Genomic DNA, 42,658 nt, shown 5'->3' on the forward strand with positions numbered 1-42,658 from the left:
AGGTGCCGTTAGAAGAAAACCGGTACGTATCTTTAGGCCGGGTATCCCGATAGGCAATGGAATCATCCAGTGTTTTACAAATATCGCGGACTTTGCGCCTGATTTGACTACGTGTAGGAAAAGCCTGATTCGGCTTAGAAGGGGTAAAAAAGTCAGCCAGGAGGGTGTCGATAGAATCTAGGGTTTCATCAGTCAAGGCTGTCAGTGCTGACATGGGTTGATCGATAGCAATGAGGGATTCAATGTCGAGCAGGCAGTGGGTGTCTTGTATGGCTTTGACTTTCGGCAGACTTTCTAGCCGGTGGATAGCACGCAGGCCGGATTTGATGTGGCCTTCCGGCAGTGACCAGGCCGCCACTAGGGATAGTGCGGTGGTGTTGATATCGGCGTGCAGGCTGGGCATGGCCCCGACCCAGGTTTTATAGGTGGCCCGGCGGGCTTTGGAGCGGGCTATGGCGTGTGGGTTATTAGGGTTGGTGGTGGAAAAGAAAAAGGTAGGCGGGCGTGTAGCGGTGGTGGTCATGGGTATCTCCCCCGAGATAAACCTGTGTTAGAAGAAGTGTTCTAAACATAATCCTAGCGGCCACCGCCACACATGGCTATAGCCAGTGGTAAATTCCCGTCAAGTCGTTACTATAAACGGGGGTAGCCACCATGCGTTAGCCAGGACATTCGACGCCAACCAACGAAAAATCCCACCAACGTGGAATCTATTCGTAGCGCACGTCACCACGTGCAACGTCCTTGCGCCCATGAACAATGAAGTAGACCACAGAAGCAACCAGCATCAAAGCCGCCAGCATCCAGTACATGGCGGAGTATCCCGTCGCGGAGATAACCTGCCCCAGCAGAATCGGACCGAAGCCGATGCCTAGGTCCAGCAGCAAGAAGAAGGTCGAGATGCCCGCACCCATCTCGTGCATCGGCACCAGGCGCACAGCGATAGCCTGACCCGCCGGCAGGATCGAGCCATATCCGATGCCCACCAAGGCGCCCGCCGCAACAATCTGCCAATCAGCACCAGCCGAAGCCAGAACAGCCAGACCAGCAATAAAGAAGACGAGCGAGGAGTAGATGATGATGTTGTCACCGCGACGATCCTGCAGCTTGCCCAGCACGAAACGCAGGATGAGGCTCACCACCGCATAGGCCAAGAAGAAATAGCTAGCCCCCTTCTCCAGACCGGCGTGAGAGGAGTAACCATTCAGGAAGGTAATGATGCCCGTATAAGCAACACCGACCAAAAGGATGAAAACTCCAAATGGCGCCACCGACGGGTGCACAATATTCCCCAAGGAGAAGGAGACGCTTCGACGCTCCTGCGCCGGCGCCTTGACGACGATCCCCAGTCCCAAGGCCACCACCGTCAGCGTCAACGCCACTAGAAACACGGAGTTATAGCCGGCGTTGTGGACAATCGCCAGGCCTGCCGCAGGACCAAAAGCGGTGGCCAGCGTCGTCCCCAAGGCGAAGTATCCCGTTCCCTCTGCACGACGATGGTCCGGGATAACCGATTGAGCCACAGCCATCACAGCCGTCGACGCCACCGCATAGCCGAAGCCGTGCAAGATACGGACAGCAAACAGCAGTGGCAGAGACTGAGCTGGGAAATACAGCGCCATCGCCACAGCCACCACGATGAGGGAGATGACCAGCGAACGTTTCCGCCCAGCAGCATCCACAATGTAGCCCGAAAAGAGGCGAGCAATCGTCGCCCCCACCACGAAGGCGCTTGAGGCAAACCCGCCCGCCGTATCCGAAGCTTGAAACTGCTCGACGGCATAGAGCGCCATGATGGTCACAAGCAGATAGAAGACCGTAAATTGGGCAAAATTGACCAACCACGCAAACACAAATGTCGGCGTAATGAGGGACTGGGATTCAGAGGACGTTTGAGACACCTTCTTTGACAGCGTTATGGAATTAGGACTTCCACACGCTACCAAAGATCAGAGATACATTCGAATCCCACCTTGCGGCTGTGCAGCGCTTGACGACACCCCTATCCGAACAGTTTCCGCAGGTAGGACGAACCGAATTTCCACTCCGGATCCATCTTTTCACGCAGCTCACAGAACTCCTCAAATCTTGTATAAAGTTGAGAAAAGTCGTTTCGGGACAGGGAGTTCATCTTGCCCCAGTGCGGGCGCCCACCCGCTGCGCGGAAGATCGGCTCCAGCTTGGGCATATAGTCCTGCGGGTTGAGCGCACGTGGAATGTGGAAGGCAATGTACATCGATTCGCAGCCCGATGCCGTTGACAGTGCAACGTCATCCGCGGCCGTCGTGCGCAGCTCCATCGGAAACCCGATGCGCCAATCCTGCTCGTCGATGAAGCGGCGGATCTCGCGGACGGTGGCGGGGCCGTCGGCAAGCGGCACCGCATACTCCATCTCGTGGAAGCGAACCCGCCGCGGGCTGACGAACACGTCGTGAGCAGCTGAACGGTAGCGGTTATGAGAGATAACCGAGGTGGCGAACTTGTTGAGCGTCGGAATCGTCCCCGGAATAAGACGCCCTAGAGCCAGGGCTGCGGCGAAGGCGCCATTGCCGATGAGCTCATCGTCGATAAGCGCCTTAAGGCGTGAGCGGCGCTCCCCGTTCGGTTCGAGGCGCGTGTTGGCCTTGACCATCGCGCGGTCAGTGTGCGGGAACCAGTAGGACTCGAAGTGGTCGACGCCCCGAGAGAGCTCCTCCCAGTTATCCATCAACTCATCGAAGGCAATGCCAGATTCTTCCGCCAGCAGGTCGAAGGCATCCACGCACTGCATTTCGACTTCGACAACCACGCCGAGCGCACCGACGCTGACGACCACGAGGCGAAGGAGTTCTGGGTCTTCGTCGATGGAATAGGTGCGGGTGTTGCCGTCGGCGTCGATAAGCGTCAGCCCAGTGACCGTGCCTGCAAAGCCCGTGTAATTGATGCCGGTGCCGTGGGTCGAGGTGGAAATCGCGCCCGCTAGCGATTGCGGGTCCACATCCCCCTGATTGGCCAGGGCAAGACCAAAGGGGCGCAGGAGCTTAGGCACGTCCCGCAAGCGAGTGCCCGCCAGGAATCGGACGCGTTTGCGCTGCTTATCGACGCTCACCAGTCCACTCACGTGATCGAGATTGAGCATGGTCTCCTCCCCCGCTGCGATGGGAGTGAAGGAGTGGCCGGCGCCCACCGCACGCACGCTGCGGGAGCGGCTAATGATTCCGGGGATCTCGTCTATGCGGGATGGCTGTACAAACTCCTGCGGTTTCGTGGTGACCGATCCTGCCCAGTTGCTAAAAGTTGTTGTCATCGGAGTGTCCATCCTTGTCCTCTATAGGTGTCCCATACATCAACGCCGTCATTTCCAACAGCCAAAAGGCGGTCGACGTTTTCTGTCATTTCGCCGGCCTTGGCGTGGCGGAACCACACCAGATCCTCGACGTTCATATCCACGCCTCGGAGAGGCGTCTGTACTTCACCGGCGCCCTCAGTACTGGAGTAGCTAAGGCCCGCCGGCCACACCGGTACGGGGACGCGATCCTTCGCGGGAGGGCCGGAGGCGATCCAGCCTCCGGAGTTGACCGTGGCCCAGCCCGGCGCGGGCACACGGGATACTTGGCAGACGAAGAACGCGGCCGCCTTGTGGTTGATACCGGTGAAATCATCGAAAATCGCTGGCGTGTAGAAACCGGAGCCAGCGGCGAGCTCGGTCAAGGTTCCCTCGGCCGCGGATTCCTGGAGGCTGCCCGTGCCGCCGCCGTTGACGAATTCGATGTCCGCCACCTCCCGCGCGGCCTCCACGCAGGCTCGGCGTCGCGGGGCCAAGTCCGCCATGGACTTGGTGCGCAGCCAGCGCTTGACCGCTCCCACCGGACCCGGCAGGCCATCCGCGACGGATGCCACTTGACCCTCATAGGCCATAAGTCCGACAAGCCGGTGCCCGCGCCGAAGAATCTCGCGCGCCAATACTGACACCTGTTCCGGCGTGCGCACAGGTGAGCGCCGCGGGCCGATGACCGCCCCCGGCACGTGGAGGGTGCAGTCAATATCGATGGCCACGCGCAGGGAACCCTCAAGCAGGCCTAAGAGTTCGACACTATCCACCATGACGGTGATGGACTCGCGCGCGGTGTCAGACGCTGCGAGCTCACGCAGGGCCTTACGGTTGACGCTCGGATAAGCCACCACGATGTCGCGGAAGCCCTCTCCCACCAGATGGAGCGCTTCTGGAACGGAATAGGCGAGGATGCCACGGTAGCCCCCGTGCTCGAGGGCACGACGAAGTGCTGCCACGCTGCGGATCGACTTCGAGGCCACGCGGATGGGTAGTCCCCCGGCACGAGTCGGCATCTGTGCAGCGTTGTAGTCGAACGCGGCGAGGTCAATAACGCCTACGGGCGCTGGGCTTTCTCCAGATCTGACGAGCGGCTCAACGGCCGCGCGGACCTGGGCCTGTGGAGTGGTCGCGAGGATTGGCATAGCGTCATCCTAACCACGATTAATTTAGTTTGTGAGACAAATCTCGAAAAATCTATAGCGGCCTCGCATATTTTTGGGACAATAGACCGCATGAAGACCTTCACTCAGACCCGTCTGCCCCAGCGAGTGCTCAATTTCTTAGACACGGACCCCGCCCGCGATGTTCGCGGCACGGGTGAGCAGCACCAGGCTCACGCGCCTTTTAGCGGTGAGGATCTCTTTAGCTTCCCTGTCGCCACCGCCGGGGACGTCGAGAAAGCCGTCAACTATGCGCGCGCAGGCGTTGGCCAAGGTGACCGCGCCGCCATCCTGCTGCGCCTGCACGACCTCGTTCACGAGAATGAGGAGCTCATCCTCGATCTCATCCAGGCAGAAAACGGCAAGTCCCGCTCCCATGCCTATGACGAGCTGATGGATCTGTATAACTGCGCGCGCTTCTACGCGGTCAATATCCGCAAAGCTTTCGGCGCTGACCGCCACCCCGGCGCGCTTCCCGTGCTGACTAAGACCCGCACCCAGCATTACCCGCTGGGCGTGGTGGGGCTTATCTCTCCGTGGAACTATCCCCTGTCCCTCGGTGTAGGCGATGTTCTGGCAGCCCTCTCGGCTGGTAATGCCGTGGTGCACAAACCGGATTCTCAGACCACGCTGACGGCGATTCTGCTGCGACGCCTAGCCATCGAGGCGGGCCTGCCGGAGGCGGCCTGGCAGCTGGTTCCCGGCCGCGGTGCGGAGGTGGGCGATGCCCTCGTGCCGCTGGTGGATGGCCTTTCCTTTACCGGTTCCACCAAGGCCGGCAAGTCCATCGCCGAGCAGGCAGCCGGACGCCTCATCCCCACCATGCTGGAGCTGGGTGGAAAGAACCCGATGCTGGTGCTTGACGACGCCCCCCTTAAGCCCACCGCCCAAGGTGCGGTGCGCACTGCATTTTCTTCCTCCGGCCAGCTGTGCATGTCCGCCGAGCGCGCCTATGTGCACGAGAGCGTCTTTGAGGAGTTCCTCGTCGAACTCGCGAACGCCCTAGACCAGCAGGTTTTGGGCGCGGCTTTCTCCGATGCCGCCACCATCGGCTCGCTGACCTCGCAACGCCAGCTCGATGCCGTTAAAGCCCACGTGGAGGATGCCGTGTCCAAGGGCGCCACCGTGGTCTACGGCGGAAAGGCCCGGCCGGACCTTGGGCCCTACTTCTATGAACCCACCGTGTTGACTGGTGTGACCCCAGAGATGGATCTCTATGCCACCGAAACCTTCGGCCCAGTGCTCGCTGTCTATCCGGTCAGCTCTGATGCGGAAGCCATCCAGCGCGCCAACGACACCTCCTACGGCCTATCCGCATCGGTGTGGTCCGGGAATTCCCGCCGCGCATGGAAGGTGGCCTCCCAGCTGGAAGCCGGCATGGTCAACATCAACGAAGGCTTCGCCGCCGCGTATGGTTCCATCGCCGCACCCGGTGGCGGCGTCAAGGAGTCTGGCCTCAATCACCGCCACGGCATTACCGGCATGCGCCTGTGGGCCAATGAGCGCACCGTGGCCGAGCAACGCCTACACCCGCTTGCGCCCTCGGAGTACATCTCCCCGGAGCGCTTCCGTCAGCTGGTGTCCACCGGCATGCAGCTGATGAAGACCTTCCGACTCTAACCTAAACAGCAATGAAGGAACTTACCCGCGATGAGCTTCTCGCTCGTCGGCTCATTGCTCAAGGCCTTGCACCATCGGCGGCGCGGCCGACTCTGGCGTCGGCCCTCGATGTTGCCGAGCATCTGCTCGCCCTCCAGGGCCAGACCTACGATGCCGGTATCAGAGCACTTGCTCTTCGCGCCGGCTGCGATGAGCAAAAGGTACTCGAAGACGTAGCACGCTTTCGCGTGGTGCGCTGTTGGCCGCAGCGCGGCACGCTGCACTTCATGCCGGCTGCCGACGTCCGCTGGATGTCCCGCCTCCTCTATCCACGAATGGCTTCCAGCCAGAAATCTCGGCGGCCGAGTTTGGGGCTGAGCGAAGACATGGTGGCAGCTGCCTCGGAAGCGCTTCACAGCGCTGCGACCGAACCCCTGAGCCGCACGGAAGTCTACGAGATTTTCGCTGAAGCTGGCGTTGATCCCACTGAAGGCCGAGGCTCCCACCTACTCCGCGCTTTCGGCGGTGCCGGCGACCTCGTGCAGGGCCCGAAAGCTGGCAACCAAGAGACTTTCCTCCACGTCGACGCGCTGCCTACCGTCCAGCGCGAACCGGAGGAGCCGCTTGCTGAGCTGGCCCAGCGCTATGTCGAAGGACATGGCCCAGTGTCCGCAGCCGACCTCCAAGCATGGTCCAAGCTCAGTAAATCCCAGGCCACCAAGGCCTTGACATCGACGGTTGCTCAACCTGTGTGTCACGATGGTCAGGACTTCTGGATGGCCCCCTGGCAGGAGGATGTCACGGCTAGCGAGATCGATGAGGCCCTAAAAATCCGCCTCGAGCTCCCCGCCTTTGATGAATACCTTCTGGGCTATGCGCACAAGGAATGGATCGTACCCGATGAGATCCGCGATGATGTCCTTACCAAGAACGGCCTCAGCTGGCCGTGGGTCATGGAGGGCGGACGCGGGGTCGCAAGCCTGCGGTACGCGGGCTAACCTACAGCATCCGCAGGATGCGGCGGTGCACCGTGCCGGCTGGTTCAACGTGGATGAACACCTCGGCGCCGGGGAAAAGATCGTCGATGGCATCCTCGATACGGTCGGCGATGGTGTGCGAGTGCAACACCGTCCACTCACCAGGCACGTCCATCGTCAGGTAGACAAGGCGCTGACGACCCGCTGCCACTGTGCGGCGCGAGGTAAAGGAGACCTGGTGGTGGTCTTCCAGCTCATTGAGAAGCGCGTCCAGCTGGGCATGCTCTTCCTTGGGCAAGGATTCCGACAGAAGGGAGCTCAGGGATTCCTTGAGCAGCTTGTACCCGGTCCACAAGATGTTGATACCGACTGCCAGCGCGATGACGGGGTCCAACCACAGCCAGCCTGTCAACGCCACTGCCCCGATGCCGACGATGACGCCGACGGAGGTCCAGACGTCGGTAAGCAGGTGCTGACCATCCGCCTGCAGGGCAGAAGAGCGGTACTGCTTTCCGGCGCGGACAAGCAGCAGACCGACCACCAAGTTAATGAGAGCCGCTACTAGCGACAGCAGCAAACCAACGCTTGGCTGTTCAAGCGGCAGCGGATGCAAGAAGCGGCGAATGGCCGTGTATATGATCATCGCGGCCGCGACGAAAATCATCGCGCCTTCCACCAGCGCGGAAACATATTCAGCCTTGCCATGACCAAATTGGTGGTTCGCATCCGCGGGCTTAGCGGCAATTTTGATGGCGATGAATCCCACCACTGCGGCGACCAGGTTGACACCGGACTCGAGAGCATCCGAAAGGAAGCCCACCGACCCCGTCACCGCGGCAGCAATCACTTTGAGAACAATGGTGACGACGGCGGCGGCAATGGAAAGCTTCATGAAGCGTTCGAGCAACCGCTGCTCATTCGGATGAGACATGCGTGTCCTTCTATGAATCCTGCGGTAAGGAAACGGATTGTTACCGCGTGTAGGTTACCAAAGACGAGAGTGCACGTACTGTTCACGCAATGTTTACCGCGTGCGGTCGCAAAGTACATAAACCACCGTTAGTTTGTACTTCATGTCCAAAGACATATCTCCCCCGGTTCTCCTCTTCGATTTTGACGGGACCGTCAGCCTGGGTCACGGGCCTGTACTGGCTTATGCCCGCCATATCGCGGAGGCGACCGGACACCACTCCATTTATCACACCGCCGAGCAGATGCTCTCAACCAACGATGCCGCCCTAGCGAAGTACCGCGATGGCTACGATCTCGTCCGCAGTCTCGCCGCCGATTGCGATGTTCCGGAGGACTCCTGCCAACAGGCCTATATGGCTTCCCGGGAGAACCTTGCGAACACCGGAATCACGGCTCCCGAAGGCCTCGCCGAGTTGTTGAGTACCTACCCAGGCCGCGCGATCCTCGCTACCAACTCTCCCGAAACTGGCCTCGCCGAAGCTCTAAAGGTTTTAGGGCTAAGCAGTTCCTTCGACGTCATTTACACGAGGTTGGGCAAGCCCAAAGGCTTGACCCGAATCCTCGATGCCGATTTCTCTGACAAAGCCGCCAACACTGTCATCGGTTTTGGCGATATCTGGGATTTCGATCTCGCTCCCGTGGACGCCTTTGGCGGGCGCACCGTTTTGTTAGAAACACCTTTCGCCACCCCCGCAGACGCCGACCCCACGTGGCGCGTGCAGCGCGTCACCGACATCTTTTCCGAACTATCTTCCGCCCACTAAATCTCCGACCCTCGACACAGAAAGACATTCTCATGCGCCGCTTCACTGCCCTTGCCGCCTCCGCCCTTGCACTGTCGCTCTCCCTGACTGCCTGCTCCTCTGACTCCGATTCCTCTTCGGCCAATGGCTCGGACTCCCCCGACAAGCTCACCCTCGCGCTGATCCCGAACGAGAAGGTCAACGATCTCGTCACCACCGCGAAGCCGCTGACTGATTACCTCTCTGAGGAGCTCGGCGTCGAAGTCGAGGGCGTCGTGACCAAGGATTACCAGGCCGCCGTCGAGGCAATCGGCTCCGGTCAAGCAGATATCGCGATCGCCTCCGCCGCGCAGCTGGCCTCCGCCGAAGACATGTACGGCGCACACGCCGTGCTGCAGGATGAGCGCTTCGGCGCGGATTCCTACGCCGGCCAGTTCGTCACCAACAACCCCGACAAGTACTGCGAGGACGAGCCAGTGGCCTCCACTTATGCTGCCAGCGGCGCCGACTACCTGTACTGCAACGGCACCGCCACCCCGGAAGAGAACAAGGGCCAGGGCCCGAAGGGCTTGGAAGCGCTGAAGAAGATCGACGGGGATACCACCGTCGCCATGCTGGGCGCGACCTCCCCCGCCGGCTACCAGCTGCCGGTCATGGCCATGGAATCCCGGGGCATCGACGTCGACAGCCTCAAGAAGGTACCAGTGACCTCCAACGATGCCTCCATCATGGCGGTCTACAACGGCGATGCCGAGGTGGGCTTCAGCTTCTGGGATGCGCGCTCCACCATCGATGCCGCGGAAGCTCCGGATCTGGCTGAGAAGCTCGTGGTCTTCGGCTACACCGACATGTACCCCAACGGTGGCGTCGTGATTTCTGATGAGGTCCCGGAGGATCTGCGCGACCAGATCACCGACCTCATGGACGGCTTTTCCGAGGTTGACCCGGACACCATGTCCGCCATCTTCGACATCACCGACTGGGTTCCGGCCAAGGAGGAATCCATCGACATGGCACGCAAGGTCAACGAGCGCTTCGCCCAGTAGCCTCCCACCCCCTACCCAGAAAGGCTCCCACATGACGGAGGAGAAGGCGTGGGGAATCCGCTTCGAGAATGTCTCGGTGCGCTACCCCAACGGAACGCTGGCGCTTGACGACGTCTCCGTAGACATCGCCCCCGGCGAATTCGTCGCCATCGTCGGCTTATCCGGCTCCGGAAAATCCACGTTTATCCGCAGCATCAACGGCCTTGTGCAGCCAACGTCCGGAAAGATCTTCGTGGGCGACCACGAGATATCCGCAGCGAAAGGATCACAGCTGCGTACGCTTCGCGGCCACATCGGCATGATCTTCCAGGAGTTCAATCTGGCGGACCGCGCGAGTGTCTTCTCCAATGTCCTCGTCGGACGCTTCTCCCACAACCCCAGCTGGCGCACACTGTTAGGTATCTCTACTGCTGAGGACAAAGCAATCGTCGCCGGGGCTCTCGACTCCGTGGGCATCCTGGACAAGGCATGGACCAAGGCCGGCGCCTTATCGGGCGGCCAAAAGCAGCGCGTGGCCATCGCCCGCGCGTTGTCCCAGAAGCCGGCAATCATGCTGGCCGATGAACCCGTCGCCTCCCTCGATCCTCCCACCGCCCACTCCGTGATGAAGGATCTGCGCCGCATCAACACCGAGCGTAACCTGACAACTCTGGTGAACCTGCACCTGGTGGATCTGGCACAGGACTACGCCACGCGCATCATCGGTATTCGCCACGGCAAGATCGTCTTCGACGGGCCCGCAGCAGGCTCCACTGTGGCAGACTTCGAGGCCATCTACGGACGGCGCATCCGCGAAGAAGACCAGCTGGGCGGTCAGGAGACCACGGCATGACGGCGGTCCTTCCCCCACGGCAGCGCAACTGGCCCGGAATTCTTGGCGGGCTGGCTGCTTTTCTCGCGCTCACCATCGCCACCTGCATCCCCGCCTGGGGCGGAATCGAGATCGACTTTGGGCAGATTGCTCGCAACTGGCGCAACGGCGCCGACCGCTTGGCCCTGATGTTCAGCCCCGACTGGTCCATCCTCCCGCGCACGTGGGAGCCGATGCTTGAAACCCTCGCCATGGCCGTAGTCGGTGCCGCCATCTCCGCGGTCATCGCTCTGCCCCTATCCCTGTGGGCGGCGCGGCCCACCAACCCATCGACACCGTGGCGCTCGCTAGTGCGCGGCATCGTCAACGTTGTCCGCGCGGTGCCCGACTTGGTCTACGCCACCATCCTCGTGGCCATGCTCGGCGTCGGTGCCCTGCCCGGCATCATCACGCTGGTGCTTTTCGACGTCGGCATCGTGGTCAAGCTCGTCTCCGAAGCCATCGACTCCGCGGATGATTCTTACATGGAGGCCGGCCGCGCCGCCGGCGGCACGCAAACCCAGATCAACCGGGTTACTGCCCTGCCGCAGACCTGGCCGGTCTTTGCCAGCCAGGTGATCTACTCCCTCGAGCTCAACGTCCGCATCTCCGCGGTCCTCGGTCTCGTGGGCGCTGGTGGCATTGGCCTGCTGATCGACGAAGTCCGTGGTTTCTACCGCTATGACGCGCTCTCCGCCATCGTGCTCGAGCTACTCATCGTGGTCATCGCCTTGGAAATCGTGTCCGTCACTCTGCGAAAGAGGCTGCGATGAGCACTACACACATGAGCTCGGCACGCACACTGCCCTCCCGATCTCGCAGCTGGGGGACCTATGCTGCTTGGGCCGCCATCCTCCTTGTCCTGGCTCTGTCGTTTGGCTACATTCGGGTCGATCTGACAGCCTTGCAGGACCTGCCCGCCAACATCTGGCACTACCTCGTTCTCATGTTCTCCAACCCGGACTGGTCCAAACTGGGTGAGGCCCTCCTGCAGACCTGGCGCTCTGTGGCCATGGCCTGGATCGGCGCGTTGCTCGGAGTATTCCTTTCCACCATCCTCGGCGTCCTGGCTGCCAATACAGTCTCCCCGGGGTGGGTATGCCTACCGCTGCGAGCGCTCTTTGCCATCATCCGCGCGGTACCGGAGATCATCATCGCCATCATTATCCTCACCGTCACCGGTCTGACCCCGTTTACGGGTGCGCTGGCGCTGGCCATCGGTGGCATCGGCACGCACGCCAAGTGGACTTATGAAGCCATCGAAACTGCGCCCACCGGGCCAGCCGAAGCCGTCAAGGCCGCCGGCGGCAACCTAGCAGAAATGGTGCGCTGGGGAACCTGGCCCATCGTTCAGCCGGAACTAGCCTCACTCGCGCTCTACCGTTTTGAGATCAACGTGCGCACCTCCGCGGTCCTCGGCCTCATCGGCGTGGGAGGCATCGGTGACATGCTCACCGGCTATACGCAGTACCGCCAGTGGGACGTCGTCGGCGTCCTGCTCATCGTGGTCATCGTCATCACCATGTCCATCGACGCCATCTCCGGCGCTATCCGCCGCCGCATCGTGGCTGCCAAATTCACCTGATAGTTAGCCCTATGACTGATTCCGCCCCACTCTCCGCGCACATCACCACGCGCATGCCGAGCCTGCAGCCCATCGAACAACGCGTGGCCCAGGCAATCCTCGAGGACATGGACTTTGTCCTACACGCCACCGCGGACCAGCTGGCGGCCAAGGTGGGAACGTCACGCACCTCCGTCATCCGCACCGCGAAAGCGCTGGGCTATGACGGATACCAGCAACTGCGTGTAGCACTCACGCAGGAAATCGCGCAGCGCCCGAAGCCGCTTCCCGATTCCGACTCCACCCACGTTGGCCGCATGTCCGCTGAGATTGCGTCCTTTAGCAACTACCTACATGGGCTCACTGCCCTGCTCAACGAGGACGAGCTAACCGCAACGGTGAAGGTATTGGCACAGGCCAACCGCGTTCTCGTCGTAGGCAACGGCCTCTCCGCTCCCCTAGCTCAAACCATGGCGCTGCGGCTGACAAGCATCGGGCGCCCAGCCGAGTTCGTGGCGGAGGCCATGGGGCAGCACATCGCCGCGACGCAACTAGATAAAGACTGCGTGTGCCTCGTGGTCTCAGGTTCTGGGTCAACCACGCTCACGCTCAGGGCCGCCACCGCTGCCTTCGAAGCGGGCGCAAAGCTCATCGCGCTGACCTCGTTTACGTCCTCGCCACTGGCGGAGCTCGCTTCCTACACCCTGGTCATCCCTTCCCCCGATGGGACGTTTCGCGCGGAGCTGCAGGATGCCTCCCGCGTAGCCTTCCTGCTGGTTTTGGAAGCGCTCGTCACGCTGGTGGATTCCCACCTCGATAACTCCGCTGCACGGCGCACAGTACTCTCCGTGCTGCAATCGGCGATGGAAGATTAATTTTCCAGGTAGGCGTAGGCCGCGGCGATGAGAGCCTGCGTCGCCGTGGTAAGAGTCGGCTGCAGCTCCGGAGCAAAGCGCGGGTTGTGGTTGGGGATTGACGCACCGTCGGTACGCCCGCCGAAGCCCCAGAAACAATAGGGAGCGCCGAAGGCATCGGGGATACGAGAGAAATCCTCCGAGGCGGTCCACGGCTCCATGTCGAGGACGTTGTCGCTACCTAGGACGTCGATAAGCTGCGCGCGCACCTTGTCGGTCACGTCGTCATCGTTGACGGTGAGGGGGTAATTATCACTCTGCACAAACTCCGGCTCGCGCGGGGACATCGCTGCCCAGCACTCCGCCTTAACAATGCGGTGAATCGCCTCGACGATCTGAGCCCGGACGTCTTCGTCATAGGCACGGATGTTGATGCGTAAGGTCGCCGAATCCGGAATGATATTGGCCTTCGAACCCGCCTGCAGTGCGCCAACGGTCAATACGGCGAAGTGGTGCGGATCGACTTCACGGGAGACAACTGTTTGCAGCCGCAGAACGATGGAGCTAGCGAGCACCACCGGATCAACGCTGAGGTGCGGCATCGAGCCATGAGAACCGTGACCATAGACGGTGACGGTGAGTGAGGTCGCCGTGGACAAGACCGGGCCGGGTGCGATGAGTACGCTGCCAGCGGGGGCATCCTTATCAATGAAGATGTGCTGGCCAAAGGCCACATCAGGCGTGGGGACTTTTTCGGTGAGTCCCGCGTCCACCATGGACTGCGCGCCCTCGGCGGTTTCCTCACCCGGCTGGAAAAGGGCGATGAAGGTACCGGACCACGCGTCAGTGGCCTTCGCCAGTGCCTCAGTGGCGCCGAGCAAGGCGGTCACGTGGGCATCGTGCCCACAGGCGTGCATTGCCTCACCCGTAGCGGAGTAGTCCAGGCCGGTGTCCTCGGTGATGGGCAGGCCGTCGAAATCTGCGCGCTCCAAGACGGTCGAGCCTTCGCCGTTGCGGAGGATGCCGACGACTCCCCCGCCGAATTCCAGCACCTCAACTCCTGGAAAATCCTGGAGCTTATCCGCGATAACACCGCGGGTGCGCTCCTCCTCCATGCTGAGCTCAGGATGCTGGTGCAGATCCTTGTAAAGGGCTTCTTGCCACTGCGTGGCCTCTGCTGCACGTTCGAGGATGTGGGCGATACTCATGCCCACAGCCTACGCGCTATGAGCGCACGAGTTAGCCGCCGATCTTGAAATCGCAGACGTCGCCGTCCTGCATGATGTACTCCTTGCCCTCCTGGCGCACCTTGCCAGCATTGCGGGCTTCCGCCATGGAGCCAGCGGCGTCCAGGTCATCGAAGGAGACGATCTCGGCCTTGATGAACTTCTTCTCAAAGTCGGTGTGAATTACACCCGCGGCCTGCGGTGCTGCGGAGCCCTGCTTGATGGTCCACGCGCGAGCTTCCTTCGGGCCTGCGGTCAGGTACGTCTGCAGGCCGAGGGTGGCGAAGCCGGCCTTGGCCAACGTCGCCAAGCCAGGCTCCTCCTGCCCCACCGACTCGAGCAATTCGAGTGCCTCCGCCTCATCGAGCTCAAGGAGGTCGGTTTCGGTCTGGGCATCGAGGAAGACGCATTCCGCAGGGGCGACGAGCTGGCGCAGCTCCTCCTTCTTGGCGTCATCGGTAAGCACGGCCTCATCCGAGTTGAAGACATAAAGGAAGGGCTTCGCGGTCATGAGGTGCAGCTCGCGCAGGAGGGTTAGGTCGATCTCGTTGCTCTTGGAAGCGGCGAAGAGGGTGCGGTCATCTTCCAAGATGGCCTGGGCCTTCTTGGTCTCCTCCACGGTCTCTGCCAGGTCCTTGTTTTTGCGGGCTTCCTTTTCCAAACGAGGCAGGGCCTTCTCAATGGTTTGGAGGTCCGCGAGGATGAGCTCGGTATTAATAACGGAGATGTCGTGCGCCGGGTTGACCTCACCGTCAACGTGGATCACGTTCTCATCGGCGAAGGCTCGCACCACCTGACAGATGGCGTCAGCTTCACGGATGTTGGCGAGGAAGGCGTTGCCCATGCCTTCACCCTTGGAAGCGCCTTCGACAATGCCGGCGATGTCCACGAAGGACACGGTGGCCGGGAGGATGCGCTCGGAGCTGAAGATTTCCGCTAGGCGGTTCAGGCGGGAATCGGGGAGCTCAACGAGGCCGACATTCGGCTCAATGGTGGCAAACGGGTAGTTCGCCGCCAAGATGTCGGAACGGGTCAGGGCATTAAACAAAGTGGACTTGCCCACGTTGGGCAGGCCGACGATTCCAAGTGTAAGACTCACGGGGCCAATCCTAACGCACCCCGGATCTTTTAAGGCAAGATGGTGGGGTGAGTTCTGATCAGCCATCCCCCAATGCATCCTCGCCTGAGCTTGCCGCAGCAGAGGCAGCACTTGGCGGGCGCTTCGATGACTCCGTCGATGCTGCCTCGCTGAACGCTGTCTCCGCACACCCGCCAGGCAACCAAGTGGATCGCTCCGTGGTGGTCGGCGAGGTCATCAAGTCCGCATCACTGTGGGCACTGCGCCTGACCATCATTGGCGTCTTCCTTTATGCCTCCTTCCGCATGCTGGGCAACTTCTGGCGCGGCATCCTGCCCGTCCTCATCGCGCTCATTATTTGCACCGTGCTTGCCCCCATTGCGAGCGCCATGCGGCGCAAGGGACTGCCGTCAGCCCTCGCTGCCGCAGTGACCATTCTGGTGTCTTTTACTGCGGTGGGCGCCCTCTTCATGTTCATTGCGCCGGACTTCGCTCGTCAGTCCCAAACTCTGTATCTGCAGACTGTGGAGGGAATTCAACGCTTGCAGCTCTGGGCACAGGGCCCACCGCTCAACCTCGACGCGAATGAAATCGGCGGTTACATCGATGAAATCGCCCTGTGGCTGCAACGCCAGGCGGGTTCCATTGCGGGCTCCGTGTTTACTGGAATCGGCACGGCCACCTCCATCGTGGTCACGCTTTTCATCATCGTGGTGCTGACCTTCTTCTTCCTCAAGGACGGCCACAACTTCCTGCCGTGGCTGCGCCAAGCGACGGGCCGCCGCACCGGCTGGCACTTGACTGAGCTGCTGACCCGTGTGTGGACCACGCTGGGCGGCTTCGTGCGGGCACAAGCGATAGTCTCGCTTGTCGACGCCGTCTTTATCGGCCTCGGCCTCGCACTCATCGGTGTTCCCTTGGCCATGGCCTTGGCCATCATCACATTCATCGCCGGCTTCATCCCCTTTGTCGGCGCAATTGTGGCCGGCGCATTGTCCGTGACCATCGCGCTGGTGTCCTTGGGCTTCACCAAGGCGCTTCTGGTGCTTGGCTTGGTTCTGCTGGTCCAGCAGCTCGAGGGCAACGTGCTCTCCCCGTGGCTGCAGTCGAAGGCGATGAACCTGCACCCGGTTATCGTGCTGATTTCTGTGACCGTCGGCTCCGCGCTCTTTGGCCTCATTGGCGGTTTCCTCGCCGTGCCGGTTGCCGCCACCATCGCCGTGGTCTACCGCTACTTCCAAGACATGGTGATGCTCCAATCCGGCGAAAGGACCGCCGAGGAGCTGGAGTTTTCTACCGTGGCAGGCTTCCTCATCGGCCGCTATACCCAACAGCAGGGTGACCACAAACGCGAGCAATGGCTGTCCGTCCCGGACCACGCTGCCCCGGAAGGCGCAGCGGAAGACGTCGCCAGCGATGGCACGAGCCCGCTGGACCGCAAGGTCGATGTCGACGCGGAACTCAGCGAACGCGATAGCGGCGCCCGCGCGGGAATTAAGCGCGCCATCGGCGCTCTCGAACAGATGTTGCAGTCGAAGGACAAAAACTAGCGGGGCGTGTCCGGGACGCATGTCATGATGACAGGCATGACGTCTACCCTTCCCGTGTTGCTCCTCTTCCTCGGCCTCATCATTGGCGCCGCCCTCGGTTGGCTGGCTCGCGCTTATTCCGCGCAGTCTTCCCAGCCCTCCGAGGAGCATCGCGCGCTGCAAGAATCCCAACGCCGCCAAGCAGAGCTTGCCCCGCTGGAAAAGGCCATGGACCGCTTGGGCCTGCAACTGCAGGAAATTGAGGAGGATCGCGCGACATCGCTCGCCGCACTCAGCAGCCAAGTTCAAGCGGTAACGCGGACCTCGACGCGGCTCTCCGATCGCACCGATAAGTTGGTCGGTGCGCTCCGCTCGCCGAACGTCCGCGGGCGCTGGGGCGAAGTACAGCTGGAGCGCGTGGTCGAACTCGGTGGCATGCGCAAACATGTGGATTTCGACTCCCAGGTCAGCGCTCGCGTCAACGGTTCGGTAGTCCGCCCTGACCTCGTCGTTCACCTGGCAGGTGGGCGCAGCATTGTGGTCGACGCCAAGGTTCCACTCAGCGCCTACCTCGACGCCATGGAGACTGAGGATCCAGAAGAAAGGGCAGGGTTTCTGCGCCGCCACGCGCACCTGATGCGCTCACATGTCCAAGCACTGGCTTCTAAGGACTATATCGAGGCCTTCTCCCCCACGCCGCAGTTTGTAGTCCTCTTCGTTCCCGCAGATACCTTCGTCGACGCCGCACTCTCCATCGATGCCGAGCTGCTGGAGTTCGCATTCGAGCGCAACATCGTCATCTCCACGCCGAGCACCCTCTTCGCCCTTCTGCGCACCGTGGCGGTGAGCTGGCAGCACGAAGAGATCTCCGACAAAGCCCGCGAGGTACAGCGCCTAGGGCGTGAGCTTTACACGCGCCTCAATACCCTCAACGAGCACTATGACAAGGTCGGCCGCGGCCTCGAGCGCGCGGTTGAGGCATATAACGCGAGTTTGGCCAGCTTGGACTCCCGCGTCGGGGTCACCGCGCGGCGGCTCAAAGAGCTAGATGTGCCCGCCCGCGTGGACCGCCTGCCGGTGGAGCCGCGCAGTGTCGGTTCTTGGCCGCGGCGCGCCCACGATGAATAACGTTTTGGTCAACAATCCCGGTAAGCTCTCTGGGCGTGTCTGTTGCCAAAAATCGTCGCCGCCCTCCCCGCCGTGGGATGCCGCTTACCCGAGCGCTCCTCGTCGCGCTCGTCGTGACGCTTGTGGCCTTGGCAGTTTCAGGTGTGCTCGGCAAGGTTGCCCTGCCGTTCGCCCTAATTTTTGGACTCGGCTCGCTCGCTCTCACCTGGTTGGTGGAGATCCGCGGGCTCTACTTGTTAGTGATTACCCTGCCGCTGCTCTACGCGCTAGGAACTGTAGGCGGCGGGTTCATTAACTCGACTGCTGCCTTGCCGGAGGGCGCCTCTCCGTTTTCCAAGACCGCGCTTCTTACCACGGCCTTCCCCCTGGTGCAGCACTTCCCGGTGCTCATCGTCACAGTTTTGACGTGCGCGCTGCTCGCGGTCATGCGCATATGGAGCAGCAACAACCACGCGAAGAGCCGAGAAGCGGAAGCACAAAAGAAGCGCCGCGCCGACGCTGCCTCCGACCGCCGCAACCGCTCTGAGCGGCTCTCCGTGGCAGAGCTCATTGCTCGGGAGAACACGAGCTCTGGGCGGGTCCGGGAGCGCAACCGCGAGGAACGCCGTCGCCTGCAGGCCAAAGAGCGCGCCCAGCTCCGCCAAGCTTCCCCCGAGACCGACGTGCAGGAGGATTTCCGCCGCGCCGCCGCTGAAGCAGCGGAGAATGCGCAGCGCGTGCAGCGGTCCCCCCAGCCGCTCGAGGAAAACCTCTACGACGAGGACTAGCGCGCAGTACGTGCCGGGCGCAGATCGCGCGGTAGAGAGAACGTGATGGTCTCCGTGGAGGTCGTCACCTGCTCAACATCGCTGTAGCCGCGCTCGTCTAGGTATTCAAGCACTTCACGCACCAGCAACTCAGGCACGGAGGCACCACACGTGACGCCAACGGTGTTCACGCCCTCAAGCCAGGCCTCATCGATCTCTGAGGCGAAATCCACCAGATACGAGGTCTTCGATCCTGCTTCCAAGGCAACTTCGACGAGGCGCTTGGAATTGGAGGAGTTCTGGGAGCCGACGACGATCATGAGATCGCACTTCGGCGCAATGGCCTTTACCGACTCCTGGCGGTTCTGTGTGGCGTAGCAAATATCGTCTGACGGCGGGTTTTCCAGGTGCGGGAAGCGCTCGCGCAGCTTGCTGACGATCTGGATGGTCTCATCCACCGACAACGTGGTCTGGGACAGCCAGATGAGCTTTTCCTCGTGTAGGAAGTCCGGCAGCTTGTCGACGCCCTCCAAGCCATCCACCAGGTGGGTGACGTCCGGGGCCTCGCCCGCAGTACCTTCGACCTCTTCGTGACCTTCGTGGCCGATCAGCAGAATCTGGTAGCCGTCGCGCTCAAAGCGCTGGGCTTCCTTGTGCACCTTGGTCACCAGCGGGCACGTGGCGTCCAGCGTTAGCTGCTTGCGTTCTTCGGCCTCTTTGCGCACGCTCGGCGCGATGCCGTGCGCGGAAAATACCAGGTGAGCACCTTCGGGGGCCTCGGAGGCCTCTTCCACAAAGATGACGCCACGCTTGGCCAGGGATTCAACGACGAAGCGGTTGTGCACGATTTGCTTGCGCACGTAGATGGGAGCGCCGTACTTTTCCAGTGCCTTTTCCACTGTCTCAACAGCGCGATCCACGCCGGCGCAGTAGCCGCGGGGAGCCGCGAGGAGCACCTTCTTTGCAGTTTCAGTCATGCCAACCAGAGTATCTAAAGTTGCCCACATACTGTAGTTCTCGCCCATTCTCGCCCGCCGCAGGTGACCGGTGACACCCGATGTCCGGCGCGCCCCATACACTAGACGGAACACGCCCCGAAGCACAGACCACTCAAGAGAAAGGACTGCGCGTGAACCAACCGGCCAATTCCGCGGAGACACCGTGGCCCGTCGGCAAGGTCAATGACCAAGTCAAAGGCTGGATCGAGCGCCTCGGCTTCCTCTGGGTGGAGGGTCAGATCACCCAGCTGAACATGAAGCCGACGTGGAAACTGTCCTATATCACCTTGCGTGACGTAGAACAGGAAAAATCCGTCCAGCTGACCTGCAATACGTCGCTCATCCGGAATGCTCCCTCGCCGCTCAAAGACGGCGACCGCGTCGTGGTCTACGGCAAGCCAGCCTTCTACGCTGGGCGCGGTAGCTTCTCCCTGTGGGTTACTGAGATTCGTCACGTCGGCATCGGTGATCTCCTCGCCCGAGTAGAGATGCTGCGCCAGCGCCTACGCCAGGAGGGCCTGTGCGATCCTGCCCGCAAACTGCCGCTTCCCTACCTGCCGAAGAAGATCGGCCTCATCACCGGCCGTGGCTCACACGCTGAGCGCGATGTCCTCTCCGTGGCGCAAGACCGCTGGCCGGCGGTCCAATTCGAGGTCATCAACACCGCGGTGCAGGGAGCCACGGCAGTCACCCAGGTCATCGACGCGCTGCAGACCCTTGACGCAGACCCGGAGGTCGATGTCATTATCATCGCCCGCGGCGGCGGGTCGGTGGAAGATCTGCTCCCCTTCTCCGAGGAGGCTCTCCAGCGCGCAGTAGCCGCCGCCCGCACCCCGGTTGTCTCCGCCATCGGCCACGAGCCGGACCACCCGGTGCTTGACGACGTCGCCGATCTCCGCGCCGCCACCCCCACCGATGCGGCCAAGCGCGTCGTGCCCTCCGCTGCCGAGGAATACGCAGTGATTTCCGAAGCACGTTCCCGCATGGCGGCGGCGCTGCGCGGCTGGGTGGAACGAGAGCGCCGCGGGCTCGAGAGCATCCGCTCCCGCCCCGTCCTCGCAGACCCCATGGTGCCGATCACCGCGCGCCGCGAGGAACTCGAACGCCACGTTGCGTCGATCCGGCGAGTCATTACCCATCAGCTGGACCGCGAAAGCAACCAGGTAGCCTCGTTGCGTGCGCGGGTCTCCGCCTTGGGTCCCTCGGCCACTCTCGAGCGCGGTTATGCCATTGTGCAGGTCCTTCCGCGCGATGGCAGCGGGCCGGAAGTCGTCACGAGCTACACGCAATCGCCCCCGGGTTCGCAACTGCGCATCCGTGTGGGTGATGGCTCGATCACCGCCGCCGCCATGGCCTCCCAGGCTGCGGATTAAACAGAACGCTTTATACAGAACCAGTAAGAAAGAAGCATTATCCCTCATGACTGACACGATTGGCGCCGGCCAGCCCGGCCAAGACGCTTTCCCGCCCGTCGAGGAGCTGAGCTATGAGCAGGCACGCGACGAACTTATCGAAACCGTGAAGATCCTCGAGCTCGGGCAGATGGGCTTGGACGAGTCCCTGAAATATTGGGAGCGCGGCGAGGCATTAGCCAAGGCCTGCGAGGCACACCTCGACGGCGCTTCCAAGCGCGTAGAGGAAGCCCTCCGCAAGAATGCGGACAGCCCGGACAACGCAGAAGCACAAACGGAAACAGGAGAGGTTTAGATGAAGATTTACGGCTACCCGGGAGATCGCGTCGACTTCGTCTCCAAGTCAGGCGGAGCAGGGGCCATGGTCTTTGGTGATCCGCGCCAGCTCGCCGAGGAATTCTTCGGCACCCCGCACACCGACAACGGCGAAGAAATCAGCTACTTTTCCGGCTCCATTGTCTTGCGCTTCACCGAAGGGAAACTCAGCGAGGTCTCTTTATTCCCAGGCAAGTCCAAGCACGAAAAGGTGGATATCTACCTTGGCAAGACCCGCCTGAGCGGCCTGGACCCCGAGACCCTGCGCAGCGCTGCTGGCGACGCGGTCGAGGTGGAATGGGACGGCGCGCTGCAGAGCGTGACGTTTCGCTGACTAGTTACTCGCTGATGACGCTGCCGTCCTCAGCGATCTGGAGCGGCTTGGCCTCGACAAATGCGGTCAAAGCCGCCTCATAATCCGCGTCGGAGGCAGAGCCGGTAAGGATAAGGCGGGCATCGCCCAAGTCCGTGATCCACAGGGGGCGAACGTCCTTGTCGTCGCTGCTCAGGATTTCCACGTCCTGACCCGCTACCTCACGCCGCTCGGAGTTGGCTCGATAGTTGGAATCGTAAGCGGTGGGGACATCCTCAAGCGCTAGCTGGGTCTGTGCCGACTCAACGTATCCTTCATTCGCGGTCAGCCAGCTCACAACGGCACCGGACTCGCTGCCCACTTGCTTGCGCCGCGCGGCCGTCGGCTGCCAGCCCTCCGGCATGACAGGTTCGCGAATGACCGCCCCGCTACCGCGCGCTTCCATCTCCAGGAAGGTAGCGGCATCCACATTCTGCACAGGCCCGGACTTTTCCGGATTTATCGAGCACAGTCCCGTTGCCCCGACGGCCAGGAACATCATGATGAGGATGATGCCCACCGTCAGGGTGATATCACGCGCGTCCTCAAAAATCTTTGGTTTATCTTCAGATGCCACCCGCCCAGTATGGCACGACGCCTCCGACACACGCGACAGCGCCCTCTCACCTGCCTTTTCGGTAGGTGGTGCACCCCCGCCCCTCTTCTGGGGGAGGCATTCGGGCTTGAGTGGGCAGGAAAAGTGGAAGAATAGAATTTGTATTCCGGGTTGTCCCCCACCCCGGGCCGAGCCACCTGAAAAGAAAGGGACTAATCACACATGTCTGATAACACGTCTTATATCCCCGACCGCAACCTAGCCATGGAGCTGGTGCGCGTCACCGAGGCAGCAGCGCTCGCCTCGGGTCGCTGGGTTGGCCGTGGGCAGAAGAATGAAGGTGACGGCGCCGCGGTGGATGCTATGCGCAAGCTCATCAACTCCGTCGAGATGAACGGCGTCGTCGTCATCGGCGAGGGCGAGAAGGATGAGGCCCCGATGCTCTTCAACGGCGAGAAGGTCGGCACCGGCCAGGGCGCCGAGATGGACATCGCCGTCGACCCGGTTGACGGCACCCGCCTCATGGCTGAGGGCCGCCCGAACGCTATTTCCGTCATTGCTGCTGCCGAGCGCGGAACCATGTACGATCCGTCCGCTGTTTTCTACATGAAGAAGATTGCTGTTGGCCCCGAGGCGGTCGGCGCCATCGACCTCAATGAGTCGGTGGCATGGAACGTGAAGTCCGTGGCCAAGGCCAAGGGCATCAAGCCGGCTGACCTGACCGTCGTCGTGCTCGACCGCCCCCGCCACGATGACCTCATCCGCGAGATCCGTGAAGCCGGCGCCAAGGTTCGCCTCATCATGGACGGTGACGTTGCCGGCGCCATCGCCACCTGCCAGGACAGCAACTCCATCGACCTCATGATGGGCATTGGCGGCACCCCGGAGGGCATCATTACCGCCTGCGCCATGAAGTGCATGGGCGGTGAAATCCAGGGCAAGCTGTGGCCCAAGGATGAGGAGGAAGCAGAGAAGGCCCGCAAGGCCGGCCACGACCTCGACCGCGTCCTCACCACCAACGACCTGGTTTCCTCCGAAAACTGCTACTTCGCCGCTACCGGCGTGACCAATGGCGATATGCTCCGTGGTGTCTCCTACCGCCCGAACGGCGCCACCACCCGCTCTCTGGTCATGCGCTCCAAGTCCGGCACCATCCGCTACGTCGACTCCATCCATAAGCTGGCTAAGCTGCAGGAATACTCCGTGGTGGACTACACCAACCCCCACGATCAGGAAAGCTAGTCCACTTTCCCAGGAAGAGTGCTACGGTGGCCATGAATGCCGTGCCACGGCACACATAAAGAACCCAACAAAACTTATTTCACAGAAAAGGTGAATTCATGACTGAATACCGCATTGAACACGACACCATGGGCGAGGTAAAGGTTCCGGTCGACGCCCTGTGGCGTGCCCAGACCCAGCGCGCCGTGGAGAACTTCCCGATCTCCGGCCGCGGCCTCGAAGATGCTCAGATCCGCGCACTCGGCCTCCTCAAGGCTGCCTGCGCCCAGGTAAACAAGGACTCCGGCAAGCTGGATGCGGAGAAGGCTGACGCCATCATCGCCGCTGCCACCGAGATCGCAGAGGGCAAGCACAACGATGCCTTCCCGATCGATGTCTTCCAGACCGGCTCTGGTACCTCTTCCAACATGAACACCAACGAGGTCATCGCCTCCATCGCCCACAACAATGGCGTGGAGATCCACCCGAATGACCACGTGAACATGGGCCAGTCCTCCAACGACACCTTCCCCACCGCAACCCACGTTGCGGCAACTGAGGCTGCCGTCAATGACCTCATCCCGGGCCTCAAGGTGCTCCACGACTCTCTTCTGGCCAAGGCCAAGGAATTCGCTGACGTGGTCAAGTCCGGCCGTACCCACCTGATGGACGCCACCCCGATCACCCTGGGCCAGGAGTTCGGCGGCTACGCTCGCCAGATCGAGCTCGGCATCGAGCGCGTTGAGGCCACCCTGCCACGCTTGGGTGAACTGGCTATCGGCGGCACCGCTACCGGTACCGGCCTGAACACCGACGCTGAGTTTGGCGGCAAGGTCACCGAGGAGCTCAAGAAGCTCACCGGCATTGACCAGCTCTCCGAGGCCAAGAACCACTTCGAGGCCCAGGCTGCCCGCGATGCCCTCGTCGAGTTCTCCGGCGCCATGCGCACCGTGGCTATCTCCCTCAACAAGATTGCCAACGACATTCGTATGATGGGCTCCGGCCCGCTGACCGGTCTGGCAGAAATCCACCTCCCGGACCTGCAGCCGGGTTCCTCCATCATGCCGGGCAAGGTCAACCCGGTCCTGAGCGAGGCCGCCACCATGGTGGTCAGCCAGGTCATCGGTAACGACGCCGCTGTTGCTTTCGGCGGCTCCAACGGCCACTTCGAGCTCAACGTCTACATCCCGATGATGGCCCGCAACGTCCTCGAGTCCTCCCGCCTGCTGGCAAATGTCTCCCGCGTCTTCGCCGAGAAGTGCATCGACGGCATCGAGGCCAACGAGGAGCGCATGAAGAAGTTTGCGGAGTCCTCCACCTCCATCGTCACCCCGCTGAACTCCAAGATCGGCTACGAGAACGCCGCCAAGGCAGCTAAGCACGCGCTGAACGAGAAGATCACCGTCCGCGAGGCAGTCATCGACCTCGGCTTCGTCGACGGCGAGAACCTCACCGAGGAAGAGCTCGATGAGCGCCTCAACGTTCTCACCATGACCAACCGCGACCGCGACAACTTCTAAGCTCGCTTTCGCCCACGCCGCCGCTCTCCTTCGGGAGGGCGGCTTCGCCGTTTTCCCATCCACCCCGCTGGGCCAACAACAGGGTCGGGGTAGCCAAACTGCCCGATCTGCCAAAGTTATAGCCTCTGATTCAAGATCTGGCAATAACTTCGTCAACTAGGGCAGTTTTAGGCTTGAGAGTTTCTTTCCTAGCCATCACTTCGCGCCCTTCGCGCTCACGGCGAGCCTTAACCAGCCACAGCCCACGCTGCCGGTGGACGCGAAGGATGGGGTTGCTGTTCTTATCTCCTTTCCTGTGCGCTGCGCCATAAAGATCGTCCCGTCATCATGAGAATCACCAGCATTGCACTTGGTGCAAACTTGCACCGAGTGTAGGATTGCACTCTGTGCAAGAAGAATTGTCATTACGCGAGCAAAAACGCCTAAAAACTCGCCTACGTATAGAGGATGCTGCCACCCTCTTGGTAGACGAGCACGGCTTTGCTGCAGTCACGGTGGAGGAGATTTGTGAGAAGGCCGGTATTTCCCGGCGTACTTTCTTTAATTATTTCGATTCCAAGGACTCAGCTGTTCTGGGCAACCCCAGCCAAGAATTTTCCCAGGAGCAGAAGAGCTATTTGCTCGAAACCCCCACGGAGAACCTCTTCAAGCTGGCCGTAGACCTCATCAAGGAACACCTCATTGGACAGCACGCCAACAGGGAGATTGCTGAGCGACGCCGCCGTATCTCCCGCGATGCGGACGCAGCGGCGGCGTCCTTAAGTAGAAAGCGTGCCAAGTCCAACGAAGTCCTTGAGCTACTCACCCAGCGGCTGGAGAAGGAGCCAGCGTTAAAGACCATGCCGGATGTCTCCCCGCACACGGAGGCACTCCTCATTGCTGTCACCATCCGTGAGGCTTTCTGGTTGGCCACCACCTCCCCAGACTTCAGCTGCGACATCCCCTTTGAGCAGCGCTTTGATTCCGCACTCATGCTCATCAACAACTATTCGAAAGGACTTTCATGGTAGCTACCGCGAAACCGTCGGCGTCCCACGCTGACAACGGCAAGCCGGAAAACAACCTTGCCCTCGTCTTCTCTGCCCTCGTGCTCACCATGTTGATGAGCTCCCTGGGGCAGATGATCTTCGCTTCCGCCCTGCCCACCATCGTCGGCGAGCTCGGCGGCGTCGACCACATGAGCTGGGTTATCTCCGCCTTCCTGGTCACCATGACCATCGCTATGCCCATCTCCGGCAAGCTCGGTGACATGATGGGCCGCAAGTGGCTCTACATCGGCGGCATTGCCACCTTCGTCATCGGTTCCGCCGTGGGCGGCTTCGCCAACTCTATGAACCTGCTCATCATCGGCCGCGCGATTCAGGGCTTCGGCGCTGGATTCATGATGATTTCCTCCCAGTCCATCATTGCTGAGGTCACCACAGCTCGTGAGCGCGGCAAGTTCATGGGCATCATGGGCGGCGTTTTCGGCTTGTCCTCCGTCCTCGGCCCAGTCCTCGGTGGCTGGTTCACTGATGGTCCCGGCTGGCGCTGGGGCCTGTGGATGAATATCCCCCTCGGTCTTCTCGCCATGACCGTTTGTGTGCTCGTTCTGCACCTGCGCGTTGGTGATACTGACTTGCGCAAGTTTGATGCCTTGGGCGCCACGTTCATTGCCATCACGACCGCCTCGCTCATCCTCATGACCACCTGGGGCGGCACCCAGTATGAGTGGTCGGATCCCGTCATTCTCACCTTGGCCGTCATCGTTGTGATCGGTGCTGTCATCACGGTCTTCGTCGAGAAGCGGGCCAAGGAGCCTCTGATCCCAGTTCTGCTGTTTAAGAACCGCAACATGGTGCTCACGACGGCCGCCGGCATGGTGCTGGGGCTGGCTATGTTCGGCGTGCTGGGCTACATGCCGACCTACCTGCAGATGGTGCATACACTGACGCCGACCAAGGCGGGCCTCATGATGATCCCGATGATGCTCGGCATGATCGGCACATCTACCACAGTGGGATTCATCATCGCCCGAACTGGCCACTACAAGCGCTACCCCATCATCGGTCTCGCCATTACGGCAGGCGCGCTGTTCTGGATGTCGAAGCTGACTGTGGATACCTCCCTGACTCAACTTGGCGCTGAGTTCCTCGTCTTCGGCATCGGCCTCGGCTTCGTCATGCAGGTGCTCGTTCTCATCGTTCAGAACTCCTTCCCCGTGGCACTGGTGGGCACCGCAACGGCGGCCAACAACTTCTTCCGCCAGATCGGTTCCGCCATGGGTGCCTCCTTGGTGGGTTCGCTGTTCATCCACAACATGAAGGATGAGTTGGCAGCCAACATGCCTGCCGCCATTGCTTCCATGGGCAAGGCTGGCGCGCCCTTTGCAGAAAAGTTCAGCGCTGAGGGCGGCGGTTCCTCTAGCCTGACCCCGTCGATGGTGGCACAGCTTCCGGACCCCATCCGCGACGTCATCCTCAACGCCTACAACGACGGCCTCACCCCGGTCATCCTGCTCATGGTCCCGATGGCTATCATCGCTCTCCTGCTCATCCTGCCGGTGCGGGAGGAGCACCTCAAGGAGACCATCGACTAGGACGTCGGTCCCCGCTCAACAACAAGAAATCCTCGCTACGAACAATGACGTAGCGAGGATTTTTCATACCAGAGTATTTAACGCAGAATTCCCAACTGGCGAGCCACCTGGGCAGCTACGCCAATGAGCGCAAGCACGCCTGCAATGATGCCCACGATGGTTCCAGCATCCGCACCACCGGAGCTTAGGTTTCCAGCAAGAGACTTCTTGGTCACCTGCACGATCTTGGTGACTTGGTTGTCCGACAACTGGGGCTGACCATTGCGCACCACATAGGTGTTAAAGGTGACGGTCACGGTTCCCTCCGACTTAGCCTCGTAGGTACCGTCCTCGTTGACTTTAAGAACCTCAGGATCGCTTGAGCTTGGCGACGCCACCGGCACCCCTAGCTTCGCTCCCCAGAATCCATCGATGCTCAAGCCCAGGCTGCCTTGGCTTCCCACCGAGGTGCCTCCAGTCGTCATCAGTTCGGCATCATTGACTGCACTTTCCGGCACAGCGATGGGGAATGCGTGGCGGCCGGTGATGCGAGCGGGTTCACCCGGCATATCGCGATTGGAGAAGAAGCCTGCGGTGACCTTTCCTACCTGTGCCTGAGCAAAAGTTACGTGAACGGGATCAATGATCGAGTAGAAGTGGCCATTCTGTGGATTCCTTTGTCCGTTTGCACGAACAAGCTGTTCCCACTCACTGGAGCCTTGGTTGCTATCCGTCGACCACGATGCAATAGCGCCCGGCATGTCTGCCGTGGTGAGATTTTCTCCGGCCAACAGATTATCGATGACCCCAAAGGCCCCTACCCCAGGGAGCCGCTCGTGGTTGAAATCCAAATTCTCCTCCGCAGCGCGCTGCAAAACCGCGTGCTCAAGGCCACGATCCCAAGAAATCGCATTCATATACTCTTCACGGGTGTGATAGCCCGCAGCGGCAGCTGCCTGCTGCAGCGTTGCACCGTCGAAGGGAAGATTCGCATCCCAAGCCTTGCCGCGCAGCTGACGAACTTGGCGGGTAACCAAGTCAATGTCGGATTGCATGACCGGCTCGGCAAAGACATATGCCAGAGCGCCATCGGGATAGTTAACGTTGAGCTCTGCTACAGGAACGGAGCCAGCAGGTGGAAACTCAGCAGCCGTGGCAACGGGCGCTACAAAAGCACCGGTCGACACGACTACGGCGGTAGAAAGGGCAAGCACAGAGGTGCGGAAAGACATGATTCGCCTTCGATAGAGAGTGGATGAGAACAGGTTCTATTCTATCCCCACTCCTGCCCTGATATTAGAAAAGTGAGATAATTACTTCCTCTTCTCGTTGGCTGCTGCCTTCTTTTCCTCCGGCTTAGGCAGAAGCAACTCGTATACATCGGTATCGCGCCACTGGCCGGCGAGCTCGCCGTAGGTCATCTTTGCCATGTGGGAGTAGGTGCCCACCTTGACGAAGCCGCGGGACTTGTGCAGCCCGGCAGAACCTTCGTTCTCCGGGAAGATCCATGAGTGGATGGCCCACTTGTGCAGGTCACGGCATACCTCGATGAGCTGATCCAACAAGGCGCCGCCAATACCGCGGCCCTGGGCCTCTTTGCTCAGGTAAATGGAATCCTCCACCACGCCGTGGAACACGGTGCGGGTAGACGCTTGCGCAGCGCAGACCCAGCCGAGAACCTTCGAGTCATCGTCCGCCTCCACCGCAACGAAGACTGACGACATGATCTTGACGTTCTTAAACTCCTCGAAGGTCAGCGACCGGGTCTCGTAGGTAGCGTGGCCGGTGTTGAGGCCCTGCTCGTAGATTTCGCGCATTTGCGGGTAGTCCGCCGCAGTGAATGGACGGATGCGGAAATCCTTCTTCTTGTCTTTCGCGTTGTCGCTCATAGGACAATTATTACTGAGCACGCACGACCAATGCCAAGCAGACCCCTACAAGATCGCCATTCGCGAACGAGTTAGTTCTCACCTTCCAGCAAATCGGTGACAAGTTCCGCAATGGCAGAGCGCTCAGAGCGCTGCAACGTGATGTGAGCGAAGAGCTCATGCCCTTTGAGCTTTTCAATGACTGCCTGCACACCGTCGTGCCGGCCCACGCGCAGGTTATCTCGCTGCGCCACGTCATGGGTCAGTACCACGCGCGATCCGCGGCCCAAACGGGACAAGACAGTCAGCAACACGTTGCGCTCCAACGACTGGGCCTCATCGACGATGACGAAGGAATCGTGCAGGCTGCGGCCGCGGATATGGGTCAGTGGGAGAACTTCCAAGAGGCCTCGGTCTTGGACTTCATCCATGACGTTTTCCGATACGAGACCCTCCAACGTGTCGTAGACCGCCTGCGCCCACGGGTTCATCTTCTCACTCTCGGAGCCAGGCAGGTATCCCAGGGACTGCCCACCCACCGCATACATCGGGCGGAAAACCACGATGCGGCGGTGTTCCCCACGCTCCAGCACAGCTTCTAGACCGGCGCACAAGGCCAACGCAGACTTACCGGTACCTGCACGGCCTCCAATGGACATGATGCCCACGGAAGGATCCAGCAGCAGATCCAAAGCTACCCGCTGCTCAGCCGAGCGCCCCTGGAGACCAAAGACATTCGCATCACCGCGTACCAAGCGCACTGCGCCCTCGGCTGTCATGCGGCCCAGCGCTGATTGCCCGCCTGCCTGCAGCGTCACGCCACAGTGCACCGGAAGGTCCTCGACGCGGGTGCCGGCGGTGGTCACTGATCCGTCGATAAGCACCTCGCCTTCCCCATAGAGCTCATCGATGACCTCCGCGGTGGTCTGCACCGTAGCCATACCGGTGTATCCCGTGAGCACAACGTCCTGCGCGTGGTACTCATCTGCCTGCAGGCCCACGGCGCCCGCCTTAACGCGCAGCGGAACATCCTTGGTCACCAGGACGGTGTCCTTGCCCTCGTGCTGCAGGTTGAGCGCGCAGGCCAGGATTCGGTGGTCTCCCTCCGGCCCACGGAAGGCCGCTGGCAGCAAGGACTGATCCTGGTGATTCAGCTCCACGCGCAGCGTTCCGCCCGCGGCGTTGACGGGAAGAGGCTGATCCAGCGCCTCATAGGTAGCGCGGAGGTCCTCCAAAAAGCGAAGAGCTTGGCGGGCGAACCAGCCAAGCTCCGGGTGATGACGTTTTCCTTCCAACTCAGAGATAACGACGATGGGCAGCACCACATCGTGCTCTGCGAATTTACGCAACGCCCAAGGGTCGGAGAGAAGGACGGAGGTATCGATGACATAGGTCTTGGTAACCACAGCGGCCTCGTGCGGCTGCTCGGTCAGGACGGAAGGATTGGTCATAGCGGCAGGGTTCTCCCTTGTTATGCCCGCCCCAACTCAACGACCTGGGTGGGCATGGTGAAGCTGGTGGTTTTTCGAACTGTCCGGACGTCCCTGTGAACCTCCGGACACCGTCCACGCTAGAGAGCAAAGGTTGAAATTACATGGGTGCAAGATGAACAGTATTAAAACGACAATCCCCAGAGCCACACCATCCCCACCAGTCGGCTCGCTCCCTCACAAACCACAAAGAAATGCTCCGCACTGGTTTTACAGTGCGGAGCATTTCTTAGAAAGCTGGCTCTATTGTGAGCCCTCTTAGTTAATGGTGGCCTCGTACTCGCCGGACTCACCCTGCATCCAGGAAATGGTGCCGTTGGCGAATTCCTGTACCCAGCCGTTGCCCTCGGCCTTCTCCGGGGCGGTCGGCAGACCAACCTTGCTGTCCAAGCCGCCTTCCTCGGTCCAGGTCTCAGCGATCTTGCCGATGATCGGCTGGGAGCCATCGTCCTCGCTGAATGCCAGCAGCTTGTCCTTGGCGAAGGTAGCAACGCTACCGGCATCGGTGGACTCGATGGACTCCGGATCGCCCCACTCGGCGGCCTTGTCCTTGATGGCCTGCGCAAAGTCGGCAGGGACCTCTACATCACCGTTAGCGGTGGAGACGCTCTCCTTATCGCCCTTGGCACCCTCAGAATCAGCGGAATCCGCGTCGGAGGACTCCGCCTCAGAGGAATCAGCACCCTCGGAATCGGAAGCCTCAGAATCAGAAGCCTCAGCGGACTCGGAACCGTTGATGGAGTCCTTAGCCTCATTAGCAGCGGAACCGGCAGCATCGGTAGCGTCGGACGCGGCGGACTGTGCAGCGTCGCCAGCGTCCTTAGCGGCGTCCTCGGCATCGGAGCAGGCAACGACACCCAGGGACAGGGTGGCAGCGGCGATACCAGCAGCGAAACGACGAGTCATCTTCTTCATTATCTAAACCTTTCTCTTTTGTTGAGCACTGTTCTAAGTACTTTTGTTGGGAACGAAGTCCACCGTAGGCTCGGCCGCGGCCGCCCCGCCACCGATGCACCTATGATTTGACAACAAAGAGCCTTCCTTATCTACGTTTCCGCTGCTGAGACCCCCTATATCTTTTCGATAACGGTTTGGAAATCGAGCCCTTGTGAGACTTTCCTTGCGACTTTCTGCGTGCTTGTTTAGCCTTTGCTTTGTCACGGGCACTGCGCTTCTCAGCAACATTGCGGGAAGAATTCCGCGTCCTTCCCTTCGCCACGCCGACGAAATCCTGAATCTCGTCACCATCGTCTGCTCGGCGCCACACCAAAGCGATCTCCGTGCGCGCAACAGTGGGATCCTCCAAGCCCAGTGCCACGACTTGCTTCTTGCTGAGCACCTTCAGCAGCGGTCGAGGTGCGATGGCCACGCCCACGTTGGCTGCCACAACTTGGAGAGCGGTACGCAGGGCAGGGACGTCGACGCTGCCATCCTGCGCAATCCGGTAATTCACGATCTCTTCGGCGACATCCTCCGGTGTAATGTCCTCCCCTACCTCGGCGTACACGGAATCCTTCGGAACTGCGATCCCAGGCGCTTCCTCGTACAGCCGAACCACATGGAAGCTGTCATCGACCCGTAGATCTGGCAGGCGGGTCAGAGCAAGGTCAGCTTCCTGGGCAAGAAGAGCCGCCATCGCATCATCGGCGTCGGCGGTCACCAGGGACTCGAGAGAATGCGAGTCACGGTAGCGGCGAAACCATTTACCGGGTTCTGTACCAGTGCAAAAGACAAGGCGGAGCATGCACCTCATACTACGGTGCTGCTAGCGTGGTGAGCGTGACTGATACCCCGAATAATGAAACCCCAGCCAACGAAACCCAGCAGCCTTCCGGTACCGCCATGCGCGCGCAAACCGCAGCTAAAAAGCTGGGCATCTACCTGCCGGCCGCCCCGGAGGAGTTTCAAGCCAATGCAGTAACGCACGCGCAATTGCGCGACTTGCAGGAGAACCCGCCGGAATGGCTGGCCACCCTGCGCCGCGAGGGCCCGCACCCGCGCCCGGTGGTGGCACAGAAGCTGGGCATTTCCGTGACCGCGCTGAAGAAGAACGACATGGACCGCCCTCTGACCACCGCAGAAATCAAAGAGCTCCTCAGCGCAATGCCCGAGTGGCTCGAGGCCGCCCGGAAAGCTCACGCTGAGGAGCGCAAGGAAGCTTAGACCAGCTTCCAGTCCTCAAGGCCGTCGTAGAGCGGGAAGTCCGCGGCGACCTTCTCCACGCGGGCACGCAGCTTGGCGACGTCCGCGTTCTTACCATTTGCCAGCGCGGTACCGATGACATCGGCCACCTCGGTGAAGGCCGCCGTGTCGAGGCCGCGGGTGGCCAAGGCCGGGGTACCAATGCGCAGGCCGGAGGTGACCATCGGCGGGCGCGGATCGTTCGGAACCGCGTTGCGGTTCACGGTGATGCCGACCTCGTGGAGGAGGTCCTCTGCCTGCTGGCCATCGAGCTCAGAGTTGCGCAGATCCGCCAGGACGAGGTGCACGTCGGTGCCGCCGGTGAGAACGTCGACGCCCGCCTTGGTGCAATCCTCAGCGGTCAGGCGCTCAGCCAGAATGCGAGCGCCCTCCAGGGTGCGCTCCTGGCGCTCCTTGAACTCCTCGGTGGCCGCAATCTTGAGAGCAATAGCCTTTGCCGCGATGACGTGCATGAGCGGACCACCCTGCTGGCCCGGGAAGACGTTGGAGTTGATCTTCTTGGCAAAGTCCTGCTTGGCCAAGATAATTCCGGAGCGCGGGCCACCAAGCGTCTTGTGCACGGTGGAGGACACAACATCGGAGTGCGGCACCGGGGAGGGGTGCAGACCGGCGGCCACGAGGCCCGCGAAGTGCGCCATATCCGTCCACAGGTAGGCGCCGACCTCATCGGCGATGGAGCGGAAGGCCTCAAAGTCGATGGTCCGCGGGTAGGCGGACCAACCAGCAATGATCACCTGCGGCTTCTCAGCCAGAGCCTGCTCGCGGACCTTGTCCATGTCGAGGCGCATGGTCTCCGGGTCGACCTCATACGCGGCAACGTCGTAAAGCTTGCCGGAGAAGTTCAGCTTCATACCGTGGGTCAGGTGACCACCATGAGCCAAGGACAGGCCCATGATCTTGTCACCCGGCTGGATCAACGACGCCAGCACCGCAGCGTTGGCCTGGGCACCGGAGTGCGGCTGGACGTTGGCAAATTCGGCGTCGAAAAGCGCCTTGGCACGATCGCGAGCCAGGTCCTCCACGACATCAACGTGCTCGCAGCCGCCGTAGTAGCGGCGCCCCGGGTAGCCCTCTGCGTACTTGTTGGTGAGAACAGAACCCTGCGCCTGCAGAACGGCGCGGGGGACGAAGTTCTCCGAAGCAATCATCTCGAGGGTATCGCGCTGACGAGCGATCTCACCAGAAATAGCATCGAAGACCTCGGGGTCAAGATCGCGCATCTCCTGGTAGCGCACGTCTGAATTGTTCGTAGTCGTCATGAAAGCGTGGTGTCCCTTCCTACAGATGGTCAAGATAGCCAGCGGCGCCCGCTCGCAGCACAACACCACCGGCTTTAGAAATCGCCGAAGCTAGTTCTACATCCTAACGCCCCTATCCCCCGCGCGGGGGCCTCTAAGAATCTTTTCATTCGGGGCAATTGCACGAGGCGCCGGATGCAGTGCGACAATAGTCGGCATGGCGCGAATGACCGATGCGAGCCCGTACCTCGATTTTGACCGCGATACGTGGCGTGCCCTGCGTAAATCCATGCCACAGGTGTTGACGGCCACCGAGGTGGAAAAACTCCGTGGTATTGGTGACCGCATCGATCTCACCGAGGTGGCTGAAGTCTATCTGCCGCTATCCCGTCTCATTCACATGCAGGTGGAGGCCCGCCAGAAACTCACCGCCGCCACCGAGGCCTTTTTGGGTAACCCACCGACGCACGTGCCTTTCGTCATCGGCGTCGCCGGCTCCGTCGCCGTGGGTAAATCGACGACGGCGCGCTTGCTCCAAGTGCTCTTGGAACGCTGGGATTCCCACCCGAAGGTCGACCTCGTCACCACCGATGGTTTCCTCTACCCCACCGCCTACCTCAAAGAGCATGGGCTAATGCAGCGCAAGGGCTATCCGGAGTCTTATGACCGCCGCGCGCTCATGCGATTTGTTACCGACGTTAAATCCGGCAAACCACTGGTTACCGCACCGCTGTATTCGCACGTGTCCTATGACATCGTCCCCGATGAATTCCAAGAGGTCCGGCAACCGGACATCCTCATCCTGGAAGGCCTCAACGTCCTGCAGACCGGGCCAACCCTCATGGTGTCGGATCTCTTTGACTTCTCTGTCTACGTCGATGCCCGCGTGGACGACATTGAGAAGTGGTACATCGACCGCTTCCTCAAACTCCGGCACACTGCCTTCCGCGAGCCGGGCGCGCACTTCGCTTCCTTCGCGGACATGACGGATGAGGAAGCCTACGCGCAGGCACGTGAGATCTGGCAGTCCATCAACCTGCCCAACCTCATTGAGAATATTTTGCCCACCCGGGTGCGCGCTTCCCTGGTTCTGCGCAAAGGTTCACACCATTTGGTGGAACAGGTCAGGATGCGCAAGCTCTAGGCGGCGTCACCCGGCTAGCGCCCAAAGCGGCGCGAGCGCTGAGAATAGTCGCGCAAGGCGCGCAGGAAATCCACCCGGCGAAATGCTGGCCAGTAGGTATCCGTGAACCAAATCTCGGAATAGGCTGCCTGCCACAGAAGGAACCCGGACAGCCGCTGCTCACCGGAAGTGCGGATGACGAGGTCGGGGTCCGGCAACCCTTTGGTGTACAGGTTGCCCGTGATGGCCTCCGCAGTCACGTTCTCCGCGATTTCTTCAGCGCTCAGCCCCTTGCGTGCTTCACTGCGGATCAGGTTCTGCACGGCATCCACAATTTCTTGGCGCCCGCCGTAGCCCACCGCAATATTGACGATGACACCTTGGTGATCCTCGGTAGCCTCAGCCGCACTCTGCATCTTGGCTGTGACCTGCTCGGGGAGCAGATCTAGGTGCCCGACCAGGCGGATCTGACAATCCAAGTCACCCTGGGAGAGGTGCGTGACGACATCCGAGATGATGTCGAAAAGCAACTGCACTTCCTGCTCGCTGCGCTTCAAGTTTTCCGTCGACAGCAAGTAGATAGTGACGACTTCAATGTCGGTGCCCTGGCACCACGAAATCATCTCACTGATCTTCCGCGCGCCTTGCCGGTGGCCGTGGCTGATATCCGTAAAGCCCGCCTCGCGCGCCCAGCGGCGATTGCCATCCGCCATGATTGCCACGTGGCGTGGTTGCGGTTTGTTTTTAATCTCACGCGTTAGGCGCGCCTCATAGAGGGGGTATAGGAGCTGGCTTAGGAACTTCACGGTGGAGAAACGTCCTCTGCGTTAAAAGATGGACTTCTTGCTGTTATCGAGGATGCCGGCTTCCTTCATTGCCGCATCGACCGCCTCATCATCAAAAGGATCGATGCCATGATCCTGCGCGAACATGGTGCGGCGGCGGAAGCGCGAATAGCGGCGGTGAAAGTTCCAGCCTGCAAAAAGCACGGCCACTCCCATGAGAACGAGGATCAGCAAACCAATGGGCGAGGCCTTACCGAACTCCGGTCCCACCGGCCCGCTTTGGCTCCCTTGGGCGAGCAGGGCGACGTCATGCGCCGCGAAGTACAAAGCGTTCATACTTTAAGATTCCCCTACTTCCGGGATTCCCGCAAATAGGTCGTCCTCTGGTAGTGAGGACGAGACACGGGTCTTGGCCAACTCGAACTCCTCCGTTGGCCAATGCTCCTGCTGCACGGCGACGGGCGTAGCGAGGAAAGCACCAGCCGGATCGATTTGGGTGGCGTGCGCGCGCAGGGCGTCCTCCCGGTTTTGGAAGTAATCCGCGCACTCTACCTGCGTGGTCACGCGCGCCATGATGTCACCAAAAGCGGTGTCCCAGCGCGCCAGCATCGGCTCATAGGGGCTAATCTTTCCCTCTTCTACAAGGAGGTCGTGAAAGATCTTCATTCTCTGGTACACGAAACCGTGCGTGTAGTAGAGCTTCTGCGGCTCCCACGGCTCTCCCAATTCTGGGTGGTAGGCGGCATCGCCCGCCTTCTCCCACGCCAACATAGAAGCACGGTAGACCATGAGGTGATCCGGGTGCGGGTAGCCACCGTTTTCGTCATAAGTAATGATGACTTGGGGGCGGAACTCCCGAATGATCTCCACGAGTTCTTGGGCCACATCATCATCTTCTTTGAGAGCAAAGCAGCCCTCAGGCAGCAGGTCCTTGATATTGGGGGCCAGCGGATTACCCGGAAGGCCTGAGTCCACGTGCCCGAGCCACCGGTGCTGTACCCCCAAGGCGGCGGCGGCCTTCGCCATTTCTTCACGACGAATACTGCCCATGTTCTCGAGGACGCCGGGGCGGTCCATGGCTGGGTTGATGATGTCGCCCCGCTCACCGCCGGTGCAGGTCACGACGAGGACTTCCGCTCCCTCCGCGGCATACTTCGCGGTCGTCGCAGCACCCTTCGAGGATTCATCGTCAGGGTGCGCGTGAATAGCCAAAAGGCGCTTTGTGCTCACTGGGTGATACATCTCCCTACATCGCTTCTTTAAACAGAGGCCCAGTCTAGTGGATAGTAACTTCGTAGCGACCGTTGGATAGAATCAGACTCATGTCTGACGCCCATCCTGCTTCTCGCTCCGCACGCGCACGGTCTCGCTACGGTTCCTCGTCCTCCTCTGCTCGCACGGGGAAATCCTGGACCAATCGGGCCCTAGTCCTGATTTTCCTGGGCATGCTGGTGGCGGCCGTCGTCTTTGGCGTGCAGTACGTGCGCAGCCAACAGAAAATTAACGCGGACATCTCCTATGTCACCCACGAGATTCTTTCCGACGATACCGCCCGCGTGTGGGTAGACATCACCCGCAACCGCGTGGAGGAGCCTGCCTATTGCATCGTGCAGGCTTTTGACTATTCCAAGGCAGAGGTGGGCCGCCGCGAAATTGCCGTGCCGGCTGGCGGCGAAGCCGCCCAGCGCGTCGCCGTGGACATCCCTACCAATCACCCTGCCGTCGCCGGTGGCGTCTACGGCTGCTCCGGAAATATCCCCTCCTACCTCGATATCAGCACCATGGATTCTGCGGGTGAGGCAAACGCCGAGTAAAAGCCCAGCTATGCTAGTATGTTGAGCGTTCTGAATGGGCCGCGCCACCTGCGCTTTTAGGCCCAGTCTTTAAGAAATAAAACCGTTCATCAGGAACCGTCAACGGAAGGTTGCACTATGGCTGAGCAGCAGAAGCAGTACATCACCCCGGAAACCAAGGCCAAGCTCGAGGCCGAGCTGCAGGCCCTCATCGACCACCGCCCGGTCGTCGCCGCCGAGATTAATGAGCGCCGCGAGGAAGGTGACTTGAAGGAGAACGCGGGTTACGACGCCGCCCGCGAAATGCAGGACCAGGAAGAGGCCCGCATCAAGCAGATCTCCGAGGTTCTGGCTAACTCCACCACCGAGCGCACCGCCGTCCAGGAAGGCGTTGCCCACATCGGTTCTGTCGTCCATGTCTACTACAACGGTGACAAGGAAGACCGCGAGACCTTCCTTATCGGTACCCGCGCTGCGGCATCGGATAACAAGGATCTGGAGACCTACTCCGAGCAGTCCCCGCTGGGTGCTGCCCTCCTGGGTGCTGCTGAGGGCGAAACCCGCGAGTACACCGCGCCGAACGGCAAGACCTTGTCGGTGACCGTGGTCTCCGCGGCACCTTATGATTCCGCAAAGGCCGCAACTCCGCGCAAGTCCTAATTTATACTGCTCTTAGGTCATCGTTTTTCTGAGAAAGAGTTTTATCACATGAAGAAGTTCACTCGTTTCGCTGCCGCTGGTCTGGTTGTCTCCGCTGGACTCACCCTGGCTGCTTGCCACCCGCCGAGCGAGCAGGATTCCACTGAGAAGGTCGACACCGGTGCCACCTTCACCGGTGAGGCGCCGGGTGCTGGTGCATCCGAGTCCACCGCAGCAACGGCTGAGACTGAAGCCACGGCTGAGACTGAGGTTGCTCCGGCCGAGTACACCACTGCTCCGGTTCAGCAGTAGGCTCACCGTCAGCTTAAAGCGAAAGCGGCGTCCCGTTATTCGGGCGCCGCTTTTCGCGTTATGAGGTTATGAGAGAATATCCCTCACCCACGGCCCCTAGTTTTCTTCCCGGGCCCACTCGCCGATGACTCCGGGCAGCACCGCGGGCGCTTCACCGAGGAGATCTCGGCGGTTCGGATCGCGTTCAACCTGCGTGGTGACGGATTTGATCCTCTTTTCGCTTTCACCGCCGCGGGCTGCTCCGCCCATCATGGGCATCATCCGCATACCCGCGCCGCGGGTTTGTCCGCCGCCAGCCTTTGCGGCGCCTGCTCCCCCAGCGGCACCTACGACACTATTTGTACCGCCAGCGTTACCAATACCACCGGCGCTGCCGGCGCCGACGCCGCCAACTCCACCAGCGCCACCGATCACTCCTCCTCCGGCCATACTGCCTGCGCTTAGCGACGCCCTTCCGTCCCTCTGCAGTCCACTCCCCGCTACGGCCCCGGGAAGGCCACCGATAACCGGGTGCGTACCCGTCTGCGGTCCGCTGGGCGCAGTACCGAAGCCGCCCAGCCTCGCCGCTGCGGTCGTCGGATTCGCCGACATCTCCGGCAACCGGCCCAGCCCCCGGCCGCCGAGTCCGGCAACACCCCCAGGTAGTGCGTTGCCGCGCGCATTCGCAAGGCCAACGACGCCAAGTCCCTGCCCACCGGCACCGCTGCCCAGACCTCCTAGCCCGCTCAGACCAGCACCAATGTTCGGCGCGCCAATCTGAGTTGCCGACGTCCCCGGAATACCAGCATGAGACGGGTTCAGCGTTCCTACGCCTGCGCTCGCGGCCGACGTGTTCACGTCCGCCGCACTAACGGGTGCCAGCGAATCTCCGAAACCCAACTCGCTGAGGATCGTGCGTCCACGATCATGCAATGCGCTATGAAACTTCGCGATGTCACCAGCATCCATCCCAACGCTTTCAAGCCCCTGGATTTCACCGTCTGCAACGCCGAAGGAACCTGGCCCGACGGCGCCGCTTTCCATCGCCTCAGCTATCTGCTGCGGCCAGGCAACGCCTTCCGTAGTGTAGCGGGATCCATCACCTGCGACCGCGCCGAATTGGGTACTGACATCCCCACCACCGCTGGGTGGTGCCGCATCCATGAGCGCGTGCTGATAGGGCATGGCGGCAATAACCTGCTGTTGAAGCACGCCCTGCATATATCCCAACGCTGCCTGTTCTGCGGCCTCGCGTGCAACGGGATCTGGAATTGCTGCTACCTCGAAGGCCAAGGCGATTGCCTCTGGCTGCACATTCATCAGCTGTGCTTGGAAGCCGAACAGCTTTTGTTGCATGACCTCGGCATTGGCAATGAAGTGTGTTCCTGCCTGCGCAACTTCACGAATCTTCTGGGCCGCTCGCGTGGTGGCTTCGCTATCATTCTCCTCCTCCAACGACGCGGCCGAGTTTTCCAGCCCCGCAACGATATCGGCGACTTCTCCGCTCAAGGCTCTCCACCGCGCATTCGCTTCCGAGACATCCCAGAAACGGGTGCTGAACAAGTTGGATGCCAGTCCCATGATTGACGCACCGGTGTCAACGATGGGAACCGTAAACCCAAATGGGCTGTATCCCGGATCTGGTTGCGACACGATCGGCATCGCCTCCGCCGCGCCCCCGCCACCGGCGTCTGCGACATCCAGCCCTCTGCTGTTGAGCTCATCCTGTGATTCGAAGCCGGCAAGCTCGGTCTGGAGCGCCTCCCCGAGCCAAGAAACCTGTCCCCTAAACCCCTCCAAGGAATTACGCGCCGACCCCGGGTCGGTTGCCAGCACGCGTTGGTGGATTGCGCCGACTTCGCTTAAGCCAGTAACTGGAGAGAATCCTCCGTCAAGGGGGCTATGTGCCCGCTCCTTAGCAAGAGACAGATTTCGATCAAAGTTATGGATTGCTTCAACTTGTTGATTTAAATTTCCTTGATTAATAATCATCATTCACCCCCGAGCCCCCATCTAATTAGATGACGGCGCGTATTACCCTTTCAACGTTTTTACAGTTGCCCTTTATCGAATTAGCGCTAGACAAATTAGTCCAAGATAATGAGATTGAACCTTCGACTGTCTCCACATACCCCGTACACGTTGCATTCGCGATAAGCGATTCTTCAACCAAGTAGATTACTTCTCCGCCTCCTAGCTCAGCCTCGGTTCCATTAGGAAAAGCGGATCGAATCTCAGTAACCGAGTAATCCCTAGATTCTATGCTCACACTGGCTTTGCTTCCATCACGTTCCAGGGCCTCAAAACGACAAGATCGAAAACCAGTCTCCCGATTGATTTCACCCGTGAAAAGTAGTCCCAAATTTCTAAAAGCAGATTGAGCCTCCGCGGTACATGGATCAAACACCTGGAAGCCAGGCTCCGTACGATCAAATTCACCAAGTGGCGGTAGTACCCCACCGCCCGCACGAGACTCACTGCTTGAAGCTTGAGACTCTCGCACCTTCGTGGCGGTGGCTTCAGCGACCCCCGAGTCCACTGAGCCACCGCCGGACATGTCGCCAGAAAAGTTGCTAAAGCCCCCCGAGTTATTACCATTGTCGCGAGCACTAAGGCCCAGCGGAGCTGCGCAGTTTGAAAGCACCCCTATACAAACCGCCACCAACGCAAGGCCCCCGATTCGCTTCATGGTTTCCCTTCAACCAACTTTTCTGACTATCAGAAGCCTCTCGCCAGAGCCAAGCTCAGCGAACGGCTTCTGCGACCAGAATGCACGAGAATGCGCAATATGTCGCGCCAACCCCACATAGCCCATTTTCAATGGGTTGCAAATAATGATGTATTAGATGCGAGTAATAAAAGGTTCATAAATAGGTGCTGGTCGTCGCCTGTAAGAATTGTGGGTGCGCGCCGTGAGACTCTTGTGCCTGCGCTGCCGATTATGACCATGCAGGTGCCCCCTAATTACAACACTGTTAACATTCGTTCGTCGTTTTTCACCCTGCAGGCACGACCCCATCGCGTGTTTCGGAAGTATGGACCAGATTCATCCTCACAGCAGTTCACAAAACCACCTATGACCTTGCATAAATTCCGCAGAGTAGGGTGACAAGCAATCGCAGAAAGTGATTCCAGGTCACACTCCATACCGCTGTCAAAGGTCACTCCGGAACACCGTGGACGGGATTCTTCATCCGTTTTTTGACTTGGGCGATCGAACATTTCTCCCAAGACAACGGTATCTTCTCGCCGATTTGCACTTTTTGCAAGGCTCGTTTCTTTCCTCTTCACGCCCCGCCGTATGTGGTGAGAAATTGCCAATTGAGGCACACAAATAATCGCAAGACCCCTGGCACACATGTACTAACAAAGGGGAAGGCACTCTTCTCATGCCTAGGACATCGGCACCTATCGCGCAGCACTGAGCTCCTTGCTTCCCCACGGGGGTTGTAGTTGCAAGCGAACCGGACATAGAAAACCGGCGGCCGGCACCCACAAGTGATTGTGGTGCCG

The 42,658-nt window shown here is 60.6% G+C and carries 42 protein-coding genes and 1 pseudogene; 23 read left to right on the plus strand and 20 right to left on the minus strand.

Annotation, left to right across the window (positions count from 1 at the left end; all coding sequences use genetic code 11):
- The 4 genes and pseudogenes from HMPREF2565_RS12765 to HMPREF2565_RS12780 all read right to left on the minus strand — a co-directional run.
- Nucleotides 1-523: pseudogene (locus HMPREF2565_RS12765) on the minus strand (HNH endonuclease); the annotation flags it as partial.
- 187 nt (nucleotides 524-710) lie between these two features.
- Nucleotides 711-1,901, minus strand: a complete 1,191-nt coding sequence (locus HMPREF2565_RS12770) for an MFS transporter (RefSeq protein ID WP_071407517.1) — start codon at nucleotides 1,899-1,901, stop codon at nucleotides 711-713.
- A 101-nt stretch (nucleotides 1,902-2,002) separates the two neighbouring features.
- Nucleotides 2,003-3,286 (minus strand): D-arabinono-1,4-lactone oxidase, encoded by a 1,284-nt coding sequence (locus tag HMPREF2565_RS12775; protein WP_071407518.1) that lies wholly within the window; start codon nucleotides 3,284-3,286, stop codon nucleotides 2,003-2,005.
- Complete coding sequence (locus tag HMPREF2565_RS12780; protein WP_071407519.1) at nucleotides 3,283-4,455, minus strand: type III PLP-dependent enzyme domain-containing protein; 1,173 nt, start codon at nucleotides 4,453-4,455, stop codon at nucleotides 3,283-3,285. The genes HMPREF2565_RS12775 and HMPREF2565_RS12780 overlap by 4 nt, the downstream gene beginning before the upstream one ends.
- Before the next feature lie 90 nt (nucleotides 4,456-4,545).
- On the opposite strand from HMPREF2565_RS12780, the gene HMPREF2565_RS12785 reads away from it, so the two are divergent.
- Together HMPREF2565_RS12785 and HMPREF2565_RS12790 are read left to right on the plus strand one after the other, a co-directional pair.
- Nucleotides 4,546-6,093, plus strand: coding sequence for a succinic semialdehyde dehydrogenase (locus HMPREF2565_RS12785; protein WP_071407520.1), 1,548 nt, complete (start codon nucleotides 4,546-4,548; stop codon nucleotides 6,091-6,093).
- Between the two features lie 11 nt (nucleotides 6,094-6,104).
- Complete coding sequence (locus HMPREF2565_RS12790; RefSeq protein WP_071407521.1) at nucleotides 6,105-7,070, plus strand: winged helix DNA-binding domain-containing protein; 966 nt, start codon at nucleotides 6,105-6,107, stop codon at nucleotides 7,068-7,070.
- Between the two features lies 1 nt (nucleotide 7,071).
- Here the strand turns inward: HMPREF2565_RS12790 and HMPREF2565_RS12795 are convergent, their stop codons facing one another.
- Entirely contained in the window at nucleotides 7,072-7,980 is a 909-nt protein-coding gene (locus HMPREF2565_RS12795) for a cation diffusion facilitator family transporter (RefSeq protein ID WP_071407522.1), read from the minus strand.
- A 142-nt stretch (nucleotides 7,981-8,122) separates the two neighbouring features.
- On the opposite strand from HMPREF2565_RS12795, the gene HMPREF2565_RS12800 reads away from it, so the two are divergent.
- The 6 genes from HMPREF2565_RS12800 to HMPREF2565_RS12825 are packed head-to-tail and all read left to right on the plus strand — an operon-like array spanning nucleotide 8,123 to nucleotide 13,099.
- Complete coding sequence (locus HMPREF2565_RS12800; protein ID WP_071407523.1) at nucleotides 8,123-8,785, plus strand: HAD family hydrolase; 663 nt, start codon at nucleotides 8,123-8,125, stop codon at nucleotides 8,783-8,785.
- A gap of 32 nt (nucleotides 8,786-8,817) precedes the next feature.
- The gene (locus HMPREF2565_RS12805; protein WP_071407524.1) at nucleotides 8,818-9,810 is read left to right on the plus strand and encodes a phosphate/phosphite/phosphonate ABC transporter substrate-binding protein; all 993 of its coding nucleotides are present in this window, start codon (nucleotides 8,818-8,820) and stop codon (nucleotides 9,808-9,810) included.
- A gap of 31 nt (nucleotides 9,811-9,841) precedes the next feature.
- Nucleotides 9,842-10,642, plus strand: coding sequence for a phosphonate ABC transporter ATP-binding protein (gene phnC, locus HMPREF2565_RS12810; RefSeq protein ID WP_071407525.1), 801 nt, complete (start codon nucleotides 9,842-9,844; stop codon nucleotides 10,640-10,642).
- Complete coding sequence (phnE, locus tag HMPREF2565_RS12815) at nucleotides 10,639-11,433, plus strand: phosphonate ABC transporter, permease protein PhnE (protein ID WP_071407526.1); 795 nt, start codon at nucleotides 10,639-10,641, stop codon at nucleotides 11,431-11,433. The genes phnC and phnE (HMPREF2565_RS12815) overlap by 4 nt, the downstream gene beginning before the upstream one ends.
- Nucleotides 11,430-12,245, plus strand: coding sequence for a phosphonate ABC transporter, permease protein PhnE (gene phnE / locus HMPREF2565_RS12820; protein WP_071407527.1), 816 nt, complete (start codon nucleotides 11,430-11,432; stop codon nucleotides 12,243-12,245). Before phnE (HMPREF2565_RS12815) ends, phnE (HMPREF2565_RS12820) begins: the two co-directional genes overlap by 4 nt.
- Nucleotides 12,246-12,256: 11 nt before the next feature.
- Nucleotides 12,257-13,099, plus strand: coding sequence for a MurR/RpiR family transcriptional regulator (locus HMPREF2565_RS12825; RefSeq protein WP_071407528.1), 843 nt, complete (start codon nucleotides 12,257-12,259; stop codon nucleotides 13,097-13,099).
- Here HMPREF2565_RS12825 and HMPREF2565_RS12830 read toward each other — a convergent pair.
- Nucleotides 13,096-14,286 carry an amidohydrolase gene (locus HMPREF2565_RS12830; RefSeq protein ID WP_071407529.1) on the minus strand — a complete coding sequence of 397 codons (1,191 nt, stop codon included), beginning with the start codon at nucleotides 14,284-14,286 and terminating at the stop codon, nucleotides 13,096-13,098. The genes HMPREF2565_RS12825 and HMPREF2565_RS12830 overlap by 4 nt on opposite strands.
- Nucleotides 14,287-14,317: 31 nt before the next feature.
- Nucleotides 14,318-15,403, minus strand: coding sequence for a redox-regulated ATPase YchF (gene ychF, locus HMPREF2565_RS12835; RefSeq protein ID WP_071407530.1), 1,086 nt, complete (start codon nucleotides 15,401-15,403; stop codon nucleotides 14,318-14,320).
- Nucleotides 15,404-15,450: 47 nt separating this feature from the next.
- On the opposite strand from ychF, the gene HMPREF2565_RS12840 reads away from it, so the two are divergent.
- The 3 genes from HMPREF2565_RS12840 to HMPREF2565_RS12850 are packed head-to-tail and all read left to right on the plus strand — an operon-like array spanning nucleotide 15,451 to nucleotide 18,806.
- Entirely contained in the window at nucleotides 15,451-16,932 is a 1,482-nt protein-coding gene (locus tag HMPREF2565_RS12840) for an AI-2E family transporter (protein ID WP_071407531.1), read from the plus strand.
- Between the two features lie 36 nt (nucleotides 16,933-16,968).
- Complete coding sequence (locus tag HMPREF2565_RS12845; RefSeq protein WP_070679986.1) at nucleotides 16,969-18,039, plus strand: DNA recombination protein RmuC; 1,071 nt, start codon at nucleotides 16,969-16,971, stop codon at nucleotides 18,037-18,039.
- 35 nt (nucleotides 18,040-18,074) lie between these two features.
- Complete coding sequence (locus HMPREF2565_RS12850) at nucleotides 18,075-18,806, plus strand: DUF6542 domain-containing protein (protein WP_246819168.1); 732 nt, start codon at nucleotides 18,075-18,077, stop codon at nucleotides 18,804-18,806.
- Here HMPREF2565_RS12850 and HMPREF2565_RS12855 read toward each other — a convergent pair.
- On the minus strand, nucleotides 18,803-19,762 hold the full coding sequence (locus HMPREF2565_RS12855) for a 4-hydroxy-3-methylbut-2-enyl diphosphate reductase (RefSeq protein ID WP_187357591.1): 960 nt from the start codon (nucleotides 19,760-19,762) through the stop codon (nucleotides 18,803-18,805). The two genes, HMPREF2565_RS12850 and HMPREF2565_RS12855, sit on opposite strands and share 4 nt — an antisense overlap.
- A 152-nt stretch (nucleotides 19,763-19,914) precedes the next feature.
- On the opposite strand from HMPREF2565_RS12855, the gene xseA reads away from it, so the two are divergent.
- Genes xseA through HMPREF2565_RS12870 form a run of 3 tightly spaced genes read left to right on the plus strand, consistent with a single transcriptional unit; the run spans nucleotide 19,915 to nucleotide 21,844 of the window.
- A complete protein-coding gene (xseA, locus tag HMPREF2565_RS12860; RefSeq protein ID WP_070510272.1) occupies nucleotides 19,915-21,156 on the plus strand; it encodes an exodeoxyribonuclease VII large subunit in 1,242 nt (413 codons plus the stop codon).
- 46 nt (nucleotides 21,157-21,202) lie between these two features.
- The gene (locus HMPREF2565_RS12865) at nucleotides 21,203-21,490 is read left to right on the plus strand and encodes an exodeoxyribonuclease VII small subunit (protein ID WP_070510275.1); all 288 of its coding nucleotides are present in this window, start codon (nucleotides 21,203-21,205) and stop codon (nucleotides 21,488-21,490) included.
- Nucleotides 21,491-21,844: a hypothetical protein gene (locus tag HMPREF2565_RS12870; protein WP_070510278.1), complete on the plus strand. Its 354-nt coding sequence runs from the start codon at nucleotides 21,491-21,493 to the stop codon at nucleotides 21,842-21,844.
- 4 nt (nucleotides 21,845-21,848) lie between these two features.
- Here HMPREF2565_RS12870 and HMPREF2565_RS12875 read toward each other — a convergent pair whose 3' ends face one another.
- Entirely contained in the window at nucleotides 21,849-22,439 is a 591-nt protein-coding gene (locus HMPREF2565_RS12875) for a DUF4245 domain-containing protein (protein WP_070510281.1), read from the minus strand.
- Between the two features lie 201 nt (nucleotides 22,440-22,640).
- On the opposite strand from HMPREF2565_RS12875, the gene glpX reads away from it, so the two are divergent.
- The 4 genes from glpX (at nucleotide 22,641) to HMPREF2565_RS12895 (ending at nucleotide 27,737) form a co-directional block, all read left to right on the plus strand.
- Nucleotides 22,641-23,660 carry a class II fructose-bisphosphatase gene (gene glpX / locus HMPREF2565_RS12880; protein WP_046648341.1) on the plus strand — a complete coding sequence of 340 codons (1,020 nt, stop codon included), beginning with the start codon at nucleotides 22,641-22,643 and terminating at the stop codon, nucleotides 23,658-23,660.
- A 98-nt stretch (nucleotides 23,661-23,758) separates the two neighbouring features.
- Nucleotides 23,759-25,159 (plus strand): class II fumarate hydratase, encoded by a 1,401-nt coding sequence (locus HMPREF2565_RS12885; RefSeq protein ID WP_046648340.1) that lies wholly within the window; start codon nucleotides 23,759-23,761, stop codon nucleotides 25,157-25,159.
- Nucleotides 25,160-25,545: 386 nt separating this feature from the next.
- Nucleotides 25,546-26,169 carry a TetR/AcrR family transcriptional regulator gene (locus tag HMPREF2565_RS12890; protein ID WP_070701636.1) on the plus strand — a complete coding sequence of 208 codons (624 nt, stop codon included), beginning with the start codon at nucleotides 25,546-25,548 and terminating at the stop codon, nucleotides 26,167-26,169.
- Complete coding sequence (locus tag HMPREF2565_RS12895; protein ID WP_046648338.1) at nucleotides 26,163-27,737, plus strand: MDR family MFS transporter; 1,575 nt, start codon at nucleotides 26,163-26,165, stop codon at nucleotides 27,735-27,737. Before HMPREF2565_RS12890 ends, HMPREF2565_RS12895 begins: the two co-directional genes overlap by 7 nt.
- 77 nt (nucleotides 27,738-27,814) lie before the next feature.
- On the opposite strand, the gene HMPREF2565_RS12900 is transcribed toward HMPREF2565_RS12895, so the two are convergent.
- The 5 genes from HMPREF2565_RS12900 to HMPREF2565_RS12920 all read right to left on the minus strand — a co-directional run bounded on the left by HMPREF2565_RS12900 (nucleotide 27,815) and on the right by HMPREF2565_RS12920 (nucleotide 32,818).
- Complete coding sequence (locus HMPREF2565_RS12900; protein WP_070754974.1) at nucleotides 27,815-28,948, minus strand: hypothetical protein; 1,134 nt, start codon at nucleotides 28,946-28,948, stop codon at nucleotides 27,815-27,817.
- 81 nt (nucleotides 28,949-29,029) lie between these two features.
- Entirely contained in the window at nucleotides 29,030-29,605 is a 576-nt protein-coding gene (locus tag HMPREF2565_RS12905) for a GNAT family N-acetyltransferase (protein WP_046648337.1), read from the minus strand.
- A gap of 71 nt (nucleotides 29,606-29,676) precedes the next feature.
- A complete protein-coding gene (locus tag HMPREF2565_RS12910; RefSeq protein ID WP_046648336.1) occupies nucleotides 29,677-31,035 on the minus strand; it encodes a PhoH family protein in 1,359 nt (452 codons plus the stop codon).
- 297 nt (nucleotides 31,036-31,332) lie between these two features.
- Nucleotides 31,333-31,989, minus strand: coding sequence for an LGFP repeat-containing protein (locus tag HMPREF2565_RS12915; protein ID WP_071407533.1), 657 nt, complete (start codon nucleotides 31,987-31,989; stop codon nucleotides 31,333-31,335).
- A gap of 127 nt (nucleotides 31,990-32,116) precedes the next feature.
- On the minus strand, nucleotides 32,117-32,818 hold the full coding sequence (locus HMPREF2565_RS12920; protein WP_049155514.1) for a LysR family transcriptional regulator substrate-binding protein: 702 nt from the start codon (nucleotides 32,816-32,818) through the stop codon (nucleotides 32,117-32,119).
- Nucleotides 32,819-32,916: 98 nt separating this feature from the next.
- On the opposite strand from HMPREF2565_RS12920, the gene HMPREF2565_RS12925 reads away from it, so the two are divergent.
- The gene (locus HMPREF2565_RS12925) at nucleotides 32,917-33,237 is read left to right on the plus strand and encodes a DUF5997 family protein (protein ID WP_141745923.1); all 321 of its coding nucleotides are present in this window, start codon (nucleotides 32,917-32,919) and stop codon (nucleotides 33,235-33,237) included.
- Here the strand turns inward: HMPREF2565_RS12925 and glyA are convergent.
- Complete coding sequence (gene glyA, locus HMPREF2565_RS12930; protein ID WP_049155515.1) at nucleotides 33,234-34,535, minus strand: serine hydroxymethyltransferase; 1,302 nt, start codon at nucleotides 34,533-34,535, stop codon at nucleotides 33,234-33,236. The two genes, HMPREF2565_RS12925 and glyA, sit on opposite strands and share 4 nt — an antisense overlap.
- Before the next feature lie 196 nt (nucleotides 34,536-34,731).
- Between glyA and coaA the strand changes: the two genes are divergently transcribed.
- Entirely contained in the window at nucleotides 34,732-35,658 is a 927-nt protein-coding gene (gene coaA / locus HMPREF2565_RS12935) for a type I pantothenate kinase (protein ID WP_046648333.1), read from the plus strand.
- 14 nt (nucleotides 35,659-35,672) lie between these two features.
- Here coaA and HMPREF2565_RS12940 read toward each other — a convergent pair whose 3' ends face one another.
- The 3 genes from HMPREF2565_RS12940 to mca are packed head-to-tail and all read right to left on the minus strand — an operon-like array spanning nucleotide 35,673 to nucleotide 37,652.
- Nucleotides 35,673-36,443 (minus strand): isoprenyl transferase, encoded by a 771-nt coding sequence (locus HMPREF2565_RS12940; RefSeq protein WP_046648332.1) that lies wholly within the window; start codon nucleotides 36,441-36,443, stop codon nucleotides 35,673-35,675.
- A 21-nt stretch (nucleotides 36,444-36,464) separates the two neighbouring features.
- Nucleotides 36,465-36,758, minus strand: a complete 294-nt coding sequence (locus HMPREF2565_RS12945; RefSeq protein WP_046648331.1) for a hypothetical protein — start codon at nucleotides 36,756-36,758, stop codon at nucleotides 36,465-36,467.
- 3 nt (nucleotides 36,759-36,761) lie between these two features.
- A complete protein-coding gene (mca, locus tag HMPREF2565_RS12950) occupies nucleotides 36,762-37,652 on the minus strand; it encodes a mycothiol conjugate amidase Mca (protein WP_046648345.1) in 891 nt (296 codons plus the stop codon).
- 92 nt (nucleotides 37,653-37,744) lie between these two features.
- Here mca and HMPREF2565_RS12955 point away from each other — a divergent pair, with 92 nt between their 5' ends.
- From HMPREF2565_RS12955 to HMPREF2565_RS12965, 3 genes are all read left to right on the plus strand, one after another.
- A complete protein-coding gene (locus HMPREF2565_RS12955; protein WP_071407534.1) occupies nucleotides 37,745-38,236 on the plus strand; it encodes a DUF4307 domain-containing protein in 492 nt (163 codons plus the stop codon).
- 117 nt (nucleotides 38,237-38,353) lie between these two features.
- Nucleotides 38,354-38,875: a transcription elongation factor GreA gene (gene greA / locus HMPREF2565_RS12960; RefSeq protein WP_046648329.1), complete on the plus strand. Its 522-nt coding sequence runs from the start codon at nucleotides 38,354-38,356 to the stop codon at nucleotides 38,873-38,875.
- Between the two features lie 48 nt (nucleotides 38,876-38,923).
- Nucleotides 38,924-39,166, plus strand: a complete 243-nt coding sequence (locus HMPREF2565_RS12965; protein WP_046648328.1) for a hypothetical protein — start codon at nucleotides 38,924-38,926, stop codon at nucleotides 39,164-39,166.
- Between the two features lie 96 nt (nucleotides 39,167-39,262).
- On the opposite strand, the gene HMPREF2565_RS12970 is transcribed toward HMPREF2565_RS12965, so the two are convergent.
- Nucleotides 39,263-40,981, minus strand: coding sequence for a hypothetical protein (locus tag HMPREF2565_RS12970; RefSeq protein ID WP_246819169.1), 1,719 nt, complete (start codon nucleotides 40,979-40,981; stop codon nucleotides 39,263-39,265).
- A 181-nt stretch (nucleotides 40,982-41,162) separates the two neighbouring features.
- Nucleotides 41,163-41,834 (minus strand): DUF3558 family protein, encoded by a 672-nt coding sequence (locus HMPREF2565_RS14430; protein ID WP_083312704.1) that lies wholly within the window; start codon nucleotides 41,832-41,834, stop codon nucleotides 41,163-41,165.
- Between the last annotated feature and the right edge of the window lie 824 nt (nucleotides 41,835-42,658).

It is taken from the genome of Corynebacterium sp. HMSC072A04 (assembly GCF_001809235.1).
Lineage (GTDB): Bacteria > Actinomycetota > Actinomycetes > Mycobacteriales > Mycobacteriaceae > Corynebacterium > Corynebacterium hiratae.

Bases quoted from the DNA above. Each gene is read 5' to 3' on its own strand.
- HMPREF2565_RS12870 (WP_070510278.1), top strand. From the start codon at position 21,491: ATGAAGATTTACGGCTACCCGGGAGATCGCGTCGACTTCGTCTCCAAG.
- coaA (WP_046648333.1), top strand. From the start codon at position 34,732: ATGGCGCGAATGACCGATGCGAGCCCGTACCTCGATTTTGACCGCGAT.
- HMPREF2565_RS14430 (WP_083312704.1), bottom strand. From the start codon at position 41,834: ATGAAGCGAATCGGGGGCCTTGCGTTGGTGGCGGTTTGTATAGGGGTG.
- phnE (WP_071407527.1), top strand. From the start codon at position 11,430: ATGAGCACTACACACATGAGCTCGGCACGCACACTGCCCTCCCGATCT.
- HMPREF2565_RS12910 (WP_046648336.1), bottom strand. From the start codon at position 31,035: ATGACCAATCCTTCCGTCCTGACCGAGCAGCCGCACGAGGCCGCTGTG.
- HMPREF2565_RS12945 (WP_046648331.1), bottom strand. From the start codon at position 36,758: ATGAACGCTTTGTACTTCGCGGCGCATGACGTCGCCCTGCTCGCCCAA.
- HMPREF2565_RS12925 (WP_141745923.1), top strand. From the start codon at position 32,917: ATGCGCGCGCAAACCGCAGCTAAAAAGCTGGGCATCTACCTGCCGGCC.
- HMPREF2565_RS12830 (WP_071407529.1), bottom strand. From the start codon at position 14,286: ATGAGTATCGCCCACATCCTCGAACGTGCAGCAGAGGCCACGCAGTGG.
- HMPREF2565_RS12775 (WP_071407518.1), bottom strand. From the start codon at position 3,286: ATGACAACAACTTTTAGCAACTGGGCAGGATCGGTCACCACGAAACCG.
- phnC (WP_071407525.1), top strand. From the start codon at position 9,842: ATGACGGAGGAGAAGGCGTGGGGAATCCGCTTCGAGAATGTCTCGGTG.
- HMPREF2565_RS12780 (WP_071407519.1), bottom strand. From the start codon at position 4,455: ATGCCAATCCTCGCGACCACTCCACAGGCCCAGGTCCGCGCGGCCGTT.
- HMPREF2565_RS12965 (WP_046648328.1), top strand. From the start codon at position 38,924: ATGAAGAAGTTCACTCGTTTCGCTGCCGCTGGTCTGGTTGTCTCCGCT.
- phnE (WP_071407526.1), top strand. From the start codon at position 10,639: ATGACGGCGGTCCTTCCCCCACGGCAGCGCAACTGGCCCGGAATTCTT.
- HMPREF2565_RS12790 (WP_071407521.1), top strand. From the start codon at position 6,105: ATGAAGGAACTTACCCGCGATGAGCTTCTCGCTCGTCGGCTCATTGCT.
- HMPREF2565_RS12795 (WP_071407522.1), bottom strand. From the start codon at position 7,980: ATGTCTCATCCGAATGAGCAGCGGTTGCTCGAACGCTTCATGAAGCTT.
- HMPREF2565_RS12885 (WP_046648340.1), top strand. From the start codon at position 23,759: ATGACTGAATACCGCATTGAACACGACACCATGGGCGAGGTAAAGGTT.
- HMPREF2565_RS12845 (WP_070679986.1), top strand. From the start codon at position 16,969: ATGACGTCTACCCTTCCCGTGTTGCTCCTCTTCCTCGGCCTCATCATT.
- HMPREF2565_RS12905 (WP_046648337.1), bottom strand. From the start codon at position 29,605: ATGAGCGACAACGCGAAAGACAAGAAGAAGGATTTCCGCATCCGTCCA.
- HMPREF2565_RS12915 (WP_071407533.1), bottom strand. From the start codon at position 31,989: ATGAAGAAGATGACTCGTCGTTTCGCTGCTGGTATCGCCGCTGCCACC.
- greA (WP_046648329.1), top strand. From the start codon at position 38,354: ATGGCTGAGCAGCAGAAGCAGTACATCACCCCGGAAACCAAGGCCAAG.
- HMPREF2565_RS12865 (WP_070510275.1), top strand. From the start codon at position 21,203: ATGACTGACACGATTGGCGCCGGCCAGCCCGGCCAAGACGCTTTCCCG.
- glpX (WP_046648341.1), top strand. From the start codon at position 22,641: ATGTCTGATAACACGTCTTATATCCCCGACCGCAACCTAGCCATGGAG.
- HMPREF2565_RS12955 (WP_071407534.1), top strand. From the start codon at position 37,745: ATGTCTGACGCCCATCCTGCTTCTCGCTCCGCACGCGCACGGTCTCGC.
- HMPREF2565_RS12800 (WP_071407523.1), top strand. From the start codon at position 8,123: ATGTCCAAAGACATATCTCCCCCGGTTCTCCTCTTCGATTTTGACGGG.
- HMPREF2565_RS12805 (WP_071407524.1), top strand. From the start codon at position 8,818: ATGCGCCGCTTCACTGCCCTTGCCGCCTCCGCCCTTGCACTGTCGCTC.
- HMPREF2565_RS12900 (WP_070754974.1), bottom strand. From the start codon at position 28,948: ATGTCTTTCCGCACCTCTGTGCTTGCCCTTTCTACCGCCGTAGTCGTG.
- HMPREF2565_RS12825 (WP_071407528.1), top strand. From the start codon at position 12,257: ATGACTGATTCCGCCCCACTCTCCGCGCACATCACCACGCGCATGCCG.
- HMPREF2565_RS12920 (WP_049155514.1), bottom strand. From the start codon at position 32,818: ATGCTCCGCCTTGTCTTTTGCACTGGTACAGAACCCGGTAAATGGTTT.
- HMPREF2565_RS12855 (WP_187357591.1), bottom strand. From the start codon at position 19,762: ATGACTGAAACTGCAAAGAAGGTGCTCCTCGCGGCTCCCCGCGGCTAC.
- HMPREF2565_RS12895 (WP_046648338.1), top strand. From the start codon at position 26,163: ATGGTAGCTACCGCGAAACCGTCGGCGTCCCACGCTGACAACGGCAAG.
- HMPREF2565_RS12785 (WP_071407520.1), top strand. From the start codon at position 4,546: ATGAAGACCTTCACTCAGACCCGTCTGCCCCAGCGAGTGCTCAATTTC.
- glyA (WP_049155515.1), bottom strand. From the start codon at position 34,535: ATGACGACTACGAACAATTCAGACGTGCGCTACCAGGAGATGCGCGAT.